Origin of the sequence: Streptomyces sp. NPDC004266 (assembly GCF_042874095.1) — a bacterium.
Classification (GTDB): domain Bacteria; phylum Actinomycetota; class Actinomycetes; order Streptomycetales; family Streptomycetaceae; genus Streptomyces.
Window position 1 is genome coordinate 167,932 of the sequence record NZ_JBIAMM010000009.1, and the last position, 57,671, is coordinate 225,602.

The following is a 57,671-nucleotide window of genomic DNA, read 5'->3' on the forward strand; positions in this document are numbered from 1 at the left end:
CACCGCCGACGGGAACAACTGCAACGGCACCGACAACTGCGCCGTCTACCAGGTGGACGCGGCCGCCCACTGGCAGCCCACCTCGGCCGAGTACCAGTGGCTCCAGCAGGACCTGGCCGCGCACCCGGGCGGCGTCAAGGTGGCCGCCTTCCACTTCCCCCTGCGCTCCGACGACCCGACCGAGCCCGACGACGAGTACCTGAAGAACAACCCGGGCAGCACCGACACCCTGGAACAGCTGCTGCACGACAACGGCGTGAACCTGGTCTTCAACGGCCACGCCCACATCTACCAGCGCAACGTGGCCCCGCCCGGCGGCGTGCCGAGCTACACCACCGGCGGCGGCGGCGCCAAGCTCACCTCGGTCGGCGGCCGCGGCTGCGACCCGACGGACGCCTACGCCATCGGCTGGTCCTACAGCTCCAACGTCGGCAGGCGCTGCCCCTCCTCCACGCCGGTCCCCGCCTCCGACGCCAACGTCCACCACTTCCTGCTGGTGTCGGTCAACGGCTCGACGCTGACGGTGACGCCGACGGACTCCCTCGGCAACACGTTCGACGCGCAGACCTACGACTTCTCCGCCGACGGCACCGCGCCGTCCCCGCCGCCCTCGCTGACCGTGACCCGCTCCGGCTCCACCACCATGAAGCTGACGTGGGGCGCGGCCACCGACGACCGGCAGATCGCGTCGTACGACGTGTACCGCGACGGCACGTACCTGGCCACGGTCCCCCAGGAGCTGCGCACCTTCAGCGACAAGACGGCCGTGTGCCCGGCCTCCTACACCTACGAGGTCAGGGCGCGCGATCTGGCCGGGAACACCGCCGGGAGCTCGGTCCCGGTGACCTGCTGACCGCCCGCTCCGGGCCCGTACCGGCCCGGGTCCGCCCGGCCGGGGCGGGCCCGGGCCGTCCCGCGCGCAGGCGGCGCACCGCGAGCGGGGTGACCAGCAGCATGGGGGCGACCAGGCCGACGAACGCCCAGAGGCCGGGGAGGGTGCCCGACTCGGGGACGGACCGGCGGTGGCCGTTCCGGGACAGGGCGGTGCCGTCGTCGGACGGGACGGTCGCGGGGACGCCGCGCAGGTCGCGCAGCACCTGGAGGTAGTGGTCGCCGTGGTCGCGGGAGGGCTCGACATGGGTGTTCTCGGAGAACTCGTTCCAGCTGATCAGCCCGATGGCGTCCGGTGAGGAGCGGAGCGCGGCCGAGTACTCGGCCGCCAGGGTCGCGCCGTTCCGGCGGGGGACGGGCTTGGTGCCCCCCACGAGCCGGGCGTCGAAGCCGGGTGCGCAGGGGGCCAGCCAGATCTTGTGGTCGGCGTGCACGGCCCGCGCCATGTCCGCGAGCTTGTCGGCGTAGCCGGGGGTGGTCTCGGGGTCGGGGGAGGACCAGTAGTAGGCGTCCCCGTCGGTGACGTCGGCGATCCTCCGGTAGCCGTCGACGTTCTTCTCGCTGGCCAGGACCAGCAGTTCGCCGCGGACGGCGGAGGTCACGCGGGCGACGTCGTCGTGCGAGTAGCTCCAGGTGCCGCTCCACACGGTCAGCGGACGACCGTCGACGCGCAGCATGGCGGGGCTGTCGGCGAACTGGTCGCGGAAGCGGTCGAAGTCGGCGGCGACCTGCGCGACGGGCAGCGGGCGGCGGTAGAAGTCCAGGCTCTGGTAGATCATGGCGAGCTTGAAGTCCCTGGCCTCGGCGGCGGCGACGAGCTTGGCAAGGCGCCGGTCGTTCACGGTGCCGTGCTTCCACCCGACGATGAACCCGTCGATGCCGGCGGCCTTCGCCTCGGTGATCTGGCGGTCGATCACCCGCGCGTCGTCGCTGGAGTAGGCCCCGGCGAGCGGCAGGTCGGTCTTGGCCCGCTGCCAGGAGCCGGGGTTGAACCACTGGTAGTAGTAGGCGAGCAGCGGTGGACGGGACGCGTCGTCGGAGGGCCCGTCGGCGGGCCGGGCTCCGACCGGCCCCGTACCGCTGCCCGGCAGACACAGGGCGAGCACGGCGAGGAGCGCCCAGAAGAGTCTCATCGAGCCGCTCCGGGCCGTGAGGGCGCGGACGCCTCCCCTGCCTCCCCCGGCTGCTCGGGCCGGCGTGCCGGCGCGCCCTCCTCCGGTGTCCCGGGCTCACGCGGCTCGGCGGGCCCGTGCCGGGCTCCGGCGTCGGGCGGGGGGCCCGCGGCGGTGCGGCGGGCCCGCCGCCGGAGCCCCAGCCGGACCGCGACCGGCAGCCCGATCAGCAGCAGTGCGGCACCGCCGAGGACGAACACGTCGGCCCGGCTGACCACCGTCACGTCCGCCGTGACGTTCTGGGACAGCTGGATCTCGCGCGGGCTCGTGCTGCCACCGGAGGCCTTGACCTCGACGGTGTACCGGCCGCGGGGCAGATGGGCCAGGACGGCGGTGTGGTCCGGCCCGAGCGCCACGGCCCGGACCTTGGCGCCGGGACCCGTCACGGTGGCCTCGTCGCCGGTCGCGGAGCCGAACAGCGCGTCGTGGGCGGTCACGGTCAGGTCGTGGAAGTTGCCGGTGAACGTCAGATGCCGGTCGGTGCCCGGCCGGAAGCCCTGCCGTCCGGCGTCGGCGACCTCGGCGCCGTCGTAGACGAGGCTGCGCAGGGTGTAGTCGACCGGGACGGGCGTCAGACGGCTGTCGCGGAAGACGGGCTGGACGCCGTCCAGCCACGTGGTGCCGGTCACGGACAGGTCGGTGACGCGGGTGTCGGAGCCCCTGACCTTCACCGAGGAGACCAGGGACCGGTCCAGGGGCGCGCCGTGCTGGTCGGTGAAGGAGACGGTCACCGGGTACTGCACGGTGAACCCGGCCGTGACGGTGTAGTCGGCGCGCAGCGGCAGCCCGTCGACACGGGGCCGGAACGTCTGGTCCGGGTCGCGCTGACCGGCCCAGCGGGTGAAGCGGTAGCGGGCGTCCGGGGTGTCGACGGAGGTGTCGAGCAGCCGCAGCGACTGGGGTGCCGAGGTACGGGCGCCGGTGTACGAGGCGGTGCCGTCCGCGCCCGTGACGAGCGCGGCGCCGGCGAAGACCAGCCGGACGCCGGGTACCGCCGGGACCGTGCGGAAGGTGACGGTGACGGGCGGCGCGGCGGCGTCCGGGAGGGCGCTCCCTGCGGAGGCGTGGCCCTGGACGGCCGCCGGGCCGGCCAGGGCGAGCAGCACGGCCGCGAGCAGGGCGAGGAGGGAGGCGGCGTGTCGGCGGGCGGCACGGTGGTTCACTGTGGGCTCCCTTCCGGCGCGCGGGGCGGCCCTGAGGGTCCTGCTGTGCCTGAGGGTCCTGTCGGTCCTGCCGGTCCTGTCGGTCCTGCCGGTCCTGTCGGTTCTGAGGGCCCTGCCGGTCCCGATGGTCCTGCCGCTTCCGACGGTACCGCCGGTCCCGGTCCCGGTCCCGGTTCCGGTCCCGACGGTCCCGACGGTCCTGCCGGAGCCGGCTGGACGGCGGAGCGCCTGCGGGCGGCGACCAGGGCGCCGGCGGCGACGAGCAGCGCGGCCGCGCCGAGCGCCCCGCCGTAGACCCCGTACACGAGGGCCGCGTTCACCGGCTGCACGGCGGGCCGGGCGTTGGGGACGGCGAGCACCTCGGGGGGCCGCGGAGCGGCGGAGAAGTCGAAGGCGGCGGCGAGGCCGGTGGCGGAGGCGACCCGCCCGCCGAGCGGCTCCAGGTTCCAGTTGTCCTCGATGAAGCGCAGCGCCGACGAGGAGTCGAGCACCTGGTGGTCGACGCGTCCGGCCGGCGCGTAGGGGCTGATCAGGACGGCCGGTACGCGCAGGCCGCGCGGACCGTCCGCGGCGGTCGGCGGGGCCACGTGGTCGTACCAGCCGCCGGAGCCGTCGTAGCTCCACAGCAGCGCCGAGCTGTCCCAGTAGCGGCTGAGGGCGAGCTGGGTGGCCAGCGAGCGGATGAGCTTCTGGCCGGCCGGGACGGACCGCGCGGAGGTCTCGGACGCGCCCGAACTGGAGATGTACGCCACCGACGGCAGGGTGCCGTTCTCGAGGTCGCGGTAGTACTGGTCCAGGTCCACGATGTGGGAGGCGAGGGCGGGGTCGTCGATGAAGCGGGCGTAGTTGAGGAGCGGGACGCGCGCCTGCTGGGTGGAGCCGGGCGTCCGGACGTTCTCGCCGGGCCGGTAGTCCTGGACGTAGAACTTCCAGCTGACCCCCGCCTGCTGGAGCCGGTCGAAGACGGTGGGGCGGTCGCCCGCCGCCGGGGCGGACCCCGAGACCCAGTAGGAGCGTTCGGCGGCGGCGCCGTACGGGACGGCGGAGAAGAACCTGTCGAAGAGCACGTAGCGGTCGGCGGCGGCCCAGGAGAAGGACAGGTCCCGGGCGTCGTAGTGGCCCATGACGGGCGTGCCGTCCCGGCCCTGGCGGGTGTACGCGGACACGAAGCCGTCCATGCGCCCCCCGTTCACCTGCGCGGCGACGATGCTCCGGCTGGGGGAGAGCGGGCCGGGGGCCTTGTCGTGCAGGGCGTACGGACGCACGCAGTCGGCGGCGGGGCCGTCGGCGGTGCGCGGCTGGCAGGCGTCGGCGGGGATCCCGTCGGCTCCGGGATACGTGCCGAAGTAGTTGTCGAAGGTGCGGGGACCCTGCATCAGGTAGACGAAGTGCTGGACGGGGGTGGCCGCGCGGTGCTCGGCGGCGGTGCCGGAGCCCGGGTCGGGGTCGGTGGCGGCCGTGGCCGTGGTGGGGCCGAGCAGCAGGGCCGCGCCGGCCAGCGCTGCCAGCAGACGGACGGTCGGCGACTTCATGGCACACGCACCTGGTAGATGACGAAGGCCGGGGTGGGCGTCGGGTCGGCGGAGGACGTGGGAACCCGCAGGGCGGAGCTGTAGACGGCGGTGCCGTGGTACTTCTCGACCAGCTTCCGGATCTTCTCGCCGTAGAACGGGGCGCGGTGGGAGGTGTAGGAGTCCCAGACGAGGTACTGGAACTCGCCGTCGCGCAGCGAGCGGTCGGGGTTGGGCACCGGCGTGTAGGACGGGTTGCGGTGGAGCCGGTTGACGCTCACCGACAGCGCCGAGACGGACTTGCCCCCGTAGAACTGGAGGACGTTCGCGGTCGAGGGGCCGGCGGCGAGCAGCTGCGCCCCGGCGGGCACGTGGTCGCGCACCCACAGGCCCGCCTCGCGGCCGCCCGGCAGACCGCCGGAACCGGCGAGGAACGAGCCGTTCGGAGCGGCGGTGACGCGGGTCGCGGAGGACAGGGCGAGGGACGCCGCCACGACGAGCGTGACGAGGACGGCGCCGACGGCGGACAGCACACCGGGCCGCAGCCGCAGACGGCCGCGCCGCAGCCGGCCGGACCGGAGCCGGCCGGGCCGCGGCCGGATCTCGGCGAGGGCGCTCAGCGCGCGGCCGGCCAGCACGGCGAGCGGCGGCGCGATCGGCAGCAGGTAGGGGAAGCCCTTGACGGGCCACAGGGTGAAGAACAGCACGGGCGTGGCGATCCAGCACAGCAGCAGGCCCTCGCGCCAGCCCGTGCGGCGGCGCAGCAGGAACAGTCCGGCCGCGGCGGCCACGAGGACGGCCCAGCCGACGGCCTGCGGCACCGTGACGGCGTAGAACCCCATCGAGTGGTTGGCGCGCCGCAGCAGTTGCCACTGCAGATAGTCCTGCCCGGTGGAGCCCCGGCCCGCGAGGGACGTCGCGAGCGGGAAGGCGGCCACGACGAGGCAGAGGACACCGGTGGCGAGGAGGGCGTGCCGCCACCGCATCCGCACCGAACGGCTGAGCACGAAGAAGACGTACAGGCCGCAGACGAGGACCAGCGCCGTCTCCTTGGAGAGCGTGGCCGCTCCCAGCGCCCCCGCGGCCCCGAGCAGCCAGGGCAGGCCGTCGAGGCCGCCCTGCACGTACCGCACGACGCAGTACAGCGCCACCGTGGCGCACAGCGTCATCAGCCCGTCCAGCAGCACCTGGCGGGTCACCACCACGTGGTACGGCATGACGGCGAGCAGCAGCGCCGCGGCGAGCCCCGCGGCGCGGCCGTAGAGCCGCCGGGCCAGCAGATACGTGACGGCGACGGTCGCCACGCCGATGGCGGCGGCGACCGCGCGGGCGGTGAAGTCGTCGGTGCCGCCGCGCAGGAAGAGCGACAGGAGGCCGGTGAACAGCACGGGGTGGGCGCGGAAGACGGGGAACACCGCCTGCATGCCCGGGTCGCCGGCGAGGGAGGCGGCGCTGCCGGTGTAGACGGCCTCGTCGCTGTTGAAGCCGGTCTCGGTGAGCTGCCAGAACCGCAGGAAGCCGGCCAGGACGAGGATGGCCGTGAGCGGCAGGGCGCTCCGCAGCGCCCAGTGGACGGCGCGCTCCCGCCGGGCGCTGCGGAGGTCTTGGCGGGCCTGGGCGTCGGCCGCCCCCGGAGGGCCGCCGGTGGTCCGCGAGCGGGAGTCGGTGCCGGGGGCGGCCGTCGTGTCCGCCGTGGAGTACACGGGCCGGGTCATGGCGTCCTCCCTCCGGGGTCGCTCTCGCGGGAGGCGCCGGAGTCGGTCCGGAGGACGGGACGCGGGGGCAGGGCGCCGGAGCGTACGGGCAGGGACGGTGCGCTCTCCGGTGTCTCCGGCATCCAGTGCGGCCACGGGGACCCGTCGGACAGGGGCGCCGGGCGGCCGTTGATCGCCGGCCGGTCCGCGTCGAGCAGCCGTGGTATCTCGTCGGCCCAGCCGAAGCGGTCGGAGGCCAGGACGCGGGTGCGCACGCCGGAGAGGAAGCCGGACAGGACGTCCCGCTCGCGGCTGCGCAGCCGGGCGTGGTCGAGTCCGGCGACGGTGATGGCGGGGGCGAAGTACCTGAACGGCGGGAAGCCGTAGGCGTCCTCGGTGTTGGCGAGCAGCCGGTCGACGGTCTCGTCGTGGCCGAGGTCGCTCAGGCGGGGCGTGCCGCGCTCGATGACGAACAGTTCGGTCACCTTGACGGCGCTGCTCAGCCGGCAGGACACGAGCCGGTCGACGGCGTACTTCGGCGGGGGCACGAGGATCTGCGTGACCGCGTTGATGCCCATGATGGGCAGGTTGTGGCGGGCCAGGGTGAAGGCGAAGGAGCGGCCCTCCTTGGAGTGCAGGCGGCTCTGCCGCTGCAGCCGGCGCCATTCGTGGGGGGTCAGGTCGTCGGAGCGCACGGCGTGCAGGGTGTGCGCGCTGATGGTGAGCGGCTTGGGGAAGCAGAGGGCGTTGCCGGTGGCGTCGACGACGGTCATGTCGTCGGACAGGAACCGTCCGTCGTGCTCGCTCAGCAGCCGCAGGACGGTGGAGGTCTTCCCGGTGTCGGTGAGCGCGGAGAGCATCACGCCGGTGCCGCCCAGCTCGACGGTCGCGGAGTGCAGCAGCATCCGGCCGCGGGCGACGAGCACGAAGCGCAGCAGCGCCTCCAGGACGTTGGTGTAGACGACGTGCGGGGAGCGGGCGAGCAGGGGGCTGACGAGGACGTCGATGGGGTCGCCGATGTCGACGCGGAAGTTGGCGCCGAGCCGGCCGAGCTGCTCCTCGTACTGCACGGTGGTGGGCTGCGGTCCGCCGCGGCCGGGGATCTCGGTCATGACCGCGCGGTGGCGGGGGAAGCGGCGGCCCACGTCGCCGACGCGGACGGTGATGTCGCAGGAGTCGGGCGGCACCCACTGGGCGCGGAAGAACTCCAGCTCGGGCAGGTGGATCTGGGAGCCGATGGTGACGGTGCCGGCGATGTCGTAGCGGTAGGTCAGGTACCTGGGGCGCTTGGGGTGGTGGCTCGGGGCGGCCGCGGGGCCGGAGGCGGGGGAGGCGGTCGTGGCGGGGGAGGCGGGGGAGGCGGTCGTGGAGGGCGAGGGCTCCGTGGTGCCGGGCGGGACGGAGCCGGGGGCGACGAGCACGCGCACGGGGTCGCGGCGGGCTCCGTCGTCACGGCGGCCGCGGTAGATGAACAGGTCGCTGAAGAGGAACCGGGCCACGAAGAGCACGACGAGGCTGAGGACGTTGGCGGTGAGCAGTCCGATCCCGGAGTCGACGAGCCACTGGAGGAGAGGCAGCCGGCCGAGCAGCAGCAGGTTGTTCAGGGCGAGGAAGGCGATGCCGCGGACGATGGCCCCGCGCCTGCCGCCCTCCCGGTCGCCGCGGTAGACCAGCGTCTCCAGGAGGGCCCAGTTCCACAGGGACGACACCTGGGTGGCGAGCGTGGCGCCGAGGAGCTGCTGGAGTCCCACGACGGTGTGGAAGAACCACAGGGCGGCGGTGTTGACGGCGATGCCGCTGAGACCGACGAGCCCGAAGGCCAGGAACCGCGCGGTCGTGCCGAGCTCGCGGCGGCCGGTCACGGCGTGGCGGCCCTCGTCGGCGCGGTGCGCGGCGGGGGCGGGCCGGCGCAGCCGTGCCAGATGGCGCAGGAACCGCAGGCCCTCGCGCAGCGAGGCCTTGGAGGTGCCGGCCGCGCGGGGTGCGAAGCGGTAGGAGACCTCGGCGACGCGTGCGCCGGGGTGCCGGACGAGCAGTTCGAGCAGCACCTTGAAGCCGAGGGGGCTGAGCCGGTCCATGTCGATCGCGGCGGTGCGGAAGGCGAAGAGCCCGCTCATGGGGTCGCTGACGCCGGCCAGCCGGTGGGGGAAGACCGCCTTGGTGAGCAGCGTGCTGCCGCGGGAGACGAGCCGGCGCACGGGGCCGTCGAGCCCGTCGCCGGTCGATCCGGATCCCGCGTAGCGGGTGCCGACGACGATGTCGACGCCGTGGCCCAGGGCGGTGCGGGCGATCGCGGCGGCCGCCTCCGGCGGGTGCTGGAGGTCGGCGTCCATGACCAGGGCCCATTCGCCCCGGACATGGCGTGCGCCCGCGAGGACGGCCCCCGCCAGGCCTCCTTCGCGGGCGCCGCCCTCTCGGTGGATCATGCGGACCGGCAGCCGGCAGTCCGGGGCGTGCCGCGCGGCCGTCGCCGGCGTGTCGTCGTCGCTGTCGTCGACGAACAGGACCTCGACGGGCAGGTCCCCGAAGGCCGGTTCCAGGGCGCGCAGCAGCAGCGGGACGGATTCGCGCTCGTTGCGCGTCGGGATGACGAGGGTCAGGCGGGGCCGGACCGGCGGGCTCGGGTCGTTCAGCTCGGCGCACTCGGTGCGGAGGATGAGGTTGCCGTCCATGTCAACGGCCTCCAGCGGGGGGACTGGGCAGCTGTGCTGTCGCTGTACGTCTACGTTTTAAACATACATATTGCGTCGTATTCACCCCGATGTCAACGAATGTCCACTTACGTAGTAAACGTAAGTCTTAATGGGCATTCGGATATAGTCGGGAGCAGTCGCGGAGCGACCCTGAGCCCGGAGGCATGCCATGGCCAGCAGCACCCAGCCGGAGCGCCGGAAGGTGGACATCGGCCACCCCACCGAGCGCCGCCGCGGCCGACGTCGGCTGAGCCGTGAACGCGTCCTCGCCGCCGCCCTCGACGTGGTGGACCACGAGGGCCTGTCCGCCCTGAGCATGCGGCGGGTCGCCGCCGAGCTCGACGTCGAGGCGATGGCGCTGTACCGCTACGCCCCCAGCAAGGACGCGCTCCTGGACGGGCTGGTGGAGCAGCTCTACACCGAGCTGGCCGAGGACCTCGCCCGCGAGGAACCCGCCCCCCTGGGCCGGGCGGCCGAGCTGCCCGAATGGCGGGCCGAGCTCCTCCGCGGCGCCTGCGCCCTCTACCGGATCGCCCTCGCCCACCCGCACGTGGTGCCGCTGCTGGCCACGCGTCTGCTGGCCGTCCCGCTGGCCCGCCGCCCCCTCGCGGTGCTGCAGGCCCACGAGCAGGTGCTGGCGCTACTGGACCGCGCCGGGCTCGACGAGCAGGGCGTCGTCACCGCCTACCGGGCGGTCACCGGGTGGGTGCTGGGCTACATCTTCAGCGATCTGCGGGCCATGGTCGAGAACCCCGACGAGCCCGATCCGGCGTTCCGCCTGGGCCTGCACCTGATGCCGGCCCGCGAGCTCCCCCGGCTGCGCGAGACCGCCCCCTCCCTGGCCGAGAAGGGGGGCTACCAGGAGCTGACGGACGGCCTCGACGCACTGCTCGACGGCATACTGGCCGCGTCCGCCGCCCGTGCGTCCCAGGCGGCGGAGCCCGCGCGCGACGGCGCCCCGCCGCCCGCCGACGAACGGGCCGAACCGGCCGGGGAGCGGGCCGAGCGTGTCGACGGGCAGGCCGGGCCCACCGGAGAGCAGGCCGGGCCCGCCGGCGAATAGAACGGGCCGCCGATGACCACCGGCCCGCGCCCGTCGAGGGCCGGCCCCCCTCTGCCGACAGCCGGACCCGGCCCGACGCCGTGTAGTCGGGCGCCATGCTCGTCGCTCGCTTTGTGTGCCCCGGCTCCATGCCCCGCTGACTCCCCGCACGCCTAACGTGTGCAGCTCCCGATGCCGGGACGGGCACCGGGAGGGCGCGCCGAGGGCGCACGAGCGGGGGAGGCCGGGGCATGGCCGACGGACGGAGTTCGGGGCGGCGGCGGTGGCGACTGCGCGCGGCCCGTGTCCTCGCGGTGGCGGGGGTCGTCGCGACGGCCCTGCTGGGACCGCCCGCCGTCGCCGCCGCGCCGCCCCCGTACCTCACGCCGGAGGCGAGCTACGGAGCCGGGACCGTCACCAACGGCTGGGAACGTGTCGAGCGCTACCTCGACACGACCAGCGGGTTCCGCACCGAGGGCTATCCGGCGGACGGCCGCGGTGACCAGGACGGCAAGCGCGTCACGTACTTCGGCGGCGTCTCCCGGCCGTCCTCCGGCCGGTTCCTGCTCTACTCGGCCCCCGGCTGGAACACCGGCAGCCGCACCACCCCCGTCCTCCTCGTGCACGGGGCGAACGACACCGCCGACCGCGCCTGGGCCAACCCCGGCGAATCGGGCGGCTACGGCTGCGGCGCCGCCTCCTGCCCGTCCACCGGACTCATGCAGTACCTCGCCGGGCGCGGCCATCGCGTCTTCGCCGTCGGCTTCGCTCACAAGCAGGGCGACAACCTCATGCAGGCACAGATCGTCGGGGACGCGATCGCCGTCATCAAGGCGAAGCTGGGAGTCGACAAGGTCGACCTGGTCGGCTGGAGCAAGGGCCAGATGTCCACCCGGGCGTACGTGTCCTCCCTGAAGCCGAGCTGGGGGCGGCCGTACGCCGGTGACGTCCGCCGGCTGATCACCCTAGGCGGCCCGAACGGCGGCTACGACTACCCGTACGCCCACGGCTGGGCCCACGACTTCTCCGTCTGGCCGGAGTGCGGCGGAAAGATCAACGCGCCCTCCCCGCACTCCCACATGACCTGCTACGGCCTGTACACCGCGCACCCCGAGTTCTCGATGACCCCGGCCGGCGGCCAGGACAACTACCCCGGGCAGCGCCAGATGCTGGCCCGCTGGGACGGCGTGTACGGCGTCGACGGCGCCGCCCAGGACTGGTACACGACGTACTACGGCGGCCAGGGCTTCTACACCGCCGGCAGCGGCATCCAGGCCGCCATCGACGCCGGATCGCTCATCGGCCCCCTGCGCGGCGCCGGAGTCCCGGCCTCCGTCACGACCTACCTCCTGGCCGGCGGATCCGCCGACGTCCTCGGCATCTTCAACGAGAACCGCGGCCCCAGCGACGGCGTCGTCTTCGTCTCCAGCGCGCTCGACACCACCGGCATCCCCACCGTCGGCGGCAAGGCCACCGTCGCCGGCGCCAACCACCTCGAACTGGGCTGGGACAGCACCGTCGCCGCCCAGGTCGCCACCTGGCTCTCCTGAAGCACCCGAGGACCGAAGGACCAGAAGGACATGACCACGCTCCGCACCCGCCGTGTCACCACCGGCCGGCTCACCCAGCAGATCACCGAGGCCAGGACCGAGGGCGAGGCCGTCGTCTTCGTCCACGGCAACGTCTCCTCCTCCGCCTTCTGGCACTCCACCCTGACCGCGCTGCCGGCCCCCTACCGCCCCCTCGCCGTCGACCTGCGCGGCTTCGGCGGCACCGACCCGCTGCCCGTCGACGCCACGCGCGGCCTGCGGGACTACGCCGACGACCTCGCCGAGCTGCTCACGGCCCTCGGCGTCGACCGGGCCCACCTGGTCGGCTGGTCCATGGGCGGCGGCGTGGTCATGCAGTACCTCCGGGACCACCCGGCCGCGGTGCGCTCCGCGACCCTGGTCAGCCCCGTCTCCCCGTACGGCTTCGGCGGCACCCACGGCGTGGACGGAGCCCTCAACTCCGCGGACGGGGCGGGCTCGGGCGGCGGCACGGCCAACCCGGACTTCGTCCGGCTGCTCGCCGAGGGCGACCGCGGCGCGGACTCCCCGCTCTCGCCGCGCTCCGTCCTGACGACCTGCTACGTCAAGCCGCCGTTCCGCACCGCGGACGAGGACGCGTACGTCGAGTCCATGCTGGCCACGCGCCTCGGCGACGACCACTACCCGGGCGACAGCACGACGTCCGACGCCTGGCCCGGCACCGCGCCCGGGACGCGCGGCGTCCTCAACTGCATGGCCCCGACCCACTTCCGCGTCGACGACCTGCACCTGATCGAGCCCAAGCCGCCGGTGCTGTGGATACGGGGCGAGGACGACGTCATCGTCTCGGACACCTCGATGTTCGACCTGGCGCACCTGGGCGCGATCGGCGCGGTGCCCGGCTGGGACGGCACCCCCGCGCAGCCGATGCTGGCGCAGACGCGTCACGTCCTGGACCGCTACGCGGCGGCCGGCGGCGCGGTGCGGGAGGTCGCCGTGGCCGACGCCGGGCACGCCGTCCACCTCGAACGCCCCGAGGAGTTCGGCAAGGCGCTCCTGGAGGTCCTCGCCGCATGACGGTGTGCCGCACCCGGCGCGGGGAGGTCCGCGGCCGGACCTCCCCCGACGGGGTGACCCGCTTCCTCGGCATCCCGTACGCCGCCGCGCCCTTCGGCGCGCGACGGTTCCGGGCGCCCGCCCCGCCGGAACCGTGGACGGGGGTGCGCGACGCCACGGCCCACGGGCCGACCGCGCCGCACGCCCCCTACGCCCCGCCCTTCGACGCCCTCATCCCGGAGAACGCCGTCCCGGGGGACGACTGCCTGAACCTCAACGTCTGGACCCCGGCCCCGGAGCCGGGCGCCGGCCTCCCCGTGATGGTGTGGCTGCACGGAGGGGCGTTCACCAACGGCTCGGGCTCGGCGTCCGGTTACGACGGGAGCGCCTTCGCCCGGGACGGCGTCGTCTGCGTCACGCTCAACTACCGCCTGGGCGCGGACGGCTTCCTCCGCCTCCCGGGCCGCCCCGACGACCGGGGCCTGCTCGACCAGATCGCCGCGCTCCGCTGGGTCCGGGACGAGATCGCCGCCTTCGGCGGCGACCCGGACCGGGTGACCGTCTTCGGCGAGTCGGCGGGCGCGATGAGCATAGGCGCGCTGCTGACCACCGAGACGGCCCGCGGGCTCTTCCACCGGGCGATCCTGCAGAGCGGAGCCTGTCACCACTTCCTGCGCCCGTCGTCGGCCCGGCTGATCGCGGCCCGCCTCGCGGAGAAGCTGGGGATCGAGCCGACCGCGGAGGCCTTCGAGGGCGTCCCCCTGCAGGAACTCCTCCCGGCCCAGGCCGCGTTGCGCGCCGAGGTGAGCGCCGACCCGGATCCGGCGCGGTGGGGCGAGGCGGTGCTGAACGTCATGCCCTTCGAGCCGGTCCGGCCGGACCTCGCCCTCCCCGGCCCGGACTGCGGCGTCGAGCTGATGATCGGCAGCAACCGCGAGGAGTACCGCCTGTTCCTGGTCCCGACGGAGCGGCTCCACGTCTTCCCCGAATCCTCGCTCCGCGTCATGACCGCGGCCTACGGCCTCGACCCGGACGAGGCCCTCCCCGTCTACCGGGCCGCCCGCCCGGACGCCACGCCGGGCGAACTCCTCGACGCCGTGGCCACCGACTGGTTCTACCGGATCCCGGCCGTCCGCCTGGCCGAGGCCGTCCCGGGCTCGTACCTCTACGAGTTCGCCTGGCGCTCCCCGCGGTTCGAGGGCCGCCTCGGCGCCTGCCACGCGCTGGAACTGCCCTTCGTCTTCGACCGCCTCCACGACCCGTCGTATGCCCCGCTGCTCGGCGCCCACCCGCCCCAGGACCTGGCGGACGCCGTGCACGGGGCGTGGGTCGCCTTCGCGAAGACGGGCAGCCCCGGCTGGAAGGCGTACGACGGGGAGACCCGTACGACGATGACCTTCGCCACCGAGCCCGGGCCCGCCCCGGTCGACGACCCGCGCGCGCGGGAACGGCTGCTGTGGGAAGGGGTGCGGTGACGCCCAGGCGGGACTCTCCGGACACGGCCTAGCGGTCGAGGAAGCGCCGCAGGCCCGTCCGCACGCCCTCCGTGGGCACGGTGGCGGCGAAGCAGGCCGCCTCGACGGCGAGGCCCTCGTCGATCGGCAGGTTGATCCCGCGGGTGACCGCACGCAGGCAGGCCGCCACGGCCGTCGGGGCGTGCCGGGTGATGCGAGCGGCCAGGTCCCGTGCGGCGCCGAGGAGTTCGCCGGCGGGTACGACGCCGTTGACGAGACCGATCTCGGCGGCCCGGGCGGCCGGGACCGGGTCGCCGGTCAGGATCATCTCCAGGCCGCGCTTGCGGCCGACATGGCGCGGCAGCCGCTGGGTTCCGCCGAAGGGCGGCGGGAACCCGAGGGAGACCTCGGGCTTGGCGAAGGTCGCGTGCTCGGCGGCGATCGCGAGCGGAGCGGCCTCGGTGAGCTCGCAACCTCCCCCGTACGCCAGTCCGTTGACCGCCACGATCACCGGCTTGGGAAGCTCCTCGATCCGCCGGGTCAGCGCGTGCCCCCGGCGGACGACCTCCCGCAGCGCGTGCTCGGCGCCGCCCGCGACGCTGTCCGCCAGGGACGGGATGTCCGCCCCCGCGCTGAACGCCCGGTGTCCGGCGCCGGTCAGGACGACGGCCCGGACGCGGTCGTCGGCTTCGACGCGGTCCAGCTCGGTGAGCAGCGCGTCGATCGTCGGACGGTCGAGGGCGTTGAGCTTGCGTTCCCTGTCGATGGTGATCGTGACGACGTGGTCGTCCCGCTCGGTGCGGATCGTCATGCCGGGTGCTCCGTTTCGCCTGGGTACGGACGCACCGAGGCTAGGAGCCACGCTCCAGGACGATCCATCTATTGTCCTGGATACAACTCCCGTCCCCTTCCCGTCCCGCAGGTGCTCCGCATGCGACCGCCCTCCTACAAAGCCGTCGTCGACGAGTTCGCCGCCGCGATCCGCTCCGGCACGATCCCGGCGGGCTCCCGGCTCCCGACGCACCGGGCCCTCGCCCGGGAGCGGCGGATCGCGCTGGCCACCGCCACCCGGGTCTACGCCGAACTCGCCGCCCTGGGCCTGGTCGTGGGCGAGCCGGGCCGGGGGACGTTCGTCCGCGAACGATCCGGTTACGACGGGCTCGAACCCTCACGCGCGCTGCCGGTGCCCCGGCTGGCGGACCTGTCGTTCAACCGGCCCCTGGCCCCGGGGCAGACGGAGCTGCTGCGGCAGGCCCTGAGCGAGCTGGCGGCGACGGGGGACGCCGAGGCGCTGCTCCACCAGCATCCGCCGGGCGGACGAGGGCGCGACCGGGCGGTCGTGGCCACGTACCTGCTCGGGCGGGGGATCGACGTCCCGCCGCAGGACGTCCTGCTGACCGGCGGGGCCCAGCAGGCGCTCGACGTCGTCCTGCGCGCGCTCACCCGGCCCGGCGACGTCCTCGCCGTCGACGCGCTCGGTTACCCGGGCATCAAGCTCCTCGCCGCCGCGCACAGCCTCGAAACGGTCCCCGTCCCGGTCACGCCGACGGGCCCCGACCTCGACGCCCTCGACCGGCTGTGCCGCGACCGGCCCGTCCGCGCGGTCTACGCCCAGCCGACCGTGCACAACCCGCTCGGCTGGGTCCTCGACCGGGAGCAGCGCGACCGTCTCGTCGCCGTCGCCCGGTCACGGGACTGCCTGATCGTCGAGGACGGCACCCACGCCTTCCTCGACGCGTCGCCGCCCCCGCCGCTCCAGGCCCTCGCGCCCGAGCGCACCTGTCATGTCGCCGGTCTGTCGAAGAACGTGGCGACCGGCCTGCGGTTCGGCTTCGCCGTCCTGCCCCGCCGTCACGTCGAGCGGGTCACCCGGAGCCTTCGCGCGGCGGCCTGGGGGTCCCCGGGCATCGTCACCGCGCTCGCCACCCGCTGGCTCTCCGACGGCACGGTGACGCGCCTGGAGGGAAGCCGTCGCGCGGACGCCGCCGCCCGGCAGGGCATCGCCCGCGCGGCACTGGCCGGCATGGACGTCACGGCCCACCCGACCTCGTACACGGTCTGGCTCGGTCTGGAACCGCATCAGCGACCCGACCACGTGGCGGCCGTGCTCGCGGAGGAAGGGATCCTCGTGTCCACCGCGGACGCCTTCGCCACCGGCCCCCACCGCCCCCGGGCACTCCGGCTGGCGCTGGCCACCCCGCCCCCTGACGAACTCCGGGGCGCCCTGCGCCGCTTGAGGGAGACGATCGAGGCGATCCCGCCGTGACCCACGGGCCCGGCGGCCCCTCAGACGTCCCGGCACCGGTCCCGGACCTCGGGGCACGGCCGGAAGCCGGCCGACTCGTAGGCGGCGACGGCGCCGACGTTGGAGCTCGGCGTGCAGACGAGCGCGCTCGACGAGCCCAGTTCCCGGAGGGCGGCCGCGGCGGCGAGGGTGATCGCCCTGCCGTGGCCCCGGCGGCGGTGGTCGCGGTGGACGCCCATCGGTTCGAGCAGGCCGGGCCTGCCCGGCCCGGCCGACCACACCGTCACCGCCGCCACCGCGTCGCCCCGCCCGTCGTACGCGAGCAGACACCGGGCGTCGGCGTACGGCAGTCCGGCCGCCATCGCGTGCCAGCGGCCGGCGGTGAACCCCGATCCGTCGAAGGCCGCCCGGAGCACGGCCGTGAACGCGTGCGCCCGCTCCGGCCCGACCGCCTCGATCCGCAGACCGGGATCAGGCACCGGCGCCGCGAGGTCGCGGCGCAGCGGCGTCCACGGCTCGTCGAGGCCCCAGCCGGCCTCGGCCAGCAGGTCCTGGACGAGCGCGTCCGCCGGCGCCTCGACGTTCACCCTGCCCGCGGGCAGCACGCCGTGCTCCGGCACGGTCACGTCCTCGACCAGCCGCCGCGCCGGCTCCTCGTCCCGCCGGGCGTCCGGCGCGATCGTCAGCCGCAGCAGCCCGGGGCCGTCCAGCAGGCCGACGGCGAGGATCCGCCCGTCCCGGCTCCACGTCCTGACCGCCCCGGCGGTCGCCTCCGGACCCGACCGCCAGAACCATCCCAGGTCGCCCGGATGCAGCTGCATCGGCGCCCCCTCGTCCTGCCACGCGCGCAGCACGTCCACGACCTCGCCCAGCCCGTCGGCCCCCGGGGTGCCCACCACGATCGTCATGCGCCGATCACACACGACGGGCCGGGTGCTCCGCACCCGGATTCCGGCGGGGCGGCGGCCGCTCGGCCGGATCCGCGCGTTCCCGGCGGGCAGGCCGGAGACCGCCCACGGCGAGTTCACCCTCCCGATGCGGACCGGCGTGCTGCGCGTCCGCCGGCTGTGAAGCATCCGTGGGGGACCGGGTGTCGACCGGTGAAAACGGTTGGCCTGAATGGCTCGACGGAACGACCTTCGATCATGGAAACTGATCGGCAACAGGCCGGAAAGAGGCCTGAGTTAGTCAAGTAACGACAAGTGCGGGGGATGACATGGCAACACCTACTCTTCGTCGATCGGCGCGCATAGCGGGTGCGCTGGCCGGAGCGGCACTGATCGTCGGCGGCACGACCGGCGTCTCGAACGCCGCCGTGACGCCTCCTCCCGGGCCGAGCCCGTTCGACGCCGTCGGGAAGTACGGCGTGGTCACGAGCACGCACCCGGACACCGTGGGCTGCAACGGCTACAAGGTGGTCGGGTCGGGGACCGTCACCGGCAACCGGATCACCGGTACCGGCACCTGGTCGCAGACGGAGGACGCCTGTACCGCGAAGGTCCCCGGCCAGTGGGACATCAACGGCAAGGTGACGGTCACCCAGACCGACGGCTCCCACCTCTACTTCACCTACCACCTCAGCGCGCCGCTGACGTCGGACACCATGGTGTACCCGTCCGGCACCTTCACGATCACCGGTGGTGACGGCGCCTTCGACGAGGCGGTCGGCAGCGGCAAGATGAACGCCACGGTCAACCTGCTGGACAAGGACCACGTCACCGCCAACCTGTCCGGATCCATGGGCTTCCGGTGGCAGATCTGACCTAGGGTCGGCTGATCGCGGATGACGCCCGTCGGCGTCCTCCGCCTCTGGAACCGGCCTCGCCGCAGGCGGGGCCGGTTCCGCTTTCCTGTGCGCGACGCACGCGTCGAACGTCTCGACGGAAGACTCCTCGATCGGGGAAGCTGTCCCCAACAGCCCTTTGTCCGGGCGCAGTTGAGACAGATCTGACGACTTCGGGGGAGAACATGGCAAGAGCTGCCCGTCACTGGTCCGCGCGCATGGCGGGCGTGGTGGCCGGAACGGTACTGATCGCCGGCGGTACGGCAGGCGTCACGTACGCCGCCGGGACCGGCCCCTCGGCCCTCGCCGCCGAGGCCTACCTTCCCACCGTCGACATCACCAGCAACTTCGCGGTGGTCGCGACCACGCACCCCGACACCGTGGGCTGCAACGGCTACAACGTGACCGGGACGGGGACCTCCACCGGCAAGCCGGTCACCACCGCCACCTGGGCGCAGAAGGAAGTCGTGTGCACCGCGACCATCCCCGGCAAGTACGACATCAAGGGGACGGCGACGATGACGGAGCCCGACGGCGACCGGCTCAACATCAGCTACGCGCTCACCGCCCCGCTGACGTCGGACACCATGGTCTACCCGACCGGCACCTTCAAGATCATCGGCGGCTCCGGCAACTACGAGTTCGCGGCCGGCAGCGGCAAGATGACCGCCCGCGTCAACCTGCTGGACCACGACCACGTCAGCAGCTCCCTGCTGGGAGACATCCAGTACCTCGGCTGATCCCGGTCTCCGACCGCGCACTCGCAAGGGGCCGCACCATGAAGAGCACGATGCAGGACCGCGAGCTGCTGGTTCGCGACATCCTCGCGCACGGACAACGCGTCTACGGGGACAGCCGGGTGGTCCGATGTGCCGACGGGCCGACCGCACGGTCCTTACAGACCTTCGCCGACATCGCCCGCCAGGCCGAACAGCTCGCCGCCGCACTCTCCCGACTGGGCGTGCAGCTCGGCGAACGGGTCGCCACGCTGGCCTGGAACACCCCCGAGCACCTGGTGGCGTACCTCGCCGTACCGAGCATGGGCGCGGTGCTGCACACCCTCAACCTCCGCCTCCACCCCGACCAGTTGGGCTACATCGTCGAGCACGCCGAGGACGCCGTCCTCCTCGTCGACGCGACCCTCCTGGACATGCTGCCGCCCCTGCGGGACCGGATGGGCAGCGTGCGCCACCTGGTCGTCATCGGAGACGCGCCGGAGGTGGAGCTGCCCGCGCACGTTGCCGTACACCGCTGGGACGAACTGCTCGCGGCCGAACGGCCCGGCTTCGAATGGCCCGACCTGGACGAACGGGAAGCGGCCGCGCTCTGCTACACGACCGGAACCACCGGGAACCCCAAGGGCGTGGCCTACAGCCACCGCTCGATCACCCTCCACACGCTCGGCGTCTCGGCCGGCGCCGGATTCGCGATGCACGACGGCGACCGCGTCCTGCCGATCGTGCCCATGTTCCACGCCAACGCCTGGGGCTGGCCCTACGCCGCCTGGCTGGCCGGCTCCGACCTCCTCATGAACGGCCGGCAGCTGCACACCCCGGACCTCGCCCGGATCATCAACGAGGAGCGGCCCACCGCCGTCGCGGCGATCTGCACCATCTGGAACGCCCTGGTCCACCACGGCGAGCGGCATCCGCTGGACCTCGGCGCCGTACGCCTCGCCGGCTGCGGCGGCGCGACCCCGCCGCGCGCCCTGCTCAAGCAGCTCCACGAACGCTACGGGGTCCGGCTCAAGCAGGGCTGGGGACTGACCGAGACCAGCCCCCTCGCCACCTTCGCCGTCCCTCCGCACGGCACCCCGGACGACGAGGAGGTCGACTGGCTGGCCAAGAGCGGCCGCCTCATGCCCTTCGTCGACGCCCGGCTGATCGCGGAGGACGGCAGCGAACAGCCCTGGGACGGCCGCTCGGTGGGCGAACTGGAGCTGCGCGGACCGTGGGTCACCGGATCGTACTTCAACACCGAGGACTCCGCCGAGAAGTTCCACGACGGCTGGCTGCGCACCGGCGACCTCGGAGTGATCGAACCGGGCGGCTGGGTGGTCGTCAGCGACCGGCTCAAGGACGGCATCAAGAGCGGCGGCGAGTGGATCTCCACCATCGAGCTCGAGAACGCGATCATCGAGCACCCCGCCGTGCTCGAGGCCGTCGTGGTCGGCGTGCCCGACCCGCGCTGGGAGGAGCGCCCCCTGGCCTGCGTGTCCCTGGTGCCGGGCACCGGGGTCGGCGGGGACGAGCTCCGGGAGTTCCTGACCGGACGGGTGGCGCGCTGGTGGATCCCCGAGCGCTGGTCCTTCGTCGACGCGGTGCCCAAGACCAGCGTCGGCAAGTACGACAAGAGGGCGGTGCGAGCCTTGTACGGGGAGGGGGCGCTCGACGTCTGGACCCCCGGTGGGTCCGGTGGGTCCGCCGCGCAGGTGCCGCCCGCGGAGTGAGCGGAGGAGGCGGCGCCCCGGACGGTCCGGGGCGCCGCCTCCTGCCGTACGCCTCAGGCCGCCGTCGTGCGCGCGGCCTCGGTCAGCAGCTCCCGCTGCTCGTCGGGGCCGAGGCCCAGCTCCCGTACCAGCCGGAGCGACAGGACGAGGTGGGCCTGCATCCTCGGCTCCGGGTCGAGCCGCTCGCCGCCGGCCGCCGTGGCCCCGTCCAGCCCCTCGGCGAACAGGCGCTCCAGGGCCGCCCGGTCGAAGTCCTCCGCGCCGGCCTCCAGCGAGCCGAGGAACTCCGCGACGTACCCCCCGATCTCCTCCGGCGCCGCGCCCTGCGGGAAGCGGCGGCGGGCGGCGAGCCCGAAGGCGGCGCCGACCGCCCGCCCGTACCCCGGGGCGGTGGGGTCGAGAGCGGCGGACTTCTGTGCGAAACCGATGAAGTCGAAGGCCAACAGCGCGCCCAGCACGTCGAGTTCGGTGGTGGTGGCGGTGGTCATGACGGCTCACCTTCTGCCGTGGAAGAGGCGGTCGTGGTGCTCTGGGCGGCGGCCGTGATCGCCGCCGCGGTGCGCTCTGCGTCCCGCCCGACGAAGCCGATCAGCGCCGAGCCGCGGGTGCGCATCCGGTAGAGCCCCAGGTAGTGGCTGCCGGGCAGCACCCCCGTGCCCTCCGTGTGCAGGGGCTGCCCGTCCTCGTCGAGCATCGCCGGGTCGAGCCAGCTCCAGTCGGTGCGGTAGCCGGTCGCCCAGATCACCGTGGACGGCTTGACGCGCTCGCCGTCCGCGGCGACCAGCTCGGCGCCCTCGGCCGCGGTGATCCGGCCCACGGTCCGCATCTCGCCCGCCGCGACCAGCTCGGGCACCCGGTCGCCGACGATCGGGTCCGGCGCCTGCATGTTCACCGGAAGGCTCATCACGCCGATGACGCTCATCCACCAGAACATGTCCCGCCCGACGACGGTCTGCGGCAGGGGCGGCGACACCTTGTCGCTGCAGCTGAGCACCACGCTGTGGGACCCGGACAGCTCCGCGGCTATCTGCCGGCCGGAGTTGCCGTCGCCGACGACCACCACCGTGCCCGGCGGCACCTGGGAGGGCCCGCGGTACTCGCTGGTGTGCAGGGTGGGCACGTCCGCACTGAGCCCGGCCGCGAACTCCGGAAGCCGGGGGGTGCCGAACGGGCCGGTCGCGATCACGACCTGCCCGGCCCGGCAGACGCCGTGCGCGGTGGTCAGCAGATAGCCGTCGCCGTCCCTGCGCAGCGACAGCACGCGGTGGTCGGTCAGCACCGGGATGTCGAACCGCTCGGCGTAGTCCCGCAGATACGCCACGACCTCGTCCTTGCCGGGGTAGTGCGCGCCGGCCCCGGGGAACGGCAGGCCCGGCAGCCCGGAGAACTGCGCGGACGTGAACAGCCTCAGGGAGTCCCAGCGCCGCTCCCAGGTCTCGCCGATCTCGCCGCCCGCGTCGAGGACCACACACTCCACGCCGGCCTGCCGCAGGTGATACCCGGCGGCGAGTCCGGACTGACCCCCTCCGACGACGGCGACCGGCACGGTGGCCGGCAACGCGTTCATCGGCTCGCTCCGGCGCTGTTCCGGCCGGCCTGATCAATTCGCATTCCGATTGTCCTCACTTCTCGTACCTGGACCCCGCCGGACCCACGAGCCCGGTCCGGGGGGACCGGCCGGGCCGCCTGCGCGGCGGCCCGGCCGGTTCGGGTCAGTGCGCGTCGAGGGCGCGGCGCAGCTCGCCGGCCAGGACGCGCAGCCGCTCGCCCCGCATCACCGTGTAGTGGTCGCCGGGTACGTCGACGAGGGTGGCGTCACCGGGGAAGTACCGCATCCACCGGGACGCGGTCTCGACCGTCGCACCGCCGTCCGCCGCACGCAGCGACACCACCCGGCCGGCGAACGCGCTGGGCGCGTGGCGCAGCAGGGCCCGGTAGTTGTTCCGGAACCGGTCCACGATCCCGCTCAGCGTGTCGAGGTCGATGTCCTCGGACAGCGCCCCCGCCGCCCGCGCCTCCGCGTGCAGCACCTGCACCGGCGGGCGGCCGTCGAAGGCCTCCGGCGACAGCCCCCAGTCCACACCGGCGAGCCCCGCCAGGTCCCGGGCGAACCAGGACAGCAGCGTCTCGTCGGAGACGGGCGCCCCCTCGGCCGGACCGGGCTCCACCATCAGGTCGATCACGGTGAGCAGCTCCACCTCGGCGCCCGCGGCGGTGAGCTGGGCCGCCATCTCCAGGGCGATCACCCCGCCCATCGACCAGCCGCCGAGCCGGTACGGACCGTCCGGCAGCGCCTCGCGGACCGCCGCGGCGTAGTGCGCGGCCATGGCCTCGACGCTGGTCAGCTCCGTGTCCGGCAGCTGCAGCGCGTAGAACGGCTGGTCGTCGCCGAGGAGTTCGGCGAGCTCCGCGTAGCAGAGCACGTCACCGCCGACCGGGTGCACGAACACCAGGGGAGTCCGCGATCCGCCCGTACGCACCGGCACCAGCGCCTTGCGTCCCTCCTCGCCGCTGCCGGCCTCCCGGACCGCCTGGGCGAGCAGCTCGATGGTCGGCCGGGCGAAGAGGGTGGACAGCGGCAGGCTGCGGCCCAGACCGCGGGCGATCCTGGCCATGAGGCGTACCGCGAGGAGCGAGTCGCCGCCGAGGTCGAAGAAGCTCGCCGTCACCCCGATCTCGGTCACGCCGAAGAACTCCGCCCAGATCTCGGAGAGCCGGCGCTCCACCTCGTCGCGGGGCGCGACGAAGCCCGAGCCTTCCGCGGCGACCTCCTCGGGAGCGGGCAGCGCCGCCCGGTTGACCTTGCCGTTGTCGCTGAGCGGCAGCTCGTCCAGGACGAGGACGCGCTGCGGCACCAGGTGCGCGGGGACCAGCCGTCGCAGCGCCTCGGTGATCTGCTGCTCGGTGTCGTCGCGCCCCTCGTCGAGGACGACGTACGCGATCAGCCGCTTGGGGCCGTGCTGCTCGCCCGCCGCGACGACGGCGGCGCTCCGCACGCCCTCGCACTGGGTGAGGGCGGACTCCACCTCGCCCAGCTCGATCCGGTAGCCCTGGATCTTCACCTGGGAGTCCAGCCGGCCGAGGAACTCGATGGTGCCGTCCGGCAGGAAGCGTCCCATGTCGCCGGTGCGGTAGAGACGCTCACCGGTGACCGGGTGGTGCAGGAACGCGGCGCGGGTCTTCGCCTCGTCGTTCAGATAGCCGCGGGCCAGACCGACCCCGGCGATGTAGAGGTCGCCCGGCACCCACACGGGGCAGGGCCGCATCGCGCCGTCGAGCACGTGGAAGCGCTGGTTACGCATCGCCTTGCCGTACGGGATGCTCACACAGTCGTCCGGGACGTCGCCGATGGGGTGCAGGATCGACCAGATCGACGCCTCCGTGGCGCCGCCGAGGCTCCACAGCTCCGCGTCCGGCAGCAGCAGCCGGATCCGTCCGGGCAGCGACACGGGTATCCAGTCGCCGCTCATCATGACCAGCCGCACCGGCAGCCCGGTCAGCCCGTTCGACAGGGCGTGCTCGGTGAACATCTCCATCAGCGCGGGCACGCTGTTCCAGATCGTCACCCCGTGCTCGGCGACGAGCTCCGCCCAGCGGGCGGGCTCGCGGTGCGCCGCCGGCTCCGGCAGGACCAGGGCGCCGCCCACCGAGAGCAGTCCGAAGACGTCGTAGACCGACAGGTCGAAGTGCATCGCGGACAGTCCGAGGGCCCGGTCCGCCGCGGTGACGCCGTAGCGCTCGTTGACGTCGACCACCGTGTTCAGGGCCGCGCCGTGCTCGATCATCACGCCCTTGGGCAGCCCGGTGGAGCCCGAGGTGAAGATCACGTACGCGAGGTCGCCGGGCTTGGCGCCCGACTCCCCGAGCGGGGCCTCCTCGCCCTCGTCGTCGGCCCGCACCACGGTCCTGGCCACACCCCGCGGCCAGTCCGCCGTGTCCTCCACCCACGGCTGGGTGACGACCCGGCTGATGCCCGCGCTCTCCAGCAGCACGTGCAGCCGCTCGACGGGCACCCGGGCGTCGATCGGGACGTAAGCCGCCCCGGCCCGCAGGATGCCGAGCGCCGCGACGACCTGCTCCCAGCCCTTGTCCATCACGATCGCCACCAGGTCGCCGGGACCGGTTCCCTGGGCGCGCAGCGCGTGCCCCACCTGGTTGGACCTGCGGTCGAGCTCCCCGTACGTCAGGGTCAGCGCCGGCGAGATGACGGCGGGCGCGTCGGGCGTGGCCGCGGCCTGGGCGAGCACCGCGTCGTGCAGCAGCCCGTCGGGCACGGGCCCGTCGGTGTCGTTGGCCTCGGCCCGCACGTCCAGATCGGCCGCCGGCAGGAGCGCCGGCCTGGGCCGCCGCCAGGCCTCCGGGTCACGGCACAGCTCGTGCAGCAACCGCTGGTACGCGGCGAACATGGCGTCCACGCAACCCGCCGGGAACAGCTCCTCGATCACGTCCCAGTTCAGGACGAGCTCACCGGCCTCCTCGACCGCCTGGTGGTCCAGCCACACCTGCGGCGTGCGCACCGAGCTGCTCACCTGGCGGCCGTTCTCACCGATCCCGGCGAGGTACTGCACGACCCCGCGCCGCTCGGTGTCCTGCTGGCCCGCGAAGTTCACCAGGCTCGTGAAGACCACCGGCGCGGCGGCCCGCACCGAGGCGCCCCGTGCCCGGTTCAGCTCCCTGAGCACCTGCACGCCACTGACCTGGCTGTGCTCCATGTCGCTCCACAGCCGGGCCTGCACGTCGTTCGCACGGGTGGCGAACGTGTCGTCGGCCGAGTCGCGGATCTCCAGCATCAGCGTGGTGGAGAAGTTGCCGATGACGTCGCCGACCTGCGGGTGCAGCGGCAGCCGGTTGAAGTACAGCAGGTTCAGGCAGAAGTCGGGCGTCGCGCTCCACTCCGCGATCACCTGAGAGTACGCGGTGCACAGCGCCGCCGAGGGGCTGACCCCGGCCGCCGCCGCGTGCTCCTTGAAGCGGTCCCACTCCTCCTTCGGGACCGTCGCGCCGCGGTGGTTGAACACCGGGTGCTCCAGACTCGACGGAGCCACCGCCAGCGGCAGCTGGGGCGCGGGCGGCAGGGTGTCCAGCCTGTCCCGCCAGTAGGCGAGCGCCCGGTCGTACTCGGGACCGCTCTCCAGCTCACGGGCCTGCCGGACGTAGTCCCGGTAGCGCAGCTCCAGCTCCGGCAGCTCCTCGCCGCGGTAGTGCGCGGCCCACTCCTTGAACAGGATCGACGTGCTGAAACCGTCGATGACCAGGGCGTCGAAGCCGGCGTGCAGCCGGATCGTCCGGTCGTCGATCCGGGTCACCCGCACGTCGAACAGCGGCCAGCGGGCGGTGTCGAAGACCTGGTGCCGCATCTCCTCGTGGACGGCGGTCAGCGCGGCCTCGCGCTCGTCCTCGGACAGGTGGGAGACGTCCGTCTCGCGGATCACATAGGCCGGGACCTCGCGCTGCACGCGCTGCTCGCCCTCGGCGGTGAAGACGGCCCGCAGCATCTCGTGCCGCTCGATCATCGCCCGGAAGGACGCGCCGAGCCGTTCCAGGTCCACCTGCTCCAGGTCGATCTCGATCTGGAAGTAGGTGGAGGTGTTGCCGAGCTCGAAGGCGTCGCCCCGGCCGACGAGGTACGCCTGCTGGAGATCGGTCAGAGGGAACGGCTCGTAGCGTTCCGCGTCGTCGTCGGCCGCGGCGCCGACCTCACCCCCGGTCTGCGGGACCTCCCCGTCGGTCCCCGGCGTCTCCGCCCCGGTTCCGACGCCGAGGGCGTCGAGCACGTCACCGGCGATGTCCTCGGTGCTGCGGCCGTTCAGGAAGGCCGTCATCGGCAGCAGGACGTCGAACTCCCGGTTCAGCGCCGTCCGGATCTTCATCGCGATCAGCGAGTCCAGCCCGAGGGCCTGCAGCGGCTGCCCGGCGTCGAGCCGGGCCGCCACGGTGCCGAGGGCCCGCGCGACGGTCCGCGCCACGAGGGCGCGCACCGCCTCGGGCGCCACGGCGGGCGCCGCGCCGGGCTCCTCGACCGAAGCCGGAGCCGGAGCCGGAGCCGAGGGCGAGGCCGAAGTCGGAGCCGGGACCGAAGCCGGGGCCGCGGGCGTCGGGGCCGTGGTCAGCCGCTGCGGTTCGGACACGGCCGGGGAGACGCGCTCGGCCGCCGGCGCCCGGTCGGCGGCGGGCTCCGCCACCGGCCGGCTCAGGGCCGGGACGAAGCGCACGCCGCAGGCCTCGGCGACCAGCCGGCCCTGTGCGGTGACGAGCCGGATGCGCGCCCGGGTGCCGTCCTCGAACAGTTCCGCATGACATCGGAGCCCGTCCTGGCCATCGCCGCGGTCGTAGTGCACGAAGCGGTCGAGACCGGACGGCACGAGGGCCGGGCCGTCCATCGGGAAGCAGGCCAGCGCCGTCTGGAACATGGCGTCGACCAGGCCGGGGTGGATCAGATAGCGCTCCGCCTCGCCGGGCAGGGCGGACCGGATCTCGGCCGTGGCCTCGCCCCGGCCGAGCCGGATCCGCTCCACCCAGCGGGCGGCGGAGCCCAGGTACAGGGCGCGCTGCCACAGCAGCCGGTACAGCTCGTCGCCCGTCAGCTCGCGGCCCGAACCCACCGACGCGGACGCCACCGTGGGAGCGGCCGGCGCACCGGACGTGGCCCGGCCCTGCGCGTGCAGCTGCCAGCCACCGGCCGCGTCCTGCGCGTAGTAGCGGAACCGGTCCGCGTCCACGACCAGCTGGGCGGCGCGCTCCCCACCCGCCGTCGACGGGTCGATGCCGGCCGGTGCCAGCACCAGATCGACGGGGAGCTCCAGGTCCTCGACGGACACCGGGCCCGGCCCGGCGAGTTCGGTGACCGCCTCGATCAACGACTCCACGAGCACGCCGGCGCTGACCACCGGACGTCCGCCGACCACGAAGTCACCGAGGCAGGGGTGCGCCACGGCGTCGAGCCGGGGGGCGAACTGCGCCTGGGCGAGCGGCGACGACGGCAGCCGTACGCCCAGCAGGTCACCCTGCCCGGCAGGCCGCTCCGGGACCCGTGCCTCGCTGCGCGGGGCGGCGACGGGCTCGTTCCGCAGCCAGTAGTGCCGGCGTTGGAAGGGGTAGGAGGGTAGTTCGACGGTCTGGGCGTTGTAGGGCTGAAGGACGGGGGGCCAGTCGATGGTGACGCCGTGGGACCAGGCTTCGGCGGCGGATTCGGTGAAGCGGTCGAGGGTGCCGGTGTTGCGGTGGAGGGTGCCGACGACGGCTCCGGTGTCGGCGAGGGTTTCGGTGATGCCGGAGGTGAGGACGGGGTGGGCGCTGACCTCGACGAAGACGACGTCGGGCGCGGCGAGCTGTGTCACGACGTCGGCGAGGCGGACCTTGCTGCGGAGGTTGCGGAACCAGTAGGCCCCGTCGAGCTCGGCGGTGTCCAGGACGGATCCGGTGACGGTGGAGTGGAAGGCGATCCGGCCCGACTGTGGGGTGACGTCCTTGAGCTCGACGGCGAGGGTGTCGCGGATCTCGTCGACGTGGGCGGAGTGGGAGGCGTAGTCCACGGGGATGCGGCGGGCCCAGACTCCGGTGGTCTCGCACTGGGTGAGCAGCTCGTCCAGGGCCTCGGGCTGTCCGGCGACGACGGTGGACGAGGGGCCGTTGACCGCTGCGACGGAGATGCGTCCGTTCCATCGGGCGAGGAGTTCTTCGGCCTGTGTCTCCGGGATGCTCAGGGAGGCCATGCCTCCGCCGCCGGAGAGGACGCGCAGGGCCTTGGAGCGCAGGGCGACGACGCGGGCGCCGTCTTCCAGGGACAGTCCGCCGGCGACGACGGCCGCGGCGATCTCGCCCTGGGAGTGGCCGATCACGGCGACCGGGTTGACGCCGGCGGTGCGCCAGAGGGCGGCGAGGCCGATCATCATGGCCCAGGAGGCGGGTTGGACCACGTCGACGCGGTCGAGGCCGGGGGCGTTCTCCTCGCCGCGCAGGACGGCGGTGAGGGACCAGTCCACGAAGGGGGTCAGGGCGGTCTCGCACTCGGCGATGACGCGGGCGAACTCGGGGGAGGAGTCGAGCAGGGCCGTGGCCATGCCGACCCACTGCGAGCCCTGACCGGGGAACACGAACACGACAGGGGCCCCGGACGTCCGACCCGGCTTTGCACCGGAGACGGCCGCGGTCACGCCGTCGATCTCACGGGAGGCCAGGGCGTCCAGGCCCGCGAGCAGGCCGTCGCGGCCGTCCCTGCCGGGCAGTACGGCCCGTGACTCGAAGGCGGAGCGTCCGGTGGCCAGGGAGAGCGCCACGTCGGCGGGGCCGAGCTCCGGCCGCGCCCGTACGTACGCGGCCAACTGCCCGGCGGCCTGGGCCAGGGCGTCCGGCGTACGGGCCGACAGCAGCCACGGCAGACCCGCGCCGTCCAGTCGGACGTCGTCGGACGTCGTGTCCTCGACCGGTGCGTCGGCCGGTGCCTCGGCGAGGATGACGTGGGCGTTGGTGCCGCTGATGCCGAAGGAGGAGACGCCGGCGCGCCGGACCCTGCCCTCCTCGGCGGGCCACGGGCGGGGCTCGGTGAGCACCTCGACGCCACCGGCGGCCCAGTCGACGAGCTTGCTGGGCGTGCCGACGTTGAGGGAGGCGGGGAGTTCGCCGTGGCGCAGGGCCATGACCATCTTGATGATGCCGCCGACGCCGGCGGCGGCCTGCGCGTGTCCGAGGTTGGACTTCAGGGACCCGAGCATCAGGGGCTGACCGTCACGCTGGGTTCCGTACGTGGCGAGCAGGGCCTGCGCCTCGATGGGGTCGCCGAGGACCGTGCCCGTGCCGTGCGCCTCGACGGCGTCCACACCGGAGAAGGTGACGCCGGCGTCCTGCACGGCCGCGCGGATCACGCGCTCCTGGGCGGGGCCGCTGGGGGCGGTGAGGCCGTTGGAGGCGCCGTCCTGGTTGACGGCCGAACCGGCCACCACGGCAAGGACGTTGTGGCCCAGGCGTCGGGCGTCGGAGAGGCGCTCGACGACGAGGACGCCGACGCCCTCGGCCCAGGCGGTGCCGTCCGCGTCCGCCGAGAACGACTTGCACCGCCCGTCCGCCGCGAGCCCCCGCTGACGTGAGAACTCGATGAAGGTGTTGGGGGTGGACATCACCGCGGCACCGCCGGCGAGGGCGAGCGAGCACTCGCCGGAGCGCAGGGCGCGGACGGCGAGGTGCAGGGCGACCAGCGACGACGAGCACGCCGTGTCCACCGTCAGGGCCGGGCCCTGCAGACCGAGCGTGTAGGCCACCCGGCCGGTGGCGACACTGCCGGCGGTGCCGGTCAGGAAGTGGCCCTCGGCCTCCTCCGGAAGCCGGCCGCCACCGCCGTAGTCGTGGTACATCACGCCGGCGAACACGCCGGTGTCGCTGCCGTGCAGCGAGCCGGGCGTGATGCCGGCCCGCTCCAGGGCCTCCCACGACACTTCGAGCAGCAGCCGCTGCTGCGGGTCCATCGCCAGCGCCTCGCGCGGCGAGATCCCGAAGAAGGCGGGGTCGAACTCGGCGGCCTCGTGGAGGAACCCGCCGTGCCGGACGTACGACGTGCCGGCGTGGTCCGGGTCGGGGTGGAAGAGGTTGTCGAGGTCCCAGCCCCGGTCGGACGGGAACTCCGAGATGACGTCGCGCTGCTCGGCGACGACCCGCCACAGCGCCTCGGGCGAGTCCACCCCGCCCGGGAAGCGGCAGCCCATGCCGACGATCACGATCGGATCGTCGTCCGTGCGCGGGGCGGCGGGGGCGACGGGCAGCGCGGGGGCGCTCTCGGCACGTTCCCGCGCGAGCGCGAGAGTGAAGTCGACGACGGCGGTCGGCGTGGGGTGGTCGAAGACCAGGGTGGCCGGAAGGCGCAGGCCGGTCGCGGAGTTGAGGCGGTTGCGCAGCTGGACCGCGAGCAGCGAGTCGATGCCGAAGCTCTTGAACGGCTGGTCCGGGTCGATCCCGTCCGCCGACTCGCTGCCGATGACGGAGGCGAGCTGGGTGCGGACGAGGTCGAGCAGCAGACGGCGGCCCTCCTCTTCGGACAGCCGGCCGAGCTTGCGGCGCAGACCGGACTCGCCGCTCCGCCGCTGCGGGACCCTCACCAGGGAGCGCAGCACCGGGGACAGCGTCCCGGCGAGCGCGTCGGAGCGCAGCGCGGCCGGGTCGAGGCGGGCCGGTACGAGCAGCGGGTTGTCGTCGGCGAGCGCCCGGTCGAGGAGTGCGAGGCCCTGCTCGGTGGAGAGCGGGGCGATGCCCCGCGTCGAGAGGGTGTCGTCGTCCAGGTGGCCGGTGAGGCCGGTGCGTTCGGCCCACAGGCCCCAGGCGAGCGAGGTGGCGGGACGACCGGCGGCGCGGCGGCGGGCGGCGAGCGCGTCGAGGAAGACGTTGCCCGCCGCGTAGTTGGCCTGGCCCGGGTTGCCGAGCACGCCCGCGACCGAGGAGAACAGGACGAAGGTCGCCAGATCGTGATCGGCGGTCAGCTCGTCGAGGTGGGCCGCGGCGTCCACCTTGGGCCGCAGGACGGCCGCGAGCCGGTCCTCGGTGAGCGACTCGACGACACCGTCGTCGAGCAGGCCCGCGGTGTGGACGACGGCGGTGAGCCGTACGCCGGCCAGCAGCTTCGCGAGCGCGTCGCGGTCGGCGGTGTCACAGGCCGCGAGGGTGACCTCGGCGCCCAGCCCGGTGAGTTCGGCGGAGAGTTCCCGGGCGCCGGGGGCGTCCGCGCCGCGACGGCTGACCAGGAGCAGACGGCGGGCGCCGTGCTCGGTGACGAGGTGCCGCGCGACCGACGCGCCGAGCACACCGGTGCCGCCGGTGACGAGCACGGTGGCGTCCGGGTCGAGCGGGGCGGTGACGGCCGGATCGGCGGCGGAGACGTGCCGGACCAGCCGGGGGACGAGGAGCGCGCCCGCCCGCAGGGCGAGCTGGGGCTCGGTGAGCACGGCGCCCGGTACGGTGCCGGCCTCGTGCGTCTCGTCCGAGTCCAGCAGGGCGAAGCGGTCGGGGTGCTCGGACTGGGCGGTCCTGATCAGGCCCCACACGGTGGCCTGGGCGGGGTCGTCGACCACGGGGCCGGCGGCGCCGTCGGTCAGTACCAGCAGGCGGGAGCCGGCGAAGCGGGCCTCGGCCAGCCACTCCTGGACCAGGCCGAGCGCCCAGCGCGCCGCCTGGTGGGCGGCCTCGGCGAGGCCGGTTCCCGTGCTGTCGGAGTCCTGCGGTGTGCCGGGACATCGGGTGGTGGCCGGACATCGTACGGCGACCACCTGCGGCACGACGTCCGGGACGTCGGCCAGGTCCGCGACCAGGCACGCCTCTACCTCGGGCGTCGCGGCGGCGACCGGCTGCCACTCGACGCGGAACAGCGAGTCGGTGCCCCGGCCGGCGGACAGGTCGGCCGTGAAGGGCCGCATCGTGACGGACTCCGCCGACAGCACGGGCTTCCCCGCGCCGTCGGTGACGCGCAGGGTCACCCCGTCCTCGCCCCGCGGGGCGAGCCACACCCGCAGGGCGTCCGCGCCGTCCGCGTAGCGGGTGACGCCGGACCAGGAGAAGGGCAGGACGGTGCCGCCGTCCTCGCGGAGCAGACCGACCGCGTGCAGGGCCGCGTCCAGGACCGCCGGGTGCACCCCGAAGGTCGTGGCGTCCAGCTCGGCGGGCAGGCCGACCTCGGCGAAGACGTCGCGGCCGGAGCGCCAGGCGGCCCGCAGGCCCTGGAAGGCGGGGCCGTAGTCGTAGCCCGCCTCCGTGAGGGTGTCGTAGCGGCTCTCGACGTCGATCTCCTGGGCGCCGGGCGGCGGCCACTCGGCGAGGTCGAAGTCCGCGGTGACGTCGTCGAGGTCGAGCACGGCCGCCGCGTGCCGCGTCCACGGGACGCCCGCGTCGGCGTCCTGCGGCCGGGAGTGCACGGCCAGCTCCCGCTGTCCGTTCGCAGTCGGCGGCTCGAGGGTCACCCGCAGCTGTACGGCTTCGCCGGGCGGAAGCACCAGCGGAGCCTGGAGGGTGAGCTCGGCGAGCCGGCGCCAGCCCACCCGCGCGCCCACGGCCATCGTGAGCTCCAGGAAGGCGGTGCCCGGCAGCAGCACGGTGCCGTGCACGGCGTGATCGGCGAGCCACGGCTGCGTGTCGAGGGCGAGCCGCCCCGTGTACACCAGCCGGTCCTCCTCGACCAGCTCCACCACGGCGCCGAGCAGCGGGTGCCCGGCCGAGGCCAGACCGAGCCCACGGGCGTCGGTCGAGGCCGGCTCGGGCTCCAGCCAGTAGCGCTGGCGTTGGAAGGGGTAGGAGGGTAGTTCGACGGTTTGGGCGTTGTAGGGGGTGAGCAGGGTGGGCCAGTCGATGGTGACGCCGTGGGACCAGGCTTCGGCGGCGGATTCGGTGAAGCGGTCGAGGGTGCCGGTGTTGCGGTGGAGGGTGCCGACGACGGCTCCGGTGTCGGCGAGGGTTTCGGTGATGCCGGAGGTGAGGACGGGGTGGGCGCTGACCTCGACGAAGACGACGTCGGGCGCGGCGAGCTGCTCGATGACGTCGGCGAGGCGGACCTTGCTGCGGAGGTTGCGGAACCAGTAGGCCCCGTCGAGCTCGGCGGTGTCGAGCACGGATCCGGTGACGGTGGAGTGGAAGGCGATCCGGCCCGACTGTGGGGTGACGTCCTTGAGCTCGATGGCGAGGGTGTCGCGGATCTCGTCGACGTGGGCGGAGTGGGAGGCGTAGTCCACGGGGATGCGGCGGGCCCACAGGCCTGTCGCTTCGCACTGGGTGAGCAGCTCGTCCAGGGCCTCGGGCTGTCCGGCGACGACGGTGGACGAGGGGCCGTTGACCGCTGCGACGGAGATGCGTCCGTTCCATCGGGCGAGGAGTTCTTCGGCCTGTGTCTCCGGGATGCTCAGGGAGGCCATGCCTCCGCCGCCGGAGAGGACGCGCAGGGCCTTGGAGCGCAGGGCGACGACGCGGGCGCCGTCTTCCAGGGACAGTCCGCCGGCGACGACGGCCGCGGCGATCTCGCCCTGGGAGTGGCCGATCACGGCGATCGGGTTGACGCCGGCGGTGCGCCAGAGGGCGGCGAGGCCGATCATCATGGCCCAGGAGACGGGTTGGACCACGTCGACGCGGTCGAGGCCGGGGGCGTTCTCCTCGCCGCGCAGGACGGCGGTGAGGGACCAGTCCACGAAGGGGGTCAGGGCGGTTTCGCACTCGGCGATGACGCGGGCGAACTCGGGGGAGGAGTCGAGCAGGGCCGTGGCCATGCCGACCCACTGCGAGCCCTGACCGGGGAACACGAACACGGCGCGGGAGGAGGACACACCGTTCTCGCCGTCGATCTCACGGGAGGCCAGGGCGTCCAGGCCCGCGAGCAGGCCGTCGCGGCCGTCCCTGCCGGGCAGTACGGCCCGTGACTCGAAGGCGGAGCGTCCGGTGGCCAGGGAGAGCGCCACGTCGGCGGGGCCGAGCTCCGGCCGCGCCCGTACGTACGCGGCCAACTGCCCGGCGGCCTGGGCCAGGGCGTCCGGCGTACGGGCCGACAGCAGCCACGGCAGGCCCGTGCCGTCCAGGCCGTCCTCGTCGTCCGGAGCCGCGTCGTCCGCGGACTGCTCGGCCGGTGCCTCGGCGAGGATGACGTGGGCGTTGGTGCCGCTGATGCCGAAGGAGGAGACGCCGGCGCGCCGGACCCTGCCCTCCTCGGCGGGCCACGGGCGGGGCTCGGTGAGCACCTCGACGCCACCGGCGGCCCAGTCCACCAGCTCGCTCGGCTTGCCGACGTTCAACGAGGCGGGCAGCTCGGCGTGGCGCATCGCCATCACCATCTTGATGACGCCGCCGACACCCGCGGCCGCCTGGGAGTGCCCCAGGTTCGACTTCAGGGAGCCCAGCATCAGGGGCCGGTTCTCCCGCTCCTTGCCGTACGTGGCGAGCAGGGCCTGCGCCTCGATGGGGTCGCCGAGGACCGTGCCCGTGCCGTGCGCCTCGACGGCGTCCACACCGGAGAAGGACACCCCGGCGTCCTGCACGGCCGCGCGGATCACGCGCTCCTGGGCGGGGCCGCTGGGGGCGGTGAGGCCGTTGGAGGCGCCGTCCTGGTTGACGGCCGAACCGGCCACCACGGCAAGGACGTTGTGGCCCAGGCGTCGGGCGTCGGAGAGGCGCTCGACGACGAGGACGCCGACGCCCTCGGCCCAGGCGGTGCCGTCCGCGTCCGCCGAGAACGACTTGCACCGCCCGTCCGGTGCGAGCCCCCGCTGCTGGGAGAACTCCACGAAGATCCCCGGCGTCGACATGACCGTCACACCGCCGGCGAGCGCCAGCGAGCACTCGCCGGAGCGCAGGGCGTTGACCGCCAGGTGCAGGGCGACCAGCGACGACGAGCACGCCGTGTCCACCGTCAGGGCCGGACCCTGCAGACCGAGCGTGTAGGCGACGCGACCCGACGCCACGCTGGACGTCGTCCCGGTCAGGCCGAAGCCGGTGCCGCCCGCGCCCGCCTCGCCGAGGCGGGGACCGTACTCCTGGGCGATGGCTCCGAGGAACACGCCCGTCGACGTGCCGTGCAGCGAGCCGGGCGTGATGCCGGCCCGCTCCAGGGCCTCCCACGACACTTCGAGCAGCAGCCGCTGCTGCGGGTCCATCGCCAGCGCCTCGCGCGGCGAGATCCCGAAGAAGGCGGGGTCGAACTCGGCGGCTCCGTGCAGGAACCCGCCGTCGCGCACGTAGGAGGTGCCGGAGTGGTCCGGGTCGGGGTGGTAGAGGCCGTCGAGGTCCCAGCCCCGGTCGGTGGGCAGGCCCGAGATGACGTCGCGCTGCTCGGCGACGACCCGCCACAGCGCCTCGGGCGAGTCCACCCCGCCCGGATAGCGGCAGCCCATGCCGACGATTACGATCGGGTCGTTGGTGCCCGCCTCCAGTTCGCGGACCCGCTGACGGGACTGGTGGAGGTCGACGGTGAGGCGCTTGAGGTATTCGACGAGTTTGTCGTTGTCCGGTGTTGTCATGGTGATGATGCCCCCGTAGGCGTTGTGGAGCCGTACGTGCGCGCGGTGCGGACATGGCTGCCCGGGCGGCGTGCCGGAGCACGCCGCGCGCGTCGAACAGGATGAGCAGAGTGAGGGTCCGGCTTCGCGGACGCGGGATCAGAGTTCGGAGTCGATGAACGCGAGGAGTTCGTCGACCGAGGCCGACTGGACCCGCGCGGACAGGTCGTCCTCGTCGGCCTGGGTGCGCTGGGCGGGGATCCGGGCCACCAGTGCCTGGAGCCGCTGGACGATCTCGGTCCGGACGTCGTCCCGGGTGTCGTCCGGCAGCTCGACGAGCGCCGCCTCCAGGCGGTCGAGTTCGGCCAGGCCGGGGGTGGACGTCGAGCCGGTGGAGTCCACGGCGGATTCCGCTTCGGCCGGGGCGAGTTCGGCGTGGAGGTGGGCCACGACCGCCAGCGGGGTCGGGCAGTTGAAGAGGAAGGTGGCGGGCAGCCGCAGACCGGCGGCGGTCTGCAGCCTGTTGCGGAGTTCCACGAGGGTGAGCGAGTCGCAGCCCATGTCCTTGAAGGGCCGGTCGGCGGGGATGCCGGCGGCGGACGACCGGCCGAGCACGGCGGCGGCCTGCACCCGGACGAGGTCGAGGAGCAGCTCCTCCCGCTCGGCCGGGCTCAGCACGGCGAGCCGGTCGCGCAGGGTCTCGGTCGCGCGGGGCGCGGCCGCGGCCGGCGAGTCCTGTGCCGGTCGCGGGGCGGCCGGGGCCAGGTCCCGCAGCACGGTGGGCAGCCGGTCGCCGAGGGCGCCGAGCGCCGCCCGGTCGATCGGCGCGGGTACGAGCGCGGGGGAGTCCACGCGCAGTGCCGCGTCGAGCAGGGCCAGGCCCTCGGCCCGGTCGATGGGCGCGAGGCCGCTGCGGGCGATCCGCACCAGGTCGGCCTCGGACAGGGTGCCGGCCATTCCGGCGGCGCCCGGCCTTCCCGCGGTGTCCGCCCACATGCCCCAGGCCATGGACAGCGCCGGGAGCCCCCGCGCCGCGCGGTGCTGGGCCAGGGCGTCCAAGTAGGCGTTGGCCGCGGCGTAGTTGCCCTGGCCGGCGCCGCCGATGACGCCCATGACGGAGGAGAAGAGGACGAAGGCCGCGAGGTCCTGGTCGGCGGTCAGCTCGTGCAGGTGCCGGGCCGCGGTGGCCTTGGCGGCGAGCACGGTGTCGAGGCGTTCGGGGGTGAGCGCCGTGACCACGCCGTCGTCGAGCACTCCGGCGGCATGGACGACGGCGGTGAGCCGTACGCCGGCCAGCAGCTTCGCGAGCGCGTCGCGGTCGCCGGTGTCACAGGCCGCGAGGACGACCTCGGCGCCCAAGCCGTTGAGCTCGGAGGCGAGTTCCTCCGCACCGGGCGCGTCGGCGCCGCGGCGGCTGACCAGGAGCAGACGGCGGGCGCCGTGCTCGGTGACCAGGTGCCGCGCGACCAGTCCGCCGAGGGCACCGGTGGCACCGGTGACCAGGACCGTGCCCTCGGGGTCGAGGGCGGCGGGCAGGGTGAGGACGACCTTGCCGACGTGGCGTGCCTGGCTGACGTACCGGAAGGCCTCCGGCGCCCGGCGGACGTCCCAGGTGCTCACCGGCAGCGGCCTCAGGGACCCCGACGACAGCAGGCCCATGACCGCCGTGAGCATCTCGCCGATCCGCTCGGCCGGCTCCTGGAGCAGGTCGAAGAAGCGGTAGTCCACCCCGGGGTGCTCGGCCGCGATCACCGCCGGGTCGCGCAGATCGGTCTTGCCCATCTCCACGAAGCGGCCGCCGCGCGGCAGCAGCCGCAGGGACGCGTCCACGAACTCGCCGGCGAGGGAGTTCAGCACGACGTCCATGCCGAGGCCCTCGGTGGCCGCGCCGAACGCGGTCTCGAATTCCAGGGTGCGGGACGACGCCAGGTGCGTCCCCTCCAGGCCCAGGTCGCGCAGGGCGTCCCACTTGCCGGGGCCCGCGGTGCCGTAGACCTCGGCACCCAGGTGCCGGGCCAGCTGGACGGCGGCCATGCCGACGCCGCCCGCGGCGGCGTGGATCAGGACGCGCTCGCCCGCGGTCAGGCCGGCGAGGTCGACCAGGGCGTGGTAGGCGGTGAGGAACACGATGGGCGCGGACGCCGCCTGGGCGTACGTCCAGTCGGCGGGCATGACGGCGACCAGCCGGTGGTCGGCGACGGCCGTCGGACCGAACGCCCCGGAGAGCAGGCCCATGACCCGGTCGCCGACGGCGAGACCGGTGACGCCGGGCCCGACCTCGGTGACCACACCGGCCCCTTCGAGGCCGAGCGGACCGGGGTCGCCGGGGTAGAGCCCCAGCGTGCCCAGGACGTCGCGGAAGTTGACGCCGGCGGCGCGCACGGCGATGCGGACCTCGCCGTCGCCCAGCGGGGCCAGGGCCTCCGGGAAGGGGTCGAGGGCCAGGTGGTCCAGGGTCCCGCGCTCGCGCACCACCATCCGCCAGGCGGCCGTGCCGGCCGGGGGGACCAGGGTGCCGCCGGCCGTCGCCGTGCCGAGCCGGGGCACGAACAGGGCCCCGTCCCGTACGGCGAGCTGCGGCTCGGCGCCGATCAGCGGAAGTGCCGTACGGCAGTCCTCCGCCGTCTCCACGTCCAGGAGTCCGACCCGCCCGGGGTTCTCGGTCTGCGCCGAGCGTGCCAGACCCCACACGGCCGCGAGGTCGGGATCAGCGTCGGCGTCCGGTGCCGTGGCCACGGCCGCCCGGGTGACGAGCACCAGGCGGGAGTCGGCGAACCGGTCGTCGGCCAGCCACTCCTGGAGCAGGCCGAGCGCGCGGTGCACCGGGAGTCCGGCGTCGGCCGTCGGACCGTCCGCGAGCGCGGTGAGCGGTGCGAGGACGACCGACGGCGCGAGCAGGCCCGCGTCGACGGCCTGTCCCAGCTCGGTGAGGTCGGCGTACCGCGGGCCGACACCCAGGTCGGCGGAGCCGAGGGCGACGGAGCGCGGGGACTCCTCCCCGTCCGCCGTGGCCGGCTTCCAGTCCAGGCGGTGGAGCGAGCGCGGGACGGCCACGTCCTCGCTCACCGGGCGCAGGACGAGCTCCTCGACCTCGGCGACGACCGCGTGGGACTCGTCGAGCAGGGTCAGGGAGACCGCGTCCGGTCCGGTGCCGTGGATCAGCACGCGGCCGGCACGGGCGCCGGGCTGGTGGACGGTCACGCCGCGCCAGGAGAAGGGCAGCAGACGACGGCCGCCGTCGTCGAGCGCGGTCATCACGATCGGGTGCAGGGCCGCGTCGAGCAGCGCCGGGTGCAGCCCGTAGGAGGCGGCGTCGGTGACGGAGGCCGGCAGGGCGACCTCGGCGACCAGGTCGGCGCCGTGCCGCCACGCGGCGCGCAGGCCCTGGAAGACCGGGCCGTAGGCGTATCCGGAGGCCGCCAGCTCCTCGTAGCAGCCGTCGACGGTCAGCGGTTCGCCCTCGCCGGCGGGCCGGGCCGCGGCGGACGCGGAGGCTCCGTCGTGCGGGGCGAGCGCGCCGGTGGCGTGCAGGGTCCACGGCTCGACGGCGCCGTCCGGCGTCTCGGTGCGGGCGTGCACGGTCACCGTCCGCTGCCCGTCGTCGCCGGGTGCGGCCACGACGACCTGCACCTCGGTGCGGCCCTCGTCGGGGAGCACCAGGGGGGCGACGAGGGTCAGCTCGGCGATCCGGGGCGTCCCGGCCTGAGAGCCCGCGCGGGCGGCGAGTTCGAGGAAGGCGGTGCCGGGCAGCAGGACCGAGCCGAGGACGGCGTGGTCGGCGAGCCAGGGGTGGGTGCGGCGGCCGAGCCGGGCGGTCAGGACGGTCTGCCCGGACTCGGCGAGCTCGACGGCGGGGCCGAGCAGCGGGTGTCCGGCCGGCCCTTCGGTGCCGTGCGCGGTGAGCCAGTAGCGCTCCCGCTGGAAGGCGTACGTGGGCAGGGCGGGCGTCCGCCCCGGGCCGAAGACGGCCTGCCAGTCGGGGCTGCGGCCGCGGACGTGCAGGGTGCCGAGCGCGGACGCCAGGGTGCGGCGCTCGGACCGGCCGCGGCGCAGCACCGGCACGAACGCCAGCGCCTCGTCGTCCAGACAGTCCTGTCCCAGGGCCGACAGCACGCCGTCGGGGCCGAGTTCGAGGAAGGTCCGCATCCCGAGCCCGTGGAGCGCGGCGAGGCCGTCGGACATCCGCACTTCCCGGCGCACCTGACGCACCCAGTAGTCGGCGGTGACCTCGACGGGCTCGCCGGTGACCGTGGACACCATCGGGACGCGCGGCTCCGCGTACCGCACCGTCGAGGTGACGGCGGCGAACGCGTCGAGCATCCCGTCCATGCGGTGGGAGTGGAAGGCGTGGCTGACGACGAGCCGGCGCGTCTTGCGGCCGGCGGCGGCGAACGTGGCGGCGACCTCCTCGACGGCCTCGACGTCGCCGGAGACGACGACGGCCAGGGGGCCGTTGACGGCGGCGATGCTCACCTCGTGCCCGCGGCCTTCGAGGAGCGGGGCGACCTCGTCCTGCGAGGCCTGGACGGCCGTCATGGCGCCGCCGGACGGCAGGGCCTGCATGAGCCGGCCGCGCGCGGTGACCAGGGCGCAGGCGTCGGGCAGGGTGATGATCCCGGCGACGTGAGCGGCGGCGAACTCGCCGATGGAGTGGCCGAGCACGGCGTCGGGGGTCAGTCCCCGGTCTTCCAGGAGCCGGAACAGCGCGACCTGGAGGGCGAAGAGGGCACACTGGGTGTTCTCGGTGCGGTCGAGCGCCTCGGCGTCGTGGAACATCACGTCGCGGATCGGCGGCGTGCCCGGCACGGAGGCGCGGCAGGCGTCGAGTTCGGCGCACACCGCGTCGAGGGCGGCGGCGAAGACCGGCTCGGACTCGTACAGCTCGCGTCCCATGCCGACGCGCTGGCTGCCCTGGCCGGTGAAGAGGTAGGCGAGACCGTCGTCGGTGCGTGCCGTGCCGACGGCCAGCGCGGAGTGCGCTTCGCCGCGGCCGAGCGCGGCCAGTGCCGCGACGGCCTCCTCGTGGTCCTCGGCGGTGACGGCCGCGCGGTGGTCGAGGGCGGTACGGGTGGTGGCCAGGGCGCGGCCGAGGTCACGGTCGGACACCCCGTCGAGGCCGTCGAGGGCGTCGACGAGCGCGGCGGCCTGGGCGCGCAGCGCCGGTTCGGTACGTCCGGACAGCACCCACAGCGGGTGGTCGCCGTCGTCCCCGGAGCCGGTCCCGGGCGTGAGGGGCCCGGCGGGGGCTTCCGCCAGGACGACGTGGGCGTTGGTGCCGCTGATGCCGAAGGAGGAGACGCCGGCGCGCCGGACCCTGCCCTCCTCGGCGGGCCACGGGCGCGGCTCGGTGAGCACCTCGACGCCACCGGCGGCCCAGTCCACCAGCTCGCTCGGCTTGCCGACGTTGAGGGAGGCGGGGAGTTCGCCGTGGCGCATCGCCATCACCATCTTGATGACGCCGCCGACACCCGCGGCGGCCTGCGCGTGTCCGAGGTTGGACTTCAGGGACCCGAGCATCAGGGGCTGACCGTCACGCTCGCTGCCGTACGTGGCGAGCAGGGCCTGCGCCTCGATGGGGTCGCCGAGGACCGTGCCCGTGCCGTGCGCCTCGACGGCGTCCACACCGGAGAAGGACACCCCGGCGTCCTGCACGGCCGCGCGGATCACGCGCTCCTGGGCGGGGCCGCTGGGGGCGGTGAGGCCGTTGGAGGCGCCGTCCTGGTTGACGGCCGTGCCCGCCACGACGGCCAGCACCTCGTGCCCGAGCCGCCGGGCGTCGGAGAGGCGCTCGACGACGAGGACGCCGACGCCCTCGGCCCAGGCGGTGCCGTCCGCGTCCGCCGAGAACGACTTGCACCGCCCGTCCGCCGCGAGCCCCCGCTGACGCGAGAACTCGACGAAGATGCCCGGCGTCGACATGACCGTCACACCGCCGGCGAGGGCGAGCGAGCACTCGCCCGACCGGATGGCGCGGACGGCGAGGTGCAGGGCGACCAGCGACGACGAGCACGCCGTGTCCACCGTCAGGGCCGGGCCCTGCAGACCGAGCGTGTAGGCGACGCGACCCGACGCCACGCTGGACGTCGTGCCCGTCAGGCCGAACCCGGCGGCACCCGCGCCCGCCTCGCCGAGCCGCGGACCGTACTCCTGGGCCATGACGCCGGCGAACACGCCCGTCTGGGTGCCGCGCAGCGAGTCGGGGGCGATCCCGGCCCGCTCCAGGGCCTCCCAGCATACCTCCAGGTAGGCGCGCTGCTGCGGGTCCATCGCCAGCGCCTCGCGCGGCGAGATCCCGAACAGCTCGGCGTCGAACTCCGCGGCGCCTTCGAGGAATCCGCCGTCGCGGACGTAGGTGGTGCCCACGTGCGCGGGGTCGGGGTGGTAGAGGCCGTCGAGGTCCCAGCCCCGGTCGGCCGGGAAGCCCGAGATGACGTCGCGCTGCTCGGCGACGACCCGCCACAGCGCCTCGGGCGAGTCCACCCCGCCCGGGAAGCGGCAGCCGATGCCGACGATCACGACGGGGTCGTCCTCGTCGGTACGGGCCTCGGGCGCCGTCCCGGCCTCCTGCGGCGCGTCGGCGAGCAGGGCGGCGAGCGCGGCGGGGCTGGGGTGGTCGTACACGACGGTGGTGGGGAGCCTGCGCCCCGTGGCGGCGACGAGCCGGTTGCGCAGCTCGACGACCATCGCCGAGTCGATGCCCGACTCCTTGAAGGTCCGCCGGGGTTCGACCTCGGCGGCGGAGTCGTAGCCGAGCACGGCGGCGGTGTGCGTCCGTACCAGCTCCAGGGCGGCCGGGCCGGTCAGCGAGCGGTCCGGCTCGGTCTCGGGGGCGACCGCGGTGTCCTCCGGGAGCACCGCGGGCCGCTGCGCCGGCGTCAGGGCCCGGGCGGCGTGGGGCTGCCCGGAGATCCAGTGGCGGCGGCGCTGGAAGGCGTACGTCGGCAGCTCGGCGCGGGTGGTGCCGGCGGGCAGGACGGCGGACCAGTCCACCTCCGCGCCGTGGCAGAACGCCTCGCCGAACGCGAGCAGCAGCCGTCGCCGTCCGCCCTCCCCGCGCCGCAGGGTGCCGAGCGCGGCGACCGGCAGGTCGGCGGCCTCCGCCGTCTGCTGGACGGCGAGCGCCAGGACGGGGTGCGGGCTCATCTCGATGAACAGCTCGTGCCCGGCGTCGAGGAGCGCCCGGACGGCGGGCTCGAACCCCACGGGCTCGCGCAGGTTGCGGTACCAGTAGTCGACGTCCAGCTCGGAGCCGTCGAGGGCGGTGCCGGTCACGGTGGAGCGCAGCGGCACGCTCCCGGCGCGCGGCGCGATCCCGGCCAGCTCGGCCGGCAGGGTGTCGCGCACGGCGTCGACGTGCGGGCTGTGCGAGGCGTAGGCGACCGGGATGCGCCGGGTGCGCACCTCCTCGCCGTACCGCGCGGCCAGGGCGTCCAGGTCGTCCCCGTCGCCGGCCACCACGGTCATGTCGGGCGAGTTGACGGCCGCCACGCTCAGACGCGGGAATCCGGCCAGGTCCTCGCGGACCCGGTCGGCGGGCAGTCCCACGGTCATCATGCCGCCGCCGAGCCCGGCGAGCGCGCCGAGGGCGGTGCTCCGCACGGCGATCAGCCGGGCGGCGTCGTCCAGGGTGAGGGCGCCGCTGACGGTGGCGGCGGCGATCTCGCCCTGCGAGTGGCCGACGACCGCGGCGGGTTCGACACCCGCCGCCCGCCACAGCGCGGCGAGTCCGACCATCACGGCCCACAGCGCGGGCTGCACGACGTCGTCGCGGTCGAGCGAGGGCGCGCCGGGGCGTCCGCGCAGCACATCGGTCAGCGACCAGTCCCGGTACGGGCGCAGCGCGCGCTCGCAGTCCTCGACGACCCGGGCGAACACGGGGGAGCCGTCGAGGAGTTCCGCGGCCATGCCGGCCCACTGCGAGCCCTGCCCGGGGAAGACGAACACCGCCTCGCGGACGGTCCGGTGGCTGCTGCCCTCGACCGTGGCCTGGGTGCCCCGGGAGTCGGCGACCGCGTCCAGGGCGGTCAGCAGCTCGTCACGGCCGGAGCCGGTCAGCACGGCGCGGTGGGTGAAGGCGGTGCGATCGTGGGCGAGGGCCCGGGCGACCTCCGCGGCGTCGAGTTCCGGACGTTCGGCGAGGTGTTCCCGGAGCCGGGCGGCCTGGGCGCGCAGGGCCTTGTCGCCGCGGCCGGAAATCACCCATGCGAGGGTGTCGGAGGCGTCCGACGCCTCTGTCTCCCGAGGCTTGTCCTCGACGGCCGGGGAGGCGTCCCCCCGCCATTCTCCGAGGACCAGATGGCAGTTCGTACCACCCATTCCGACCGATGTCACGCCCGCGAAGAGCGGTCCGTCAGAATTCGGCCACGGACCGGTTTCCGTGGCGGCGGCGATCCGCAACTCCTCGAAGGGGATCTGAGGATTGGGAGTTTGATAGTTGAGAGTGGGAACGATTTCCCGCTCTTTGAGGCAGAGAATCGTCTTGACGAGCCCCGCTATGCCCGCGGCGCCTTCGAGGTGGCCGATGTTCGTCTTGACGGATCCGAGGAGAAGCGGGTTGTCCGGAGTGCGGGACGAGGCGAATACGGCACCCAGGGCAGAGGCTTCCACGGGATCGCCGACCCGGGTGCCCGACCCGTGTATTTCGACGTACTGCGCTTGTTCCAGCGGTATCCCGGAGTTTTCCCAGGCGTCACGTATGACGCGTTCCTGGGCCTTTCCGTCGGGGGTGGGAAGGGTGTCGCTCGCGCCGTCGCTGCCGACGGCCCCACCGTGGAGCAGACAGTGGATGCGGTCCCCGTCGGCGATGGCCCGGCTGAGGAGCTTCAGCACCACCACGCCGCCGCCCTCACCCCGGACGTAGCCGTTCGCCCGGGCGTCGAGGCTGTGACATCGTCCATCGGGCGAGAGGCTGCCGAAGGCCGCCAGGGCCTGGGTGCTCTCCGGCGCGAGGTTGAGGTTGACGCCGCCGGCCAGCGCGGTCACGGACTCGCCGCGGCGCAGGCTCTCGCAGGCCAGATGCACCGCGACCAGCGACGACGACTGCGCGCTGTCGACCACCATGCTCGGTCCCTGGAGCCCGAGGACGTAGGAGACCCGGTTGGCGATGATGCCCCGGTGTAAGCCGGTCACCGTGTGCGCGGAGGTGGCTTCGGGGCCGGCCGCGTGGGTGAGGGTCGTGTAGTCGTCGGCGATCGCGCCGACGAAGACGCCGGTGGCGGTGGAGGCGAGCGAGGCCGGGAGGATGCGGGCGTCCTCCAGCGCCTCCCAGGCGAGCTCGAGCACGAGTCGCTGCTGCGGGTCCATCGCGGCGGCTTCACGCGGGGATATGCCGAAGAACTCGGCATCGAAGGTGTCGACGCGGGGCAGGAAACCGCCGGGGCGCGACGATCCGTCGTCCAGGGCGCCGAGGTGCGCGCGATCCGCGGGCGGCTCCGCTATGGCGTCACGGCCGTTCCTGAGCAGATTCCAGAATTCGGCGGGGTTCGCCCCGCCGGGAAAACGGCAGGAAAGCCCGACGACGGCGACGGTCCGGTCGTCCATCTGATCGGGCGTCAGGCTTCCCGTGTCGTTTTGTGGTGCTGCCGCCTCAATCTGGGCATGGCGGATCATGGTGTTCTGCTCCCCCCGTGAAGCACGATCAACGGCGTTGCCGACTCGGCGGCCCTGCCATTCTCAATCTCGTTTTGGACCCTAGCACCGAGGGGGCGCTCCGTAAACCAATGGCCAGAGCGGGGGGTTGGCACGCAAAATGAATGTGATGGGTAATCAAAGAAACGCTTTGAGGTCTTCCCCGGGGGAGTTGTTTCACGCCATGTTCACGGACAGCCGAAGCCTCCCGGCCCGGTGACGCCACCTCCGGAAGGAGGGGGGACGTCGGACCGGGGCAGGAGGCAGGGGCCCTACTTGGCCTTCGCCGCCGAGTGCTCGGCCTTGGTCAGCGTGCAGACGCCGTCCACGCACTGACGCTCCAGGCGGCCCCGCGAGATGGTCTGCACCAGGCCGACCATCCAGCAGGTGGGGCAGCCGCGGAAGGCGATGAGGGCCAGCGGGGCCGCCAGCAGGGTGGCCGGGCCGGCGACGGGCACCATCGCGATCGAACCGATGATGAGGCCGAAGCCGATGACGCCGCGCGCCAGGTGGCGCGGGACGGACTTGCTGGCGAAGTTCGGCGCCGCGGACGGGGCGGCGACCGTGACCGGTGCGATGACCGGGGACTTCGTGCCCTCGGGGGGCTTCACGATGTTCACGGTGTTCATGGGCGTGAGTCTCCTTCGACTGGTCGGTCGATGGCTTGATCTGGTGCCTGGTCGGTCGCTTCCAGCGCGTGACGCAGCGCCGCGCGTGCTCTGTGCAGCCGTGACTTCATCGCGGCGGTGCTCAGGCCGAGCGTGTGGGCGACGGTCTTGCCCGGCAGGCCCTGCACGTCCCGCATGATCAGGACCTGCCGCTGCTCACGGGGAAGGGCGCTGACCGCGGCCGCGATCCGCTCCACCTCCAGCCGGTACAGCACGGCCTCCTCGGCGGACCGCTCCGCCCATGCCTCCGGCTCGGCCGAGTGCTCCTCGCGCATGGCGATGAGCAGCCGCACCTGCCGGAGGCATTCGTTGCGGACGATCCGGAACATCCACGAGGCGAGCGCGCCGGTGGCCCGCAAGGTGCCGATCTTCCGGTAGAGGATGATCAGCGCCTCTTGTGCCGCGTCCTCCGCGTCCTGCGGCGAGGCGCACAGGGATATGGCGAACTTGCGCACATGCGGCTGCGATTCCATGACGACGGTGGTGAGCGACGTGACGTCGCCGTCCTGAGCGGCCTTGATCAGCCGCTCGTCGGGCCAGGGGAAGCGTTGGTTCATGTGCTACTCATACCGGAAGGCGCCCCGCGCACAGGCGCTGGTCAGGTGCGGCTCTTGTTGAAGCGTCGCATCAGGTGCCAGCTGCACGCACCCACGAGCACGACGCCGACCACGATGATGGCAGTCCACATAGTTGCTGTTCCCTCCGTGTTCCTCCGGCCCGTTCGGCCGGTACACACATAAGAGACGGGGAGGTGCCGAGAGGATTCGCCTTCCTCCGAAGTTTTTTCCGAACCGGTCCGGGGCGCCCGCTACCGGCCGCGGAGGAGGTCGCCGACAGCCGCCAGACCCGCGGTGATGGCACGCTCGCCGACGTTGCCGAAGCCCAGGACCAGCCGCACCGGCCCCGGCGCGTGCGCGGCGCGGCAGGCGCTCATGCCGTAGAGGCCCACGGACCGGGCGCGGGCGGCGGCGACGAGGGCCCCCTCGTCGGTCGGCCCGGCGAGACGGGCGACCGCGTGGAAGCCCGCCGCGAGACCGGTCACCCCGGCGCCGGGGGCGTGCTCGGCGAGGGCGGCCACCAGGACCGAGCGCCGTGCCGCGTAGGTCGCCCGCATCCGTCGCAGGTGCCGGTCGAAGCGCCCGGACTCGATCAGCGTCGCGAGGGCGAGCTGATCGAGGGTGGGCGAGCCGCGGTCGCTCAGCTGCTTCTGCTCGACGATCGCCCCGGTGAGCGCGGCCGGACACAGCATCCATCCGATGCGCAGCGCCGGCGCGAGGGACTTGCTCACGGTGCCCAGCGAGATCACGCGGTCCGCGGCGAGCCCCTGCAGGGCGCCCACCGGGCCGCGGTCGTAACGGAACTCGGCGTCGTAGTCGTCCTCGACGATCACCGCGTCCCGGCTCCTGGCCCACTCGATCAGCGCGAGCCGGCGCTCGGGCGCCAGGGCGACACCGGTGGGCCACTGGTGCGCGGGGGTCACGACGACGGCGCGGGCGTCGGTCGCGGCGAGCGCCCGCACGTCGATGCCGAACTCGTCCACCGGTACGGGGACCGCCGACATGCCCGCCCGGGACGCGGCCGAGGAGACGGTGGCCGGTGAGCCGGGGTCCTCGTACGCCACCGTGCGGACACCCGCCCCGGCCAGGGCGCGCAGGGCCAGCCCGAGGCCCTGCGCGTAACCGGTGCAGACCACGATCCGTTCCGGATCCGCCGTGGCGGCGCGCACCCGCCGCAGATATCCGGCGAGGACCTCGCGGAGCTCCGCGCTGCCGCGTGGATCCCCGTACCCCAGCGCCGACTTCGGCATGGCGCGCGCCGCCTCGCGGGTCGCCCACAGCCAGTCCGCGAGGGGGAATCCGCTCAGGTCCGGGACGCCCCAGGTGAAGTCGGCCAGGAGCGGCGAGGGGACCGGCGGTGCCGGCGCGGTCGCCGGCGGCGGCGCCGCGCCGCCGGCGACCCGGGTGGCGGAGCCGACGCGGGTCACGAGGTAGCCCTCGGCCTGGAGTTGGGCGTAGCACTCCTGCACGAGGCCGCGGGAGACCCCGAGCATCCGGGCGAGTTCGCGGGAGGACGGCAGACGTTCGCCCACCCGCAGCCGCCCGGTCCGGACGGCGTCCCGCAGCCGGAGCTCCAGCTGGGTCCGCAGCGGCTCGCCGCTGTCCCGGTCGACGACCAACAGCAGCTCGGGCGAGAGACCGGACCACTCCAGAGGCATGGAATCGGATCTTACTGAGGACCAGCCCGGCGCCCTAGCGTCACCCGGGTGACCAAGATGCTCAACTCCCAAGCGGAGGGCGCCGCTTCACGGCCGCCCCTGGTGACGCGGCCCCTGCTGCTGCGCTTCGTCTCGATCATCGGCGCCTCGACGAGCTTCTACCTGCTCCTGTCGGTCGTCCCCCTCTACGCCGAGGCGACCGGAGGAGGCCGCGGAAACGCCGCCGGGCTCACCACGGGCGCGCTGATGCTGGCCACGGTCGGAGGCGAGCTGGCCACCCCCCGGCTCGTCGCCCGCTTCGGCTACCGCCTCGTCCTGGGGGCGGGACTCCTCCTCCTCGGCGCGCCCGCCTTCGCGCTCACCGCCTCCGGCGGGGCGGCCTGGATCACGGCGGTCTGCCTCCTGCGCGGGCTGGGCTTCGCCTTCACGGTCGTCGCGGGCGGCGCCCTGACGGCCTCGCTCATCCCGTCCGAGCGCCGTGGGGAGGGCCTGGCGCTCGTCGGCATCGTGACCGGGATCCCCTCACTGGTGGCGCTCCCGCTCGGCGTGTGGCTGGTGGCGCACGTGGGGTACGGGCCGGTGTTCGCCGCCGGGGCCGTGGCCGCGCTGGCCGCCGTCGTCTCGGTGCCCGGCCTGCCGGACCGTGAGGCGGACCAGGGCCCGAGCGGCGACGCGGACCAGGGCCCGGACGGCGACGCGGACCGGGGTCCGGGCGGCGACGGGGACCGGGGTGCGGACGGCGACGGGGACCGGGGTGCGGACGGCGACGGGGACCGGGGTGCGGACGGCGATCCGGGGCCGGGGCGGCCGATCGGGGTGACGGCGGGGTTCCGTACGCCCGCGCTGTCACGGCCCGTCCTCGTCTTCTCCGTCACCGCGCTCGCCGCCGGCATCCTCGTCACCTTCCTCCCCCTCGCCGTGCCGTCGGCCTCCGGGGGCGTCGTCGCCACGGCCCTGTTCGCCCAGACCGCGGCGGCGACCGGCGCCCGCTGGGTCGCCGGCCGGCACGGCGACCGGCACGGGCCGGCCGCGCTCCTCGTCCCCGGCCTCGTCGTCGCGGCCGCGGGAACGCTGCTCACCTCCCTCACCCACAGTCCGGTCGCCGTCGTCATCGGCGTGGCCCTGTTCGGGGTCGGCTTCGGCGTCACGCAGAACACCACCCTGACGCTGATGTACGCGCGCGTCCCCGTCTCCGGTTACGGAACGGTCAGCGCCCTGTGGAACTTCGCCTTCGACGCGGGCATGGGCGTCGGGGCCGTCGGCTTCGGCTTCCTCGCGGGCCGGACCGGCTATCCGTGGGCGTTCGTCCTCACCGCCGTCCTGATGCTCACGGCCCTCGTCCCGGCCCGGCGCGACCGCCGCGCGGAGGGCCCGCGCGGGACGTGATCACATGTGCGGCTGGCCGTAGTACCGGGCGAACTGCTCCAGATAACCGGGCTCACCGCCCTGCTTCGCCTCGTCGAAGTCGGGGGCCGCCTTGATCTGCTCCTTCGTGCGGTCCACGTAGACCTTCTCCTCGGCCGTGTCGATCAGCTCGATCGTCCCGGCCGGGAGCAGCACCCGCCGGCCGAAGATCCAGGCTCCGACGTCGACGACCAGGTAGGACGAGCCGACGTCCTCGGAGTGTCTGTCGATCTTCCCGATGGTGCCGTCCGTGGCCTCGACCTTGTAGCCGACGAGGTCGGCGCCCTGCCGGTACCCCGTGTTCGGGCGGTAGTTCCAGATGTCGAACTCGCTCATGACGGCACCCCTCTCCGTCACCATCCTCCCGTGGCCCACCGGCGCGCGCACGTCGTCACCCGCGGGGCCCGGACGGGTGGGGCGGTCCCCCGTTCGGCCCCCGGCGCTTGCCGCGGCCGACCGCGGCGTCAGGCTGAAAGAGTGAGAGCCCCTCCGTTCCTGCGAGTCCCCCCGCCTCCGCGGGTCCCCCCCTTCCCGGGAGCCGCTCCACTCCGGCGGGCCCCCGCGCTCCGGCGGATGCCCGCGCTCCGGCGGGTGCCGCTGCTCCTCGGAGTGGCGGCGGCCGTGGTCGCCCTGTCCGCCTGCGGCGCGTCGCAGGCACGCCGGGACGGGGCGACCCGGGCGGGCCGGTTCTTCGAGGAGTCCCTCGGGTCGGGGAACTTCCGGGTGGCCTGCGAGCTCCTCGCTCCCGAGAGCCGTGACCAGCTCGAAGAGGAGGAGAAGAAGCCCTGCGCGCAGGCCCTGGCCTCGCAGGACCTGCCGCGGGGCGGGGGAGTGCGGGGCGTGGACGTCCACGGCAGACAGGCGCTGCTCCGCCTCCACGGCGACACGCTGTTCCTCTCGCAGTTCGACGAGGGGTGGCGGGTCACCGCCGCCGGATGCGCGCCCGAGCCGGGCGACACGCCGTACAGCTGTGTACTGAAGGGGGCATGACGTGAAGACCCTGTTCGTGGCGTGCGTGGTGACCATCGTGGGCGGCCTCGCCTACTTCACCGCGATCGGGGTGATGCAGCGGTGACGGCCGACGGCTCCCGGGAGCGCGGCTTCTGGCGGTCGAACAGCCTCACCCTCTGTTTCGGGGCGGCCTTCCTGATCGTCCTGGGCGCCCAGGCGGTCTCCGGGCGCGCGGAGTTCAACGAACAGCTCGCCGTCCAGGGACTCCAGCAGATCGGCCTCGGCGACTACCTGATGTCCTCGGACTTCGCCGTCGACGTCACCGAGAACTGGCAGTCGGAGTTCCTGCAGTTCTTCCTCTACATCTTCGGCACGGTCTATCTGCTCCAGCGTGGCTCGCCGGAGTCCAAGGAGCTGCACAAGGCGGGTACGGAGAGCGAGCGGGACCAGCGCATGGGTGACCACGCGCGGCCGGACTCGCCCCGCTGGGCGGCCACGAAGGACTGGCGGCAGGCCGTGTACTCGCGGTCGCTGGGGCTCGTCATGGCCGTCTTCTTCCTGCTGTCCTGGCTGGCCCAGTCGGTCTCCGGCGCGGCCGCCTTCAACGAGCTGCGGCTGCGGCAGCTCCAGGCCCCCGTCTCCTGGGCCTCCTACCTCGCCTCCGCCGACTTCTGGAACCGGTCCCTGCAGAACTGGCAGTCGGAGCTCCTGGCCGTGGCGTCGATGGCCATCCTCTCCGTCTACCTCCGCCAGCGCGGTTCACCCGAGTCCAAGCCCGTCGGCGCCTCGCACGGGGCCACCGGCGTCGAGGGCTGACGCCGGCGCCGGGCGGCCCCGCTGGTTGCCGGCGCGGGGCGGTCCTACCGTGGAGGGATGGTCTCCCGTCCCGCCGGGCGATGGCCCCGGGCCGGGCGGACGCGGAGGGCGATCCGCCGCTTCCGGGCCGGGCACCGGTGGGCGCCGGCCAGGGACCTCGGGCTGTGGCAGCGCTCGCTGGGGTTCGCGGCGCTCGCCTTCCTCACGCTGGTGCCGCTCCTGATCGTCGTGTCGGCGGCGGGTGCGGGCAGCGGGAAGGGGTTCGCGCAGTGGCTCGGTGACGGCATCGGGGTCTCGGACGCCGCCCGGGCGGAGATCGAGCGGCTGTTCGCGCTGCCGGGCCAGGTGCGGCGGACCACGACGGCGTTCGGCCTCGCCCTGCTCACCGTCTTCGGCATCACGTTCGGCACGGCGGTGCAGAGCGGGTACGAGAGGGTCTGGGACCTCCCTCCGGCCCACTGGAGGACCCGATGGCGGCACGTGCTGTGGCTCGCCGTGCTCATCGGGGTCCTCCACCTCTTCGCGGTCTTCCCGTTCTGGCAGGGCACCCCGGTGAGCGAGGCCGTCACGCTGCTGATCGGCACGCTGTTCTTCTGGTGGTCGCAGCGGCTGCTGCTCGACGGGCGCGTCCCGTGGGCGGCCCTGCTGCCGGGGGCGGTGTGCACCACGCTCGGACTGCTCGGCCTGAGGGTCTTCTCCCAGCTCGTCTTCTCCCCGCTGATCGCCTCCAGCGCCGTCACGTACGGCCCGTTCGGCGCGTTCCTCGTCATCCAGACCTGGCTCGTCGCGGTGGGCGTCGTGGTGTTCGGGGGCGCGCTCACGGGCCGCCTGGCCGACGGGGAGCTGTCCCGCCTGACACGCGCGCGGAAACGGCGGTGACGGCCGGGCGTCCGCCCTCGGAGTCGTAAATCCCTTGTGCGTGAGGGTGGTTGACGAAAGGTCTGGACCAACTTACGGTCTCCTGGAGCGCGCGCCACGTCCAGGACCCCCCACGTCCCCAGGAGTACGCATGCCAGGCCTCCGGATCACCCGTGTCCTCGGAGCGGGGCTCGCCACCCTGCTCGCCGCCGCGGTCCTCGCGGGCCCCGCCGCCGCCGAAGGCGCGAAACCCGCCCCCTCCCCGTCGTCCGCCGCCGACACCTGCGCCCTCAAGCCGAAGCCCGCCGGGAAGGTGCTCCAGGGATACTGGGAGAACTGGGACGGCTCCGCCAACGGCGTCCACCCGCCGTTCGGCTGGGCACCCATCGACGACCCGCGTTTCGCCGCCCACGGCTACAACGTCGTCAACGCCGCGTTCCCCGTCATCCGCTCGGACGGGACCGTGCTGTGGGAGGACGGCATGGACAGCACCGTCCGCGTCGCCACCCCGGCCGAGATGTGCCGTGCCAAGGCGGCCGGGGCGACGATCCTGCTGTCGATCGGGGGCGCCGCCGCCGGGATCGACCTGAGCTCCCGCGCCGTCGCCGACCGCTTCGTCGAGACCGTCGTGCCCCTCCTGAAGACGTACAACTTCGACGGGATCGACATCGACATCGAGACCGGTCTCGTCGGCAGCGGCAGCATCGGCACCCTGTCCGCCTCGCAGGCCAACCTGGTGCGCATCATCGACGGCGTCCTGGCCCGCATGCCCGCGGGCTTCGGGCTGACGATGGCGCCGGAGACCGCGTACGTCACCGGCGGCAGTGTGGCCTACGGTTCGATCTGGGGCGCGTACCTGCCGATCGTCAAGAAGTACGCGGACAACGGCCGCCTGTGGTGGCTGAACATGCAGTACTACAACGGCAGCATGTACGGATGCTCCGGCGACTCCTACTCCGCCGGCACGGTCGCCGGGTTCGTCGCCCAGACCGACTGCCTGAACCGCGGACTGGTCGTCCAGGGCACCACCATCAGGGTCCCGTACGACAAGCAGGTCCCCGGCCTCCCGGCCCAGCCGGGCGCCGGCGGCGGACACATGACGCCGTCGGCGGTCGCCCAGGCCTGGAACCACTACGGCGGCTCGCTCAAGGGCCTGATGACCTGGTCGGCCAACTGGGACGGCTCGAAGGGCTGGACCTTCGGCGACAACGTGAAGGCGCTCCAGGGGCGCTGATCCGCGCCGACCCCTCGCCTGTTACCCACTGGTAGGCAATGATGGTGGGCGACCATCCACACGGCCGGGGGCTGAGGCAGCGGTGACGACTTTCGACGAGAAGACCAGGGTGCACGCCTTCCGGGACGACGCCCTGGGGGAACACGACGCCGTCGGACTCGCCGAGGCGATCCGCCGCGGCGAGGTCGGCGCCGCCGAGGCCGCCCGGGACGCGGCCGAGCGGGTACGGACCGTCGAGGAACGGCTCCACGCCGTCCAGACGCACGTCGACGCCCCCGCGCCCGGTGCCCCGGCCGACGGCGCCTTCGCGGGCGTCCCGACCTTCGTCAAGGACAACACCGACCACCGGGGGCTGCCCACCGGCCACGGCAGCGCGGCCTTCACCCCGGGTCCGGCACGACGGCACGCGCCCTTCGCCCGGCAGTTCCTGAGCACCGGCGTCACGGTGCTCGGCAAGACCAGGCTGCCCGAGTTCGGCTTCAGCCCCACCACGGAGTACGAGACCGCCGAGCCCGTCCGCAACCCCTGGAACACCGGCCACTCCGCGGGCGGCTCCTCGGGCGGCAGCGCGGCCCTCGTCGCCGCCGGAGCGGTGCCGATCGCCCACGCCAACGACGGCGGCGGCTCCATCCGGATCCCCGCCGCCGCCTGCGGGCTCGTCGGCCTCAAGCCCACCCGGGGCAGGGTCGTGCCCAACGACCAGAGCCGCCGACTGCCCCTGGACCTCGTCGCCGACGGCATCGTGAGCCGCTCCGTACGGGACAGTGCCGCGTTCCTCGCCGCCGCCGAGACGTACTGGCGCAACCCGAAGCTGCCGCCCCTCGGCCTGGTCGAGGGTCCCTCCGGACGACGGCTGCGCATCGGATTCCTGCTGGACTCGCCGAACGGCGTCACCTCCGACACCGTCACCCGGGAGGCCGTCACGGAGACGGCGACGAGGCTCGAACGCCTCGGCCACGGCGTGGAACCCGTCGAGATGGCCATCGACCCCCGCTTCACCGAGGACTTCCTCACCTACTGGGGGATGCTGTCGTTCCTCCTCGGCGCCACCGGCCGGACCCTCGGCACGGACTTCGACCGCCACCGCATGGACGGCCTCAGCCGCGGCCTGCGCGCCGCCTACCTGGAGAACTGGCGGCGCACCCCGGGCGTGCTGCGGAGGCTGAAGCACACGAAGGCGGCGTACGCGGCGGCGTTCCGCGGACTCGACCTCCTCCTCACCCCCGTCCTCGCCCACCCGGCGCCGCCGATCGGCCACCTCGCCCCGACCGTCCCGTACGCGACGCTGATCGAGCGGATCCTCCAGTACGTCGCGTTCACCCCGGTCGACAACGTCGTCGGCACCCCGTCGATCTCGCTCCCCAGCACCCGGACGACGGAGGACGGACTGCCCGTCGGCGTCATGTTCTCCGGCCGCCCCGGCAGCGAACGGACCCTTCTGGACGTGGCGTTCACCCTGGAGGCGGACCACCCGTTCCGCCGGATCCAGGACACGGCCTAGTCCTGACGGACGACCCGCTCGGCGAGGCGCGCCATGGCGCGCTCCAGCTCCCGGCGCGCCCCGAACGGGACCAGCGCGGCGCGCCCCGGGACGCGGACGCCGCCGGTGAGCGCCACCCGGGTCCGGCCGCCCTCGTCCACCGCCGCCATCCCGATGACCAGGAACCGGCTCTGCAGCCAGCACCAGCCCGGCCGCAGCACCCCGTGGAAACGGGCCCGCAGACCGTAACGGCTGCGGGCGAGGGCCTCCACCCGGTCGCCGTCCCTGCGCAGCACCCGCACCGACCGCATGTCGGGCTGGAACTCCCCGAAGCCGCCCTCCAGGTCACCCATGACGCCCCACACCACGGCGAGCGGCGCGGGCAGCACCCGCTCCACGACCCGCGCGCCCCGGACGCCGGCGCCCATGACCCGAAGCCGCCGCACGTCGTCGATCATCGCCCCGTCGCCGTTCACGCGGACCACGCCCTTCGGAAGCTCTGCCGTGCCCGGTGCAACCGGGACTTCGCGGTGCCGGCCGGCACCCCGAGGAGCGCCGCCGCGGCCTCCTCGTCCATCCCCTCGACGTCCCGCAGCACGAGCACCGCCCGGTGCGCGGGCGACAGCCGGGCCAGGACGTCGTCGATGTCGGCGGCCAGCTGCGGATCGCCCCGCTCCGGCACGTCCGGGAGCTCCGCGGGCCGCGCCCGCGCCGCCCGCCCGGCGACCCGCACCGCCTCCCGTACGGAGATCGCCCGCACCCACCCGTACAGTGCCTCGGGCTCCCGCAGCGACCGCAGCGAGGTGAAGACGGCGACCAGGGCCTCCTGGGTGGCGTCCGGTCCGTCGTCCAGGGCGATGGGCCGGCAGATCCGGGCGATGTACGGGGTGAGGTGGTCGAGCAGGTCGTGCAGGGCCAGGGTGTCCCCGCGCCGGGCGGCCCGGACCAGCGCGACGCCCCGGTCGACGGGACCGGCGGCCTCAGCGGGCGGCACGCAGGGCCGTCCAGCCGACGACCAGGCTCAGCGGCGTGTACAGCAGCGCGTTCAGCCAGGGGAAGGCCGCCCCGGAGCCGTCCCGGCCGACCACGATCCACACCAGACCGGCCGCGCCGCGCAGCAGCATCCCGCAGGCCACGGCGTACGTGACGAGACGCGGGACCCGGCGGCCGCGCACCCCGCGCGCGTGCGCGGCCACGGCGACCGCGGCGCACCCTTCGAGGGCGGCCAGCGGCAGCACCACCGCGGGTCCGAAGGACACCACGCTGCCGAGCACGGCGAGCGAGAGCCCCCGCCCGTCGGCGGCCGGCCAGGTCAGTCCGGTCGCCCAGTAGACGTGCGCCAGCGCGAGGACGGCGAGCAGCACGGCGACGGCACGCCCGCCGGCCGCCGCACGAGGCCGCTGGATGTCGATGACCGCCATGGGGTCCCCTCCGTATCGGAATGGTGAACGAGCCCTGATCCGGCGCCACGGGACGCCGACACCTGAAGGAGGACCCGAACCGGGCGGAGGTTCCCTGTGATCCGGCTCACGTACGCCCCCGCGCCGCCTCCCCGATGCCGACCACCAGGGCCCACTCCGGCGGGCCGGACGGCTCCACGCACTACCAGCCGGGGGCGTCGACCGGTTCGTCGTCCGGACCGTCGGCCGTGGCGGTCAGACCGTCGCGTGCCCGGTCGTACTGCCGGGGGTGGTCCTCGGCGTCGGGGAGGGAGAGGGCGGTGCGGAACTCCCGGTGTGCCTCCGTGCGGCGGCCCGCCGCCGCGTAGGTGCTGCCGAGACGGATGCGGATCTCCATCTCCAGCCAGGTGCTGGTGTGTTCGGTGAGCGTCGACAGGGCCTCGTGGTGGGTGTCGACGGCCGCGTGCAGCCGGCCCTGTCCGTGCTCGGCGGCGGCGAGCCGCGACAGCGCCGCCGCGCGCAGCGCCATGTCCCCCGACCCCTCCGCCAGTTCGGCCGCCCGCCGCAGCAGGGCGGCGCTCTCCGCGTGACGGCCGAGCGCGAGGTGGGCGTCGGCGACGAAGCACAGGGACTGGGCGATCGTCCGGGGCCGGCCGTTCTTCTCGGCGAGGGCGAGGGCCGCGCCGTAGTGGTCGAGGGCCTCCTCGTGCCGTCCCCGCAGGGCGTGGATCGCGCCGAGGTTGCAGGTCGAGACCCCCGTCAGCCAGTCGTCGCCGAGTCCGGCGGCCAGCTCCAGGGCCCGGCCCAGAAGGCCGGCGGCCTCCTCGACCCGGCCCAGCGGCCACAGCGCGACGCCCGTCCCGGCGATCGCCCGCGCCTCGTTCCGCGGATCGCCCTGGCCACGGGCGTGCCGCAGGGCCTCCGCGAACCACGTGTGCGCCTGCCGGAACCGCCCCCGGTGGATGTCGACGACCCCCATGCAGGTGCGCAGCGCGGAGCGGAGCCGCCGGTCGTCGGCCAGGTCCGCGCACGGCAGCGCGAGTTCCAGCGCGGCACGGGCCTCGTGGTGGTGGCCCTGGCGGAGCTGGTGGTCGACCAGGGCCTCGGCGAGCAGACAGGCGTGGTCGTACGCGCCCGAGGCGACCGCCGAGGCCACCACGTCGAGCAGCTCCCCGTCGGCCGCGTCCAGCCACTCCGAGGCCTCCCGCTGGCCGCTGAAGGGGGAACCGGTCGCGCCGGGGGCGGTCGGGAAGGTCTCGGGACCCCAGTCGCCCGCCGTCCGTCCGGCCGCCGTGTAGAGCCGCAGGACGGCCGCGCGGTCCGCGGCCGCCTCCTCGGGCGCCGCGGCGGCGAGCTGCCGCGCATGGGCCCGGACGAGGTCGTGCAGCCGG

At 74.1% G+C, this 57,671-nt stretch carries 34 protein-coding genes and 1 pseudogene (2 of these 35 only partly in view); 16 read left to right on the forward strand and 19 right to left on the reverse strand.

Translation table 11 applies throughout. The features are described 5' to 3' along the window. Window positions 1–853, forward strand: partial view of a fibronectin type III domain-containing protein gene (locus ACFYUZ_RS22635; protein ID WP_389311941.1) — the final stretch only. The gene continues 932 nt to the left of window position 1, outside the view; only the last 853 of its 1,785 coding nucleotides appear in the window; the start codon falls outside the window, past its left edge; its stop codon occupies window positions 851–853. Here ACFYUZ_RS22635 and ACFYUZ_RS22640 read toward each other — a convergent pair. The 5 genes from ACFYUZ_RS22640 to ACFYUZ_RS22660 are packed head-to-tail and all read right to left on the reverse strand — an operon-like array spanning window position 795 to window position 9,103. Then, window positions 795–2,024: an endo-1,3-alpha-glucanase family glycosylhydrolase gene (locus tag ACFYUZ_RS22640; RefSeq protein WP_389311943.1), complete on the reverse strand. Its 1,230-nt coding sequence runs from the start codon at window positions 2,022–2,024 to the stop codon at window positions 795–797. The genes ACFYUZ_RS22635 and ACFYUZ_RS22640 overlap by 59 nt on opposite strands. Further along, a complete protein-coding gene (locus tag ACFYUZ_RS22645; protein ID WP_389311945.1) occupies window positions 2,021–3,226 on the reverse strand; it encodes a hypothetical protein in 1,206 nt (401 codons plus the stop codon). Before ACFYUZ_RS22645 ends, ACFYUZ_RS22640 begins: the two co-directional genes overlap by 4 nt. Beyond that, entirely contained in the window at window positions 3,223–4,758 is a 1,536-nt protein-coding gene (locus tag ACFYUZ_RS22650; RefSeq protein WP_389311947.1) for an alkaline phosphatase family protein, read from the reverse strand. Before ACFYUZ_RS22650 ends, ACFYUZ_RS22645 begins: the two co-directional genes overlap by 4 nt. Then, on the reverse strand, window positions 4,755–6,452 hold the full coding sequence (locus ACFYUZ_RS22655) for an ArnT family glycosyltransferase (RefSeq protein ID WP_389311949.1): 1,698 nt from the start codon (window positions 6,450–6,452) through the stop codon (window positions 4,755–4,757). The genes ACFYUZ_RS22650 and ACFYUZ_RS22655 overlap by 4 nt, the downstream gene beginning before the upstream one ends. Next, window positions 6,449–9,103, reverse strand: a complete 2,655-nt coding sequence (locus ACFYUZ_RS22660) for a glycosyltransferase (protein ID WP_389311951.1) — start codon at window positions 9,101–9,103, stop codon at window positions 6,449–6,451. Before ACFYUZ_RS22660 ends, ACFYUZ_RS22655 begins: the two co-directional genes overlap by 4 nt. Window positions 9,104–9,293: 190 nt before the next feature. On the opposite strand from ACFYUZ_RS22660, the gene ACFYUZ_RS22665 reads away from it, so the two are divergent. From ACFYUZ_RS22665 to ACFYUZ_RS22680, 4 genes are all read left to right on the forward strand, one after another. Continuing rightward, on the forward strand, window positions 9,294–10,187 hold the full coding sequence (locus tag ACFYUZ_RS22665) for a TetR/AcrR family transcriptional regulator (protein WP_389311953.1): 894 nt from the start codon (window positions 9,294–9,296) through the stop codon (window positions 10,185–10,187). Between the two features lie 230 nt (window positions 10,188–10,417). Then, on the forward strand, window positions 10,418–11,716 hold the full coding sequence (locus ACFYUZ_RS22670; protein WP_389311955.1) for an esterase/lipase family protein: 1,299 nt from the start codon (window positions 10,418–10,420) through the stop codon (window positions 11,714–11,716). A 30-nt stretch (window positions 11,717–11,746) separates the two neighbouring features. After that, window positions 11,747–12,772, forward strand: coding sequence for an alpha/beta fold hydrolase (locus ACFYUZ_RS22675; protein ID WP_389311957.1), 1,026 nt, complete (start codon window positions 11,747–11,749; stop codon window positions 12,770–12,772). Beyond that, complete coding sequence (locus tag ACFYUZ_RS22680) at window positions 12,769–14,226, forward strand: carboxylesterase/lipase family protein (protein ID WP_389311959.1); 1,458 nt, start codon at window positions 12,769–12,771, stop codon at window positions 14,224–14,226. Before ACFYUZ_RS22675 ends, ACFYUZ_RS22680 begins: the two co-directional genes overlap by 4 nt. Window positions 14,227–14,254: 28 nt before the next feature. Here the strand turns inward: ACFYUZ_RS22680 and ACFYUZ_RS22685 are convergent, their stop codons facing one another. Continuing rightward, on the reverse strand, window positions 14,255–15,016 hold the full coding sequence (locus ACFYUZ_RS22685; protein ID WP_389311961.1) for an enoyl-CoA hydratase-related protein: 762 nt from the start codon (window positions 15,014–15,016) through the stop codon (window positions 14,255–14,257). 120 nt (window positions 15,017–15,136) lie between these two features. Here ACFYUZ_RS22685 and ACFYUZ_RS22690 point away from each other — a divergent pair, with 120 nt between their 5' ends. After that, window positions 15,137–16,471 carry a PLP-dependent aminotransferase family protein gene (locus tag ACFYUZ_RS22690; RefSeq protein WP_389311963.1) on the forward strand — a complete coding sequence of 445 codons (1,335 nt, stop codon included), beginning with the start codon at window positions 15,137–15,139 and terminating at the stop codon, window positions 16,469–16,471. Window positions 16,472–16,491: 20 nt separating this feature from the next. On the opposite strand, the gene ACFYUZ_RS22695 is transcribed toward ACFYUZ_RS22690, so the two are convergent. Then, on the reverse strand, window positions 16,492–17,358 hold the full coding sequence (locus tag ACFYUZ_RS22695) for a GNAT family N-acetyltransferase (RefSeq protein ID WP_389311965.1): 867 nt from the start codon (window positions 17,356–17,358) through the stop codon (window positions 16,492–16,494). Between ACFYUZ_RS22695 and ACFYUZ_RS22700 the strand changes: the two genes are divergently transcribed. The 4 genes from ACFYUZ_RS22700 (at window position 17,357) to ACFYUZ_RS22715 (ending at window position 20,682) form a co-directional block, all read left to right on the forward strand. Then, complete coding sequence (locus ACFYUZ_RS22700) at window positions 17,357–17,521, forward strand: hypothetical protein (protein ID WP_389311967.1); 165 nt, start codon at window positions 17,357–17,359, stop codon at window positions 17,519–17,521. The genes ACFYUZ_RS22695 and ACFYUZ_RS22700 overlap by 2 nt on opposite strands. 145 nt (window positions 17,522–17,666) lie before the next feature. After that, window positions 17,667–18,212, forward strand: coding sequence for a hypothetical protein (locus ACFYUZ_RS22705; protein WP_389311969.1), 546 nt, complete (start codon window positions 17,667–17,669; stop codon window positions 18,210–18,212). Between the two features lie 206 nt (window positions 18,213–18,418). Next, window positions 18,419–18,973 carry a hypothetical protein gene (locus ACFYUZ_RS22710; protein ID WP_389311971.1) on the forward strand — a complete coding sequence of 185 codons (555 nt, stop codon included), beginning with the start codon at window positions 18,419–18,421 and terminating at the stop codon, window positions 18,971–18,973. A gap of 38 nt (window positions 18,974–19,011) precedes the next feature. Then, window positions 19,012–20,682, forward strand: coding sequence for a long-chain fatty acid--CoA ligase (locus ACFYUZ_RS22715; protein WP_389311973.1), 1,671 nt, complete (start codon window positions 19,012–19,014; stop codon window positions 20,680–20,682). A gap of 53 nt (window positions 20,683–20,735) precedes the next feature. Here the strand turns inward: ACFYUZ_RS22715 and ACFYUZ_RS22720 are convergent, their stop codons facing one another. The 7 genes and pseudogenes from ACFYUZ_RS22720 to ACFYUZ_RS22750 form a co-directional block, all read right to left on the reverse strand. Further along, window positions 20,736–21,170: a hypothetical protein gene (locus ACFYUZ_RS22720; protein ID WP_389311975.1), complete on the reverse strand. Its 435-nt coding sequence runs from the start codon at window positions 21,168–21,170 to the stop codon at window positions 20,736–20,738. Beyond that, a complete protein-coding gene (locus ACFYUZ_RS22725; RefSeq protein WP_389311977.1) occupies window positions 21,167–22,249 on the reverse strand; it encodes a flavin-containing monooxygenase in 1,083 nt (360 codons plus the stop codon). The genes ACFYUZ_RS22720 and ACFYUZ_RS22725 overlap by 4 nt, the downstream gene beginning before the upstream one ends. A gap of 145 nt (window positions 22,250–22,394) precedes the next feature. After that, window positions 22,395–35,600: pseudogene (locus ACFYUZ_RS22730) on the reverse strand (amino acid adenylation domain-containing protein); the annotation flags it as partial. A 186-nt stretch (window positions 35,601–35,786) separates the two neighbouring features. After that, window positions 35,787–45,167, reverse strand: coding sequence for a type I polyketide synthase (locus tag ACFYUZ_RS22735; protein ID WP_389311979.1), 9,381 nt, complete (start codon window positions 45,165–45,167; stop codon window positions 35,787–35,789). A 359-nt stretch (window positions 45,168–45,526) separates the two neighbouring features. Continuing rightward, complete coding sequence (locus tag ACFYUZ_RS22740) at window positions 45,527–45,883, reverse strand: hypothetical protein (RefSeq protein ID WP_389311981.1); 357 nt, start codon at window positions 45,881–45,883, stop codon at window positions 45,527–45,529. Then, a complete protein-coding gene (locus ACFYUZ_RS22745) occupies window positions 45,880–46,479 on the reverse strand; it encodes an RNA polymerase sigma factor (protein WP_389311983.1) in 600 nt (199 codons plus the stop codon). The genes ACFYUZ_RS22740 and ACFYUZ_RS22745 overlap by 4 nt, the downstream gene beginning before the upstream one ends. Before the next feature lie 251 nt (window positions 46,480–46,730). Next, complete coding sequence (locus ACFYUZ_RS22750) at window positions 46,731–48,137, reverse strand: PLP-dependent aminotransferase family protein (protein WP_389311985.1); 1,407 nt, start codon at window positions 48,135–48,137, stop codon at window positions 46,731–46,733. Between the two features lie 57 nt (window positions 48,138–48,194). Between ACFYUZ_RS22750 and ACFYUZ_RS22755 the strand changes: the two genes are divergently transcribed. Next, window positions 48,195–49,523 carry an MFS transporter gene (locus tag ACFYUZ_RS22755; protein ID WP_389312190.1) on the forward strand — a complete coding sequence of 443 codons (1,329 nt, stop codon included), beginning with the start codon at window positions 48,195–48,197 and terminating at the stop codon, window positions 49,521–49,523. On the opposite strand, the gene ACFYUZ_RS22760 is transcribed toward ACFYUZ_RS22755, so the two are convergent. Further along, window positions 49,524–49,877: a PRC-barrel domain-containing protein gene (locus ACFYUZ_RS22760; RefSeq protein WP_389311987.1), complete on the reverse strand. Its 354-nt coding sequence runs from the start codon at window positions 49,875–49,877 to the stop codon at window positions 49,524–49,526. 237 nt (window positions 49,878–50,114) lie between these two features. Here ACFYUZ_RS22760 and ACFYUZ_RS22765 point away from each other — a divergent pair, with 237 nt between their 5' ends. The 5 genes from ACFYUZ_RS22765 (at window position 50,115) to ACFYUZ_RS22785 (ending at window position 54,901) form a co-directional block, all read left to right on the forward strand. Further along, window positions 50,115–50,531, forward strand: coding sequence for a hypothetical protein (locus tag ACFYUZ_RS22765; protein ID WP_389311989.1), 417 nt, complete (start codon window positions 50,115–50,117; stop codon window positions 50,529–50,531). 81 nt (window positions 50,532–50,612) lie between these two features. Continuing rightward, window positions 50,613–51,308 carry a DUF6766 family protein gene (locus ACFYUZ_RS22770; protein ID WP_389311991.1) on the forward strand — a complete coding sequence of 232 codons (696 nt, stop codon included), beginning with the start codon at window positions 50,613–50,615 and terminating at the stop codon, window positions 51,306–51,308. Between the two features lie 57 nt (window positions 51,309–51,365). Beyond that, complete coding sequence (locus ACFYUZ_RS22775) at window positions 51,366–52,187, forward strand: YhjD/YihY/BrkB family envelope integrity protein (protein ID WP_389311993.1); 822 nt, start codon at window positions 51,366–51,368, stop codon at window positions 52,185–52,187. Between the two features lie 130 nt (window positions 52,188–52,317). Next, complete coding sequence (locus tag ACFYUZ_RS22780; RefSeq protein WP_389311995.1) at window positions 52,318–53,400, forward strand: chitinase; 1,083 nt, start codon at window positions 52,318–52,320, stop codon at window positions 53,398–53,400. 82 nt (window positions 53,401–53,482) lie between these two features. Further along, a complete protein-coding gene (locus tag ACFYUZ_RS22785) occupies window positions 53,483–54,901 on the forward strand; it encodes an amidase (protein WP_389311997.1) in 1,419 nt (472 codons plus the stop codon). Here ACFYUZ_RS22785 and ACFYUZ_RS22790 read toward each other — a convergent pair. The 4 genes from ACFYUZ_RS22790 to ACFYUZ_RS22805 all read right to left on the reverse strand — a co-directional run. Further along, window positions 54,898–55,356 (reverse strand): hypothetical protein, encoded by a 459-nt coding sequence (locus tag ACFYUZ_RS22790; RefSeq protein ID WP_389311999.1) that lies wholly within the window; start codon window positions 55,354–55,356, stop codon window positions 54,898–54,900. The genes ACFYUZ_RS22785 and ACFYUZ_RS22790 overlap by 4 nt on opposite strands. Next, window positions 55,353–55,874: an RNA polymerase sigma factor gene (locus ACFYUZ_RS22795; protein WP_389312001.1), complete on the reverse strand. Its 522-nt coding sequence runs from the start codon at window positions 55,872–55,874 to the stop codon at window positions 55,353–55,355. The genes ACFYUZ_RS22790 and ACFYUZ_RS22795 overlap by 4 nt, the downstream gene beginning before the upstream one ends. Then, window positions 55,861–56,301 (reverse strand): DUF3995 domain-containing protein, encoded by a 441-nt coding sequence (locus ACFYUZ_RS22800; RefSeq protein ID WP_389312003.1) that lies wholly within the window; start codon window positions 56,299–56,301, stop codon window positions 55,861–55,863. Before ACFYUZ_RS22800 ends, ACFYUZ_RS22795 begins: the two co-directional genes overlap by 14 nt. A 181-nt stretch (window positions 56,302–56,482) precedes the next feature. Continuing rightward, on the reverse strand, window positions 56,483–57,671 hold the final stretch of the coding sequence (locus ACFYUZ_RS22805; RefSeq protein WP_389312005.1) for a BTAD domain-containing putative transcriptional regulator. It continues 2,069 nt past the right edge of the window; the window shows 1,189 of its 3,258 coding nt (coding positions 2,070–3,258); the start codon falls outside the window, past its right edge; it ends in the stop codon at window positions 56,483–56,485.

Excerpts from the sequence above, each read along its gene's own strand:
- ACFYUZ_RS22640 (WP_389311943.1), bottom strand. The coding sequence starts at position 2,024 with ATGAGACTCTTCTGGGCGCTCCTCGCCGTGCTCGCCCTGTGTCTGCCG.
- ACFYUZ_RS22650 (WP_389311947.1), bottom strand. The coding sequence starts at position 4,758 with ATGAAGTCGCCGACCGTCCGTCTGCTGGCAGCGCTGGCCGGCGCGGCC.
- ACFYUZ_RS22655 (WP_389311949.1), bottom strand. The coding sequence starts at position 6,452 with ATGACCCGGCCCGTGTACTCCACGGCGGACACGACGGCCGCCCCCGGC.
- ACFYUZ_RS22660 (WP_389311951.1), bottom strand. The coding sequence starts at position 9,103 with ATGGACGGCAACCTCATCCTCCGCACCGAGTGCGCCGAGCTGAACGAC.
- ACFYUZ_RS22665 (WP_389311953.1), top strand. The coding sequence starts at position 9,294 with ATGGCCAGCAGCACCCAGCCGGAGCGCCGGAAGGTGGACATCGGCCAC.
- ACFYUZ_RS22670 (WP_389311955.1), top strand. The coding sequence starts at position 10,418 with ATGGCCGACGGACGGAGTTCGGGGCGGCGGCGGTGGCGACTGCGCGCG.
- ACFYUZ_RS22675 (WP_389311957.1), top strand. The coding sequence starts at position 11,747 with ATGACCACGCTCCGCACCCGCCGTGTCACCACCGGCCGGCTCACCCAG.
- ACFYUZ_RS22680 (WP_389311959.1), top strand. The coding sequence starts at position 12,769 with ATGACGGTGTGCCGCACCCGGCGCGGGGAGGTCCGCGGCCGGACCTCC.
- ACFYUZ_RS22685 (WP_389311961.1), bottom strand. The coding sequence starts at position 15,016 with ATGACGATCCGCACCGAGCGGGACGACCACGTCGTCACGATCACCATC.
- ACFYUZ_RS22690 (WP_389311963.1), top strand. The coding sequence starts at position 15,137 with ATGCGACCGCCCTCCTACAAAGCCGTCGTCGACGAGTTCGCCGCCGCG.
- ACFYUZ_RS22700 (WP_389311967.1), top strand. The coding sequence starts at position 17,357 with ATGCGCCGATCACACACGACGGGCCGGGTGCTCCGCACCCGGATTCCG.
- ACFYUZ_RS22695 (WP_389311965.1), bottom strand. The coding sequence starts at position 17,358 with ATGACGATCGTGGTGGGCACCCCGGGGGCCGACGGGCTGGGCGAGGTC.
- ACFYUZ_RS22705 (WP_389311969.1), top strand. The coding sequence starts at position 17,667 with ATGGCAACACCTACTCTTCGTCGATCGGCGCGCATAGCGGGTGCGCTG.
- ACFYUZ_RS22710 (WP_389311971.1), top strand. The coding sequence starts at position 18,419 with ATGGCAAGAGCTGCCCGTCACTGGTCCGCGCGCATGGCGGGCGTGGTG.
- ACFYUZ_RS22715 (WP_389311973.1), top strand. The coding sequence starts at position 19,012 with ATGAAGAGCACGATGCAGGACCGCGAGCTGCTGGTTCGCGACATCCTC.
- ACFYUZ_RS22720 (WP_389311975.1), bottom strand. The coding sequence starts at position 21,170 with ATGACCACCGCCACCACCACCGAACTCGACGTGCTGGGCGCGCTGTTG.
- ACFYUZ_RS22725 (WP_389311977.1), bottom strand. The coding sequence starts at position 22,249 with ATGAACGCGTTGCCGGCCACCGTGCCGGTCGCCGTCGTCGGAGGGGGT.
- ACFYUZ_RS22735 (WP_389311979.1), bottom strand. The coding sequence starts at position 45,167 with ATGGACGACCGGACCGTCGCCGTCGTCGGGCTTTCCTGCCGTTTTCCC.
- ACFYUZ_RS22740 (WP_389311981.1), bottom strand. The coding sequence starts at position 45,883 with ATGAACACCGTGAACATCGTGAAGCCCCCCGAGGGCACGAAGTCCCCG.
- ACFYUZ_RS22745 (WP_389311983.1), bottom strand. The coding sequence starts at position 46,479 with ATGAACCAACGCTTCCCCTGGCCCGACGAGCGGCTGATCAAGGCCGCT.
- ACFYUZ_RS22750 (WP_389311985.1), bottom strand. The coding sequence starts at position 48,137 with ATGCCTCTGGAGTGGTCCGGTCTCTCGCCCGAGCTGCTGTTGGTCGTC.
- ACFYUZ_RS22755 (WP_389312190.1), top strand. The coding sequence starts at position 48,195 with ATGCTCAACTCCCAAGCGGAGGGCGCCGCTTCACGGCCGCCCCTGGTG.
- ACFYUZ_RS22760 (WP_389311987.1), bottom strand. The coding sequence starts at position 49,877 with ATGAGCGAGTTCGACATCTGGAACTACCGCCCGAACACGGGGTACCGG.
- ACFYUZ_RS22765 (WP_389311989.1), top strand. The coding sequence starts at position 50,115 with ATGCCCGCGCTCCGGCGGGTGCCGCTGCTCCTCGGAGTGGCGGCGGCC.
- ACFYUZ_RS22775 (WP_389311993.1), top strand. The coding sequence starts at position 51,366 with ATGGTCTCCCGTCCCGCCGGGCGATGGCCCCGGGCCGGGCGGACGCGG.
- ACFYUZ_RS22780 (WP_389311995.1), top strand. The coding sequence starts at position 52,318 with ATGCCAGGCCTCCGGATCACCCGTGTCCTCGGAGCGGGGCTCGCCACC.
- ACFYUZ_RS22800 (WP_389312003.1), bottom strand. The coding sequence starts at position 56,301 with ATGGCGGTCATCGACATCCAGCGGCCTCGTGCGGCGGCCGGCGGGCGT.